Consider the following 56,797-nt stretch of genomic DNA (forward strand, 5'->3'; position numbering starts at 1 on the left):
GCCCCGGACCCCGGACGGGCTGATTTCAGCCCCTCCGGCGCTTGAGGAGCGGGGTCCGGGGCGGAGCCCCGGTTGTGGGAAGGGGCGGGTAGGGGAAAGGCCCGCCGCAGGCGCGACCGCCGCGGTCAGCCGACCATCGCCCGCTCCTCCGCGGAGGGCGAGGCCGCCGCCTCGCCCCTGGGCTCGGCCACCCGCTCCCGGGCCTCACCCCGGTGCGATGGGTCGTGGACCTCCCCGACCAGCTTCTCCAGGACGTCCTCCAGGGCGACCAGCCCCAGCACCGTGCCGGACGCGTCGGCGACGGCCGCCAGATGGGAGGCGGCCCGGCGCATCACGGTGAGCGCGTCGTCCAGCGGCAGCTCCGCCCGCAGCGTCTCGATCGGATGCCAGACCCGCTGCGGTACGGCCCGCTCCGGGAACTCCAGCTCCAGGACGTCCTTCACATGCAGATAGCCCATGAAGGCGCCGCCGGGGCCGCACACCGGGAAGCGCGAGTAGCCGGTGCGCACGGTCAGTTCCTCGATCTGCCGGGGGGTGACCGAGGGGTCCACGGTGACCAGCCCCGCCGGGTCCAGGAGGACATCGGTGACCGGGTGGCTGCCCAGCTCCAGGGCGTCCGCGAGCCGCTCGTGCTCACCGGGGTCGAGCAGCCCGGCCTGCCGGGAGTCCTCGACCAGATGGGTCAGCTGCTCACTGGTGAAGACGGCCTCGACCTCGTCCTTGGGCTCCACCCGGAACAGCCGCAGCACCAGCCGGGCACACGCCCCCAGCAGCGCGGTGACCGGCCGGCACAGCCGTGCGAAGCCGACCAGCCCGGGGCCGAGCCACAGCGCGGTCCTGTCCGGCGCGGCCATGGCCAGGTTCTTCGGCACCATCTCGCCGATGACCAGATGGAGGAAGACGACCACGGCGAGCGCGATGGCGTAGCCGAGGGGGTGCACCAGCTGCCCGGGGAGGTGAACGGCGTGGAAGACCGGCTCCAGCATCTGGGCGACGGTCGGCTCGGCGACCGCGCCGAGGGTCAGCGAGCAGATGGTGATGCCGAACTGCGCGGCCGCCATCATCTGCGGCAGGTTCTCCAGGCCCGTCAGCACCGTACGGGCGCGCGCGGAGCCCTCGGCCGCACGCGGCTCGATCTGGCTGCGGCGCACCGATACCAGGGCGAACTCGGCGCCCACGAAGAAGCCGTTGGCGAGGACCAGCAGAACGGCGAAGAGAAGCTGTACCAGACTCATCGTCCGTCCGCCTTCCCGGCCATGGCGGGGACACTCATCTGTGCGGGCGGCGTACCCGTACGGACGATGCGCACCAGCTCCGCCCGGTGGTGGCCGACCTGCCGGACGGCCAGCTTCCAGCCGGGCAGCTCGGCGGTGTCGCCGGGGGCGGGGATCCGCGCCAGCAGATCGGCCACCAGCCCGGCCACGGTCTCGTACGGCCCGTCGGGCGCGTCGAGGCCGATCTTCCGGCGCAGGGTGTCGACACGGCAGCCGCCGTCGGCGTCCCATGCGGTGCGGCCGTCCTCGGTGTGGGTCTGCACCAGGTCGGGGTTCTCCGCGGCCTCGTCGTCGTGCTCGTCGCGCACCTCGCCGACCAGCTCCTCGACGATGTCCTCCAGGGTGACCACACCGGCCGTGCCGCCGTACTCGTCGACGACCACGGCTATCGGCTGCTCGCTGCGCAGCTGCTCCAGCAGCGGCTGGACCGGGAGCGTCTCGGGGACCAGCACCGGGGGCTGGGCGATCCGGCTGACGGGTGTGCGCAGCCGGTCGTCGGTGGGCACCGCGAGGGCGTCCTTGAGGTGCACCATCCCGATGACCTCGTCCAGCCGGTCGCGGTAGACGGGGAAGCGGGACAGCCCGGTGGCCCGGGTGAGGTTGAGCACATCCACGGCGGTCGCCGTGGAGTGCAGCGCGCTCACCCGCACCCGCGGGGTCATCACATGCTGCGCGGTCAGCTCGCCCAGGGACAGGGTCCGGACGAACAGATCGGCCGTGTCCTGCTCGATCGCGCCGGCCCGCGCCGAGTGGCGGGCGAGCGAGACCAGCTCACCGGGGGTGCGGGCGGAGGCCAGCTCCTCGGTGGGCTCCACGCCCAGCGCCCGCACCAGCCGGTTGGCCACGGTGTTGAGCAGGGAGATCATGGGCCGGAAGAAACGGGCGAAGGCGTACTGCGGGCCCGCGACGAAGCGCGCGACCTGGAGCGGCCGGGAGACCGCCCAGTTCTTCGGCACCAGCTCGCCGATGACCATCTGGACGGCGGAGGCCAGCAGCATGCCGAGGACGACGGCGACACCGGAGACCGCGCCGTGCGGCAGTCCGGTCGCCTCGAGCGGCGCGGTCAGCAGATGGCCGAGCGCGGGCTCGGCGAGCATGCCGACGATCAGTGAGGTGATGGTGATGCCGAGCTGGGTGCCGGAGAGCTGGAAGGACAGCTCGCGCAGCGCCTCGACGACGGTACGGGCGCGCTTGTCGCCCTCGTCGGCGGCTCGCTCGGCGTCCGGCCGCTCCACGGTGACCAGGCCGAACTCGGCGGCCACGAAGAAGCCGTTGGCGAGGATCAGGACAAGTGCCGCGGAGAGCAGCAGAAGGGACAGGGTGATGCTCATGCCGCCGCCTCGAGGTCGGCGGCGGCGCAGGTACTACAGGACGATCCGTCCATCTGCGGAGGGAGTCACTCCTCGGGTCGCAGGGGAGCCCGCCGAGGCACACGCGGACGTGCGCACAGACAGAGGCGGGGCGGGGCACCGTTCGGCCCCGGCAACAGAGTAATCAAGGATGGGGCGTGTCGGGCAGGCCCCTCGCGCCGTTGGAGTGCCGGGCGGTTCACCGGCCGGTTGGCCAGGACCCGCCCGGCACCGGGCGGAAGCGGACGTAAAGGGGCAGCTCAGCACGGATGGGGCCGGGCGGCCCTGCCCGATGGCTCAGTCCACGGCACGGCCCGTTCCGAAACGCTCGGCGAGGGCCCGCAGAGCGCGCGCGTCGCTGATGGCGCGTGCCTTGGCGATACCCGGCTGAATGCCCATCGCGGGCAGGCTGGTGCCGTCGGCGAGGTCCAGATAGACCCAGGGGTCGCCGGGGCGCAGATTGACCCGGAGCACCTCCGCCCACTCCAGCCGGCGCTTGGTGGTGAGGTTGACCACGGTCACACCGTCCTCCTCGGCCACCACCTTGGGGCGGCTGAGCAGCGTCAGCACCCCGAGGAACAGCAGTCCGGTGACGATGAAGCTGGCCCGCTCCCCCGGCCCCAGCCGCTCCAGCAGCAGGGCCACGGTCGTGAGGACGACCAGGACGGCGACACCGACGGTCATCAGGACGGCCCGGGTCCTGGTCGGCCGGAAGGTGACGGGCAGGGCGGGCGTGGGCGCGGCGGCGGACACGTGGTCGGCCTCTCGGGTGGGAGGGTGTGCTTGCTGGAAGGTGGGGCGCGGGCGGGCCGTCAGAGGCGGCAGGCGTGGATGCCCGTGGTGAGGATGGCCCGTGCCCCCAGGTCGTAGAGCTCGTCCATGATCCGCTGGGCTTCCCGGGTGGGAACCATCGAGCGGACCGCGACCCAGCCCTCGTGGTGCAGCGGGGAGACGGTGGGCGACTCGAGGCCCGGGGTCAGCGCCACCGCGCGCTCCACCTGCTCCACCCGGATGTCGTAGTCCATCATCACGTAGCGCCGGGCGACCAGGACGCCCTGCATCCGGCGGAGGAACTGCTGGACCTTGGGGTCGTCGGCGGGGGCGCCGGTGCGGCGGATGACGACCGCCTCGGACTCCAGGATGGGCTCGCCGATGATCTCCAGCCCGGCGTTGCGCAGGGTGGTGCCGGTCTCGACCACATCCGCGATGACCTCGGCGACACCGAGCTGGATGGCGGTCTCCACGGCGCCGTCGAGGTGGACCACGGCGGCGTCCACGCCGTTGTCGGCGAGGTGCTTGGTGACCAGTCCGGCGAAGGACGTGGCCACCGTCATCCCGCCGAACTCGCCGACGTCCTTCGCCGTGCCGGGGCGGGTGGCGTAGCGGAAGGTGGACCCGGCGAAGCCGAGCTGCATGATCTCCTCGGCCTGGGAGCCGGAGTCCAGCAGCAGATCGCGGCCGGTGATGCCGATGTCGAGCCGGCCGGAGCCCACGTATACGGCGATGTCACGGGGGCGGAGGAAGAAGAACTCCACCTCGTTCTCCGCGTCGACGAGGACCAGTTCCCTGCGGTCCTTGCGCTGCCGGTAGCCCGCCTCATGCAGCATCGCCGACGCAGGCTCGGACAGTGAACCCTTGTTGGGGACGGCGATGCGCAGCATGAGTGCTCTTTCCTTCGGTGGCGCGGCGGGTGAGGGTGCTGATGGGGTGATCAGAGGTGTGCGTAGACGTCGTCGAGGGTCAGCCCCTTGGCGACCATCATCACCTGAAGGTGGTACAGGAGCTGGGAGATCTCCTCGGCGGTCGCCTCGTCGCTCTCGTACTCGGCGGCCATCCACACCTCGGCGGCCTCCTCCACGACCTTCTTGCCGATGGCGTGCACACCGGAGTGGACCAGCTCGGCGGTGCGGGAAGTGGCGGGGTCGGCCGTGGCGGCCTTCTTCTGGAGCTCGGCGAAGAGCTCCTCGAACGTCTTCTTGGGCATCGTGTCCGTCATCCTACTTGGGTCACGGGACCCGGTTCAGCGCCAGGGTTCGGCGACCGACCGCAGGGTGGTGGCGGTGGCGACGGCCGCGGTGACCGCCTCATGGCCCTTGTCCTCGCTGGAGCCCGCGATCCCCGCGCGGTCGAGGGCCTGCTCCTCGGTGTCGCAGGTCAGCACGCCGAAGCCGATGGGGACTCCGGTGGCCACGCTCACCTGTGTGAGCCCCTGGGTGACGCCCTGGCACACATAGTCGAAGTGCGGGGTGCCGCCGCGGATGACGACTCCCAGGGCCACGATCGCGTCGTAGCCGCGGCCCGCGAGCACCTTCGCGACCACCGGCAGTTCGAAGCTGCCCGGCACCCGCAGCACGGTGGGCTCGTCGATGCCGAGCTCTCCGAGCGCGCGCAGGGCTCCGTCGAGCAGCCCGTCCATCACCTTCTCGTGCCACTGTGCGGCGATGACGGCGACGCGCAGGTCCCCGCAGTTCTTCACGGACAGTTCGGGGGCGCCCTTACCGCTCACGTCTCTCCTCGGCATTTCTCCAGCAGCGCTGGTGTGCGGGTCGTACAGGTGTGCTTGAGGTGGTGGTCACTGGTTGCCGCAGGCCGATACGGGTTCGGCGCGGTCGCCGTCCAGCCAGGGCAGGTCATGCCCCATTCGGTCCCGCTTGGTGCGGAGGTAGCGGAGATTGTGCTCCCCGGCCTGGACGGGCATCGGCTCCCGGCCGGTGACCCGCAGCCCGTGCCGGACCAGCGCGGTGGTCTTCTCCGGGTTGTTGGTCATCAGCCGCAGCGAGCGCACGCCGAGGTCGGCGAGGATCTCCGCGCCCGCGGCGTAGTCCCGCGCGTCGGCGGGCAGCCCGAGCTCCAGATTGGCGTCCAGGGTGTCCCGGCCCAGCTCCTGGAGTTCGTACGCGCGCAGCTTGGACAGCAGCCCGATACCGCGCCCCTCGTGGCCGCGCAGATACAGGACGATGCCACGGCCCTCGGCGGTGACCCGCTCCAGCGCGGCGTGCAGCTGGGGGCCGCAGTCGCAGCGCAGCGAGTGGAAGACATCGCCGGTGAGGCATTCGGAGTGGACGCGGACCAGCACGTCCTCGCCATCCTGGAGGTCGCCCTGGACCAGCGCGATGTGCTCGACGCCGTCGGACGCGCGGTAGCCGTACGCCCGGAAGTCGCCGAAGGCGGTGGGCAGCCGGGTCTCGGCCTCGCGCCGCACCAGCGGTTCGGCGGGCTTGCGGTACGCGATCAGATCGGCGATCGAAACGATCGCCAGATCGTGCTTGCGGGCGAAGGCGACCAGGTCGGGCAGGCGCAGCATCACGCCGTCCTCCCCCGCGATCTCGCAGATCACGGCCGCCGGGCGCAGTCCGGCCAGCCGGGCGAGGTCCACCCCGGCCTCGGTGTGGCCGTCGCGGGCGAGCACCCCGCCGGGGCGGGCGCGCAGCGGGAAGATATGGCCGGGGCGTACGAGGTCGCCGGGGGTGGTGGCCGGGTCGGCCAGCAGCCGCAGGGTGGTGGCCCGGTCGGCGGCGGAGATCCCGGTGCTGACGCCGTGTTCGGCGGTGGCGTCCACCGTGACGGTGAAGGCGGTCCGCATCGACTCGGTGTTCTCGTCGACCATCTGCGGAAGCCGGAGCCGGTCGAGGTCGGCGCCCTCCATGGGCGCGCAGATGAGCCCGCGGCACTCGCTCATCATGAAGGCGATGATCTCCGGGGTGATCGTCTCGGCGGCGGCGACGAGGTCGCCCTCGTTCTCCCGGTCCTCGTCGTCCACGACGACCACGGGACGGCCCGCGGCGATCTCGGCGATGGCCCGCTCGATGGGGTCCAGCGCGAGCTCGTCGGGCCAGTGCGCGGCCCGCAGAGCGGGGGCCGGTGTGCTCGGGTCCGGGCCGGTGGCCGCGGATGGCTCGCTCATGCTGTGCCCCTCGTACGGTCCGGCGGCCGCGTGCGCGACGCTCATGCTGTGATCTCCTTCTCCTGCGTGCCGTTGTCCCGTCCCAGCAGCCGCTCGACGTATTTGGCGAGCACGTCCACCTCGAGGTTGACCGGGTCCCCGGCCTGTTTGACGCCGAGCGTGGTGAGCGCGAGGGTCGTCGGGATGAGGCTGACGGTGAAGTAGTCGGGGCCCGCGTCGACGACGGTGAGGCTGATGCCGTCGACCGTGATCGAGCCCTTCTCGACGACATAGCGGCTCAGTTCGGCGGGGAGCGAGATCTTCACGATCTCCCAGTGCTCGGAGAGCTTGCGGTCCACGATGGTGCCGGTGCCGTCCACATGGCCCTGCACGATGTGGCCGCCGAGCCGCCCGCCCAGCGCCATGGGGCGCTCCAGGTTGACCCGGGAGCCGATGTCGAGCGCCGAGAGGCTGGAGCGGTTCAGGGTCTCGGCCATGACGTCGGCGCTGAACCGGGTGCCCTCCGCGTCCTCGGTGATGTCGACGACGGTGAGACAGACCCCGTTGACGGCGATGGAGTCGCCGTGCTTCGCCCCCTCGGTGACGACGGGGCCGCGCACCTGGAAGCGGGACGCGTCGCCGAGGTGCTCGATGGCGACGATCTCACCCAGTTCTTCGACAATTCCGGTGAACACTTCAGTTCTCCTCGGCGAGGGGGGTGGGGGCGACGGGAACGGCGGTGACGCGCAGGTCCGGGCCGAGCCGAGTGACATCGGCCGTCTCCAGGCGCAACGCCTGCGCGATGGTCGTGATTCCGGCGCCGGCGAGGGCCGCGGGGCCCGCGCCGAGCAGGACGGGGGCGAGATAGCCGACGACCTTGTCGACGACGCCGGCGGCGAGGAACGCGCCGGCCAGGGTGGGCCCGCCCTCCAGCAGGACGGAACGCACCCCGCGGTCGTGCAGCTCGGCCAGGAGCGCGGGGATCCGCAGGCCGGTTTCCGCGCGTGGCAGCCTTACGGTCTCCACGCCCGGCCGCCGGGGCAGATGCCCGATACCGGCGTCCTCGGCGACCGCGATCAGCGTGGGCGCGGTGTCGTCCAGCACCCGGGCGCCGGGCTTGATGGTCGCGCGGGTGTCCACGACGACCCGCAGCGGCTGGGTGGCGTCCTCCCGGCCCCGTACGGCCAGCTGGGGGTCGTCGGCGCGCAGGGTGCCGGAGCCGACCACGACGGCGTCGGCCTCCGCGCGCAGCCGGTGCACATCGGCGCGCGACTCGGGGGAGGTGATCCACCGGCTGGTGCCGTCGGCGGCGGCGCTGCGGCCGTCCAGGGTCGCGGCGAACTTCCACAGCACGAACGGGCGGCCGCGGCGCATCGAGGTCAGCCAGGGTTCGTTGACCGCCTCGGCCTCCTCGGCGAGCAGTCCGGCGTCGACCTCGACCCCGGCGGCTGCGAGCGTCGCGGCACCGCCCGCGGCTTGCGCGGTCGGGTCGGCCACGGCGTAGTGGACGCGGGCGATCCCGGCGGCGATCAGCGCCTGGGAACAGGGGCCGGTACGGCCGGTGTGGTCGCACGGTTCGAGGGTGACGAGTGCGGTACCGCCTCGGGCCCGCTCCCCCGCCGCGCGCAGCGCGTGGACCTCGGCATGCGGACCACCGGCCCGCTGATGCCAGCCCTCGCCGACGACGCGGCCGCCGACGTCGAGGATGACGCAGCCGACGGCGGGGTTGGGGCTGGTGCGGCCGATGCCGCGGGCGGCGAGCGCGACAGCATGACGCATCGCTTGAGCTTCGGCTGCGGTGGCCACCGGGTCCTCCTGCCTCTTCGGGCACGGACTCCGGGGCTGTCGAGATGACATGGAAGCGGAAACGCCACCGTCAGCACGCCGGGTCGACGGAACGCCCGCATCCCGCATCCGCGAGAGCGGGCCGCCGAGGCGGCGCACCCGTGATGTCGCTACCGCCGCGCACTGCCTCCCATCCGGACTTTCACCGTCGGTCCAGGAATTTCACCTGGTCAACCGGCCGCTGGCGGCGGACGGGTCGCGGACTGTAACCGCCGGTTCGGATTTTCACCGACCCCGGAGTGCGCTGACGTCACTGGTACGGGCCCAGTGTGCCATGTCCATCAGCGCAGGTGGGAGGCGACCCCCATGTGGCCTCGCTCACCCGCCGAGCACTGACCCCGGCTCCTGGCCGCCGGTCCCTGCCCCCCGGGGGGCGGATTCCCCACCCCGCCCCTTCCCGAACCGGGGGCACGGCCCCCGGCCCCCCGGCAGCGCGGGCACTTCACCCGCCGACACCCCGGAGGCCACCGCAGCCACTCGCCGCGGGCCCACCCCCGCCCCTGCCATCGGTGGGGCAGCGGGACCCCGGACGAGGCACGCCCCCGGCCCCCGGGCAACCCGGACGCTTCAGTCACCGGCCGCCCGAAGGCGCCACATGTGGGGCGGCGCGGGGCCTTGCGGTGTGGGGCCGGTTTCGGGCGGGGCGGGGGCTTGCCGTCCGTTCGGGGAGGTGGGGGGCCGTTACCCCTGGGCGATGCTGTCCAGTTGCTCCACCGCGGGCCGTAGCGCCCACAGGTCGCCGCCGGGCGGGGCCTGGAGCTTGTCCACCGCCGCGCGGGCCTCGCGGTCCCCGGCGTCGGCCGCCGCGTGGACGATGTCGCTCGCCGCGTAGGCGCGGAAGTCGAGCTCCGGGTACGGCCAGGGCTCGGCGCCGGTGGCCGCCGGGAGCAGCACGTCGACCGCCTTGAAGAGGTTCGCGCCGCCGGGCCCGGTGTAGTGCCACAGGTCCACCCCTAGGTGCTCGCCGATGGCGGCCATCCGGGTGTACGCGACGAGGTTGAAGGTCGAGTAGTGGAAGCTGCGGGTGCGGGCGAGTTCCTGGGGCTGGGTGCCGTCGGCCGCGATCTGGGTGTCGATGCGCTTGGCGCGGGCGTCGCGGAGCACCCGGCGGGCGAGGTCCCGGTCGCCCACGGCGGTGGCGATGGCGGCGATCTGCATGTCGTAGAAGGTGCCGTGGTTGTTCTTGGCGGCGCCCTCCTCCTTGCCGAAGTCGCTGTTCACCAGCCAGTCCAGGAACTGCTCATTCCAGCCGCGGAAGCCCTCGTGGTCGCTCTTGGACCAGCCGGGGGCGCCGGTGTCCAGGAGGGCGGCGGCGTCGAGGAGGCTGGTGAACGCCTGGGAGAAGTCGATGATCCCGATCGAGCGGCCGTCGTATTGGCAGGGGATGAACTGGGCGTGGTCGAGGTTCGGGTTCATCCGGGTCGCCGGGGTGACGAACCAGGTGCGCAGGATGTCGGCGGCGTGCTCGGCGTAGGCCCGCTCCCCGGTGTAGTACCAGGCCAGGGAGAGCTCGTAGGCGGATTCGAAGACCTTGCCGACCTCGGGACGGTCCGTCATCTTGTCCACGTCGGGGTTCCGTTGGCCATCCTTCTGAACGTAGGGGCAGCCGTACGGATTGTCCTCGGTCTTCGGCCGGCTCGGCCACCAGTAGGGCGCCTGGCTGAAGTAGTCGTGTTTGTCGCCGCTGGGCGGCACCTGGTCCTTGTCGGTGACCGTCCAGGGGCCCTGCTCCATCCACCGATCGGCCCGGGTGGTCAGATCGCGTACGGTCCGCCGCAGTTTCTCGTCCCCGAGCTGCAACTTCAGCTTGGTGAGGGACAGTCGGGGCCCGTCGAGCACCACCGTCCGGGGCACCGGCCCCGCGTGCGGGGCCCGCTCGGCACCCTGTGCGGAAGGGGCGGAGGGGATCGCCAGTACGGCCAGGAGGGCGGCGGTGGCAATGATCGCCCGGGCGAGCCGCCCACGTCCCGCTGGAGGTGCGCCCATCGAGCACTCCCATCAGATAGCTGAACGCTATTCAGAATCGAGATCGGGCTCAGAGTAGGGCGGCTCCATGAGCACGACAAGAGAGCGCGCAGGGGTCCGGTCGCCCGGCAGGGGCCCGGCACGCGGTCTACGGGGCGCCGAACAGCTCGTTCTGCGTCGCGTCCAGCGCCATCAGCACGGCGCCCCGCAGCACCCCGCCGCCGCCCACCGCCCCCGCGCGCACCCGCGTCCGCAGCGGTGACAGCCGGGCGACATGGTCCTCCACCCGCCCGGCGAGCCCATCGCCCCCGGCCCGGCCGACCTCGCCGCCGAGCACCGCGCACCCCGGGTCGAGCACCGCGCAGATCGCCGCGACGCCCAGCGCGATACGGGCCGCCAGCGCGTCCAGGAACGCCTCGCCGCGCTCCCCCGCCCCGAGGGCCGCGCGGATCACCGCCTCCGCCGCGCCGGAGCCCTCCGCGCCCGCCCCGCGTTCGCCGTACGCCGCGGCCACCAGGCCGTGCTGCTGGGCGAGTTCACAGACCGCGCCGCCGCTCACCAGCGAGTGGAACCCGCCGTCGCAACTGGTGGCGGAGGGCAGCTCCGAGGTGCCGGGCACCGGCAGAAAGCCGATCTCCCCGGTGCCGCCGGAGGCCCCGCGCCGCAGCACCCGGTCGAGCACCACGGCCGCGCCGATGCCATGGCCGAGCCAGAGCAGGACGAAGGTGTCGCGGTCGCGCACCGCGCCCAGCCGCTGCTCGGCGACGGCCGCGAGATTGACCTCGTTCTCCAGGAGCACCGGTGCGGCGAGACCGTCATGCAGCGCGGTGGCCAGCTCACGGTGCCAGGAGGGAAGCGCGCCGGTGGAGTTGAGCTCCCCGGTGGCGGGGTCGATGAGACCGGGGGCGCCGATGCCGATGTGGTGCAGCCGCGCCGCCCCGGCCCGTTCGGCGGCCCGCTCCACCAGGGCCACCGCGGCCGCCACGGTGTGCGCCGGATCCACGTCCGGGGCCACCGGGAGGGACTCCTCGACCAGGGTCCGGCCCAGCAGATCGGCCACGCATACGGCCACGCTGTCCGTACGGACGTCGACCCCGGCCACATGCGCGCTGTCGGCGACGATCCCGTACAGCCGGGCGTTGGGCCCCCGGCGCTCCGCGCCCGCCTCCCCCACGACCGCCACCAGCCCGGTCTGCCGCAGCCGTTCGACCAGGTCCGCGATGGTGGGACGGGACAGCCCGGTCAGCGACTTGAGCTGCCCCGCGGTCAGCGGCCCCTTGTCCTTGAGCAGATGCAGGGCCAGGCCGTCGTTGATGGCCCGCGCCGTACTCGGGGAGGCGGTGCGGCCCACCGCGGACACGCTCATCGAGGTCATGCCGGGATCCTTCCAGAAGGCCATCGGAAAAGCGCTATCTATCAGGGACCCTTCCTGATAGTTTCCGGTGGGCCACGGCACGGGCCGGGCACAGGCCGAGCACGGACCGGCGCTACGGGGAGGGTGCGACAGGTATGGGCAGGCTCAAGGAGACCGGGGCGTCCGAGATGCGCCCGGTACGGCGGGCACGGGTCGCCGTGGCCGCGGTGTTCGCCGTGCACGGCGCGGTGACCGGCAACTTCGCCACCCGTATCCCCTGGATCCAGGAGCGGCTGGACCTCAGCGCCGGTCAGCTCGGCCTCGCGCTCGCCTTCCCCGCCATCGGGGCCTCGCTCGCGATGCCCCTGGCCGGGCGGATCAGCCATCGGTTCGGCGCCCGCGCGGCGCTGCGCGGGCTGCTCGCCCTGTGGACCGCCTGGCTGGTGATGCCCCCGCTCGCGCCCGGTCTGGTCTGGCTGTGCGGTGTGCTTCTCGTCTTCGGCGCGACCGCGGGGACGTCCGACGTCGCCATGAACGCCCTCGGTGTGGAGGTCGAGAACCGCCTCGGCCGTTCGATCATGTCCGGGCTGCACGGTATGTGGAGCGTGGGCGCGCTCACCGGCTCGGCGGCGGGCACGGTCGCCGCACACGCCGGGGCCGACGCCCGGCTCCACCTCGGCATCGCCGCCGCGGTCCTCACGGTGCTCGGCGCGGTGGTCTGCCACTGGGTCCTCGACCTGCGCAGCACCCCCGAGGAGCACCCGCCGCCCCGGTTCGCCCTGCCGCCCCGCTCGGCGCTGATCATCGGCGCGGTGGGGTTCTGCGCGGTCTTCGCCGAGGGGGCCAGCCTGGACTGGTCGGCGGTCTATCTGCGGGACGTCCTGGACACCTCCCCCGGTCTCGCCGCCGCCTGCACCACCGCCTTCTCCTGCACGATGGCCGGCGCCCGGCTCGTCGGGGACGCGGTGGTGGGCCGCTTCGGGGCGGTGCGGACCGTACGGACGGGCGGCGTCCTCGCCACCGCCGGTGGCCTCCTCGTGGTCACCGCCTCCACTCCCGCCCTCGCCATCGCCGGATTCGGCCTCATCGGCCTGGGCATCGCGGTCGTGGTGCCCCTGGCCTTCGCCGCCGCGGGGCGCAGCGGCCCGGCCCCGAGCCAGGCCATCACGGGCGTCGCCACGATCACGTACACCTCGGGGCTGATCGCTCCGGCGGCCATGGGCTCGATCGCGGATCTGACCTCGCTGACGATTTCGTTCTGCCTGGTCACGACGTTGGCGCTGGGGCTGGTGGCGGGGGCCGGGGTGCTGCGGATCCCGGCCAGGACGGACGCCGCGGGCTCCGCCCCGCACTCCGACCCGTCCACCTCCCGGACAAGCCTTCCCTGACCCGGGGGCCGGGGCGGTGCACCGGCTGCCCGCACACCGCCATCGTTCGGTGAGCGCCGAAGTGATCCGGCCCTACGGTCGGTGATATGACCGACGACACGGGCGACGGCCCGGCGCCCGACCGCCACACCGCCTTCCACCGGCTCCACCACGCCGACCGGCCCCTGCTGCTGCCCAACGCATGGGACCACGCCTCCGCCGCCGCCCTCGTCCGGCGCGGCTTCCCCGCCATCGGCACCACCAGCCTGGGCGTGGCCGCGGCGGCCGGGCTGCCCGACGCGACGGGCGCCGCCCGCGAGGGGACGCTCGCCCTCGCCCGGGGCCTCGCCCGGCTTCCGGCGCTGGTGAGCGTCGATATCGAGGGCGGGTTCGGCGAACGGCCCGAGGAGGTAGCGGCGCTCACGGCCGAGCTGGACCGGGCCGGGGTGGTCGGCGTGAACATCGAGGACGGGCGCCCCGACGGCACCCTCGCACCGCTGGCCCGGCAGTGCGCGGTGATCGCGGCCGTCAAGGAGCGGGTGCCCCGGCTGTTCGTGAACGCGCGGACCGACACCCACTGGCTCGCCGCGCTCGACGGCGGCACCCCGCCCTCGCTGTCCACCACCGCCGAGCGCATCGAGGCGTATCTGCGGGCGGGCGCGGACGGCATCTTCGTGCCCGCGCTCACCGATGAGCAGGACATCGGCGCACTGGCCGACGACCTCGGCGAGACCCCGCTGAACATCCTCTTCGCGCCCGGCCGCCACACCTATGAGCGGCTGGCGGAGCTCGGGGTGCGGCGGATCAGCTGTGGTTCGCTGCTCTTCCGGGCCGCCCTGGACCGGGCCGTCGAGCTGGCCTGGACGATCGCCCACCCCCGCCCCGAGGCCAGGAACGACCTCGATCGGGCCGCTGACCTGCTCTCCTACGCCGAGGCACAGTCACTGGCCGGGGACTTCGCCCAGGACCCCGCCGAGGCCACCCCCGCATAGCCGTATGGCGCATATTTTCGGCCAACTAACATTGCTGCGATTCCCCGTAGCGATGAAGTGGAGCAGTCATGGGCCTCGGCGTGCGCTGGACCCTGCACGGCGATGGGCGCACCCCCGCCCCCGGCGCCGTCGTCAAACCGGATGAGCGGCTGTCATGGCCGAGAACGGTGGGGCTCGGCGCACAGCATGTCGTAGCCATGTTCGGGGCCAGCTTTGTCGCCCCGGTGCTGATGGGGCTGGACCCCAACCTCGCGATCATGATGTCCGGGGTCGCGACCATCCTCTTCCTGGTCGCGACCCGCGGCCGGATCCCCAGCTATCTGGGGTGCAGCCTGTCCTTCGTCGGTGTGGCCGCCGCGATCAGGGCACAGGGCGGCGGCAGCGGCGTGGTCACCGGGGCGATCCTGGTGGTCGGCGGGGTGCTGCTGCTGAGCGGTCTCGCGGTGCGGAGGTTCGGCGCCCGGATCATCCACGCGGCGATGCCACCGGTGGTGACCGGTGCGGTGGTCATGCTGATCGGGTTCAATCTCGCACCGGTGACCGCCGGTACGTACTGGCCCGCCGATCAGTGGACCGCACTGCTGACGATGCTGGTGACCGGGGCGGCGGTGGTCTGTCTGCGGGGCTTCTGGTCGCGTATCGCGATCTTCCTGGGACTGGTCTTCGGCTATGCGGTCTCCTGGGTCTTCGACCGCGTCTTCGGCAAGATCCACTCCGCCGGCGGCGGCGGACGGATCACCGACCACTGGCGGCTGGATCTGTCCGCCGTGGGCAAGGCGGACTGGATCGGTCTGCCCTCCCTGCACGGGCCCAGCTTCCACTGGTCGGCGGTGCTGGTGGCGCTTCCGGTGGTGATCGCGCTGATCGCCGAGAACGCCGGGCATGTGAAGGCGGTCGGCGAGATGATCGGCGATCCGCTCGACGACCAGCTCGGCACGGCGATCGCCGCGGACGGCGCGGCGACCATGATCTCCACCTCGGTCGGCGGCCCGGCCAATACGACGTACTCCGAGAACATCGGGGTCATGGCGGCCACCCGGGTGTACTCCACCGCCGCGTACTGGGCGGCCGCGGGCTTCGCGCTGCTCTTCGGGCTGTGCCCGAAGTTCGGCGCGGTGGTGGCGGCGGTGCCGGGCGGGGTGCTGGGCGGGATCACCGTCATCCTCTACGGCATGATCGGGCTGCTCGGTGCGCAGATCTGGGTGCACAACAAGGTGGATCTGCGCAATCCACTCAATCTGGTGCCGGTCGCGGCGGGCGTCATCATCGGCGTCGGCGGCGTCAGCCTGAAGATCAGCGACAACTTCGAACTGGGCGGGATCGCGCTCGGCACGATCGTGGTGCTGCTCGGCTACCACGTGCTGCGCGCCCTGGCCCCGGCCCATCTGAAGCGGCAGGAGCCCCTGCTGGACGCGGGCACCAGCGAATACGACAACGAGCGGCCGGCCTAGGGCCTGTGGTCACCTTCCCGTCGTCGCCCGCGGACGGGAAGGTGACCACAGGCCCTAACCCGCGGGGCTTTCCTCGTCCCGCGGGGCGAGGTTCTGAAGCCCCACCACCCGGAGCAGTTCGAGCCGCTCGGCGGACTCGCTGCCGGGGCGGGCGGTGTGGACGATCAGCCGCTGGGCGTGCTCCGAGCTCAGCAGGACCTCGCAGTCCAGCTCCATCGTCCCCACCACCGGATGGGTGAACCGCTTGACCGTGGAGTGCCGTATGGCCACCTCATGGTCCGCCCACATCGCCGCGAACTCCTCGCTCCCGGAGAGTAGTTCGGCCACCAGGGACGCCGGGCCCGGATCGTCCGGGCGGGCCGCGAGCACGGCCCGGAGGGTGGCCACATGGAGCCGGGCATGCTCCTCGATCTCCTCGCTCGGGAAGATCCCGGGGGTGTCGTCGCGCCGGGTGAAGAAGCTCCGGATGATGTTCCGGTCACCGGGCGGCCGCGCCGTGATGTCGCCGACCAGCGCCGCCGCCATCGCGTTCTGCGCCAGCACCTCGCCCCAGTCGGTGATCACCTGGGCCGGGGTGTCGTACAGCCGGTCCAGCACCCTGAGCAGACCGGGCCGCACATGCCCCGAGGTGCCGCGGTTACGCGGTGGCTCCTCCCCCACCAGGTGGAAGAGATAGTCGCGCTCGTCGTCGGTGAGCCGTAGCGCACGGGCCAGCGCGGTCAGCATCTGGCGGGACGGGCGCGGGCCGCGGGCCTGCTCCAGCCGGGTGTAGTAGTCCGGAGACATGCCGGCGAGCTGGGCCACCTCCTCCCGGCGCAGTCCGGGCGTACGCCGCCGGGGGCCGGGCGTCAGCCCCACCTCGGTGGGGCCGAGGCGGGCGCGGCAGCGGCGCAGGAAGTCCGCGAGTTCGGTTCGATGCACGCTCCCATGGTCGCCGCACCCGCCGCCCGTATCCAGGGTCTGCGAATCCCTGGATGGGGAGGTCTCTCCCGGTCCCGCCGGGACCGCCGCAGGCTGGGGCCGAGCGACGAACGAGAAGAAAGGCGGACGCTCATGCCTTTGATTCTGGTGACGGGTGTGACCGGGCAGGTGGGGCGGCGGTTCACCAAGCGGCTGCTGGAGCAGGCCGCGGCCGGTACCGAGGTACGGGTGCTGGTGCGCGACGAGGAGCGCGGTGCGCCCTTCGCGGCGCTGGGCGCACAGCTGTCGGTCGGCGATCTGCGCGAGGAGAAGGATCTGCGGCGGGCCACGGAGGGGGCGCATGCGGTGGTCAATATCGCGGCGGCCTTCCGCGGGGTGCCGGACGAGGAGGCGTGGGCGGTCAACCGGGACGCGGCGGTCGCGCTCGGGCGGGCCGCCGTCGAGGCCGGGACGAGCCGGTTCCTCCAGGTCAGCACCAATCTGGTGTACGGCGTCTCCCGCGGCCGGCCGTTCACCGAGGACGATGAGAGCAGGCCCGGCGGTCTGCTGTGGGGCGCCTACCCCGCCTCGAAGGCGGAGGCGGAGCGTGAGCTGCTGGCGCTGCACCGCGAGCACGGCCTCGATCTGCGGATCGGCAGCCTGGCCTTTGTGTACGGGGACGGCGATCCGCATGTGGACAACTTTCTGCCGCACTCACGGGACTGGGCCGGGGACCAGCGGCTCGCCATGGTCCACCACGCCGACGCGACAGCGGCGCTGCTGCGGCTGTTGCGCGCACCGGGCGGCTCGGCCGGTGGCTCGGTGTCGGGGCGCAAGTACAACATCGTCGACGACGCCCCGGCGACCGTCGTCGAAATCCACCAGCTCAAGGGCGCGCCGCTGCCCGAGGGCATGACCGAGCGGACGACCGACGACCCCTGGTTCGGGATCACCTCCAACCGCCGGCTGCGCGATGAGCTGGGCTGGCGGCCGCTGTATCCGTCGATGTGGACGGCCCGCGACGCGGGGGCGCTGTGACACGGCGGTTGACGGGGCGTTAGACCGTCCAGGGGAAGCGGCGGCGTACGGCGGGGACCGCACCGGCCCGGCCTGCCACTCTGACGTCCATGACGATGCCCACGCACACGCGGCCCGCACCGCGCACCGTGAGAAGCGCCGTGGCGCGCATGAGCGCGCTCGGCGCGGCGCTGCCGCCCGGGGACGGGGTGGCGGTCTTCAACGGGGTGTATCTGTCGGTCACCGAGGAGGTCGGCCGCCGGCTCGTGGACGGGTACTTCCAGGACCCGTCCGCCACCGAGGAGCTGGACGCGCGGTTCGCCGGACGCTATCTGGCGGCGGTCGACGCGGTGGCCACGGGCGGTCGGCCGCCCGCCTGCTGGCGGCCGCTGTTCCAGTCGCGGCGCCATCCCGGGGTCCGGCCGGTGCAGTTCGCGCTCGCCGGGATCAACGCCCATATCGGCCATGACCTGGCGCTCGCGCTCCTGGACACCTGCCGGGCGCGGGGTGTCGAACCGGACGCCCTGGAGGGCGACTTCGACCGGATCGGCGCACTGCTCACGGGGATGGAGGAGCGGATCAGGGAGGAGCTGATGCCCGGCCCCGACCTGCTGGACGTGGCCGATCCGCTCACCCATCTCATGGGCTCCTGGAGCCTGGAGAAGGCGCGGGAGGCCGCATGGGCGGCGTTCCGCGCGCTGTGGGGGCTGCGCGGGCTGCCGGAGCTGGCGGCGGAGTTCGCCGAGCGCGTCGACACGACCGTGGGCCTGGTCGGGCGCTTTCTGCTCACGCCCCTGCCGTCGGCGCCCTGAGGTTCCGCGTCCTGAGATCCGCCGTCCGCGTCCGGGATCCGGGCCCCGCCGGACCGGCTCAGTCCTCGGGGAGCTCGACGGGCGCGATCTCCTCGTACAGATCGCCCGGCCCGGGGTTCTTCGGGTCGGTGGTGCCGCCGAAGCGGTGCATGACGCCCCACACGGCGTTGAGCGCGGTCTGGACGGCGCCCTCGGCCCAGCCCGCCGTCCAGGAGATGTCGTCGCCCGCGAGGAAGACACCCCGCTTGTCGGCGGGCAGCCGGTCCTGCATGAAGTGGGTGAACAGCCGGCGCTGGTAGCGGTAGTGGCCGGGCAGATTGGCCTTGAACGCGCCCATGAAGTAGGGCTCGTTCTCCCAGGACACGGTGATGGGGCTGCCGATGATGTGCTTGCGGATGTCGACGTTCGGATAGATCTCCGAGAGCGACTTGAGCATGACCTCCATCCGCTCGTTCGCCGACAGCGGCAGCCACTTGAGGCTGTCGTCGCACCAGGTGTACGAGAGGCAGATCACGGCGGGCCGGTCGGGGCCGTCGTCCAGCAGATAGGTGCCGCGGGTCATCCGGTCGGTGAGCGTCATGCTCATCGTGTCCCGGCCCGTCGTCTCGTCCTCGTCCAGCCAGAACGGCCGGTCCACGGGGACGAAGAGCTTGCTGGACTCCATGTAGTGGGTGCGCTCGATCGCCGTCCAGTGGTCGATCGGGAAGAGCGAGTCATCGCAGTCGATCTGGGAGAGCAGCATCCAGGACTGCGCGGTGAAGACCACAGCCCGGTACGAACGGATGTCGCCGCTCGCGTCGGTCACCACGACGCGGTCGCCCGCGGCCCGGTGCAGCCGGGTCACCGCCGGGCGGGGCGCACCGCCGTGCAGCGAGGCCAGCGAGGTGCCCTGGGGCCAGTGGACGATCTTCCCGGGCTCCCGCTCCCACAGCCGCAGCGGAAGCTGCTGGCTCCCGCCGACGATGCCGCGGTGGTGGTCGTCGGCCTCGGTGTAGACGACCCGCAGGATCTCCAGGATGGAGTTGGGGAAGTCGGTGTCCCAGCCGCCGGTGCCGAAGCCGACCTGTCCGAAGATCTCCCGGTGCCGGAAGGAGGTGAAGGCCGTGGAGTCGCAGAGGAAGCCGTAGAAGGTCTGGTTGTCCAGCTTCTCGACCAGCCGGGACCAGATCTCCCGGATCCGGGGCACGTCCCGCTCGCGGATGGCGCGGTTCATATCGGAGAAGTCCGCGCCCTCCTCCAGACAGGCGCTCCAGGCGTCGGCCACCTCGCGGTAGACCGGCGGCAGATCGTCGATGGTGCGGGCGTAGTGGGACTCGCCCTTGAGGTCGACGACGGTCGAGGGGGTGTCGGGGGCCAGCGGGTTGGGGAACGGCCTGGTCTTCAGGCCCACCAGGTCGATGTAGTGCTGGAGGGCGGTGGAGGACGGCGGGAAGCGCATCGCGCCCATCTCGGCGGTCAGCGAGTCGTCACAGCCGTCGAAGCCGACGGTGCGCAGCCGCCCGCCGATCCGGTCCGCCTCGTAGACCACGGGCCTCAGGCCCATCTTCATCAGCTCGTACGCGGTGACGACCCCGGAGAGACCGCCGCCGACGACCGCGACCTCACTGCCGTGCTCGGTCGCGGGTATCTGGCCCAGACCGGCCGGGTGGGCGAGGTAGTCGTCGTAGGCGTACGGGAAGTCCGGGCCGAACATGGTGACCGGCGGAAGGGCGTCGAGGGCCCGCTCTTCCTGCTGGTCATGGACGGCGGTGGGCACCGTGGACGTCATGAGGTACGGACTCCTTGCTGCTTGGTGCTCAAAGGGTGGTTCGGGGTGCGGCAGGGGGCCGGACGGATCAGCCGAGCGAGGTGTAGAGACCGGGGCGGCGGTCGCGCAGATACGGGTTGATCCGGCGCGAGGTGGTCAGCAGTTTGGGGTCGACATCGCCGAGGAGGAGCTCCTCGCCGCGGCCGGCGCGCAGACAGGTGGCGCCGTCCGGCCCGGCCAGACAGCTCAGGCCGACGAAGTCGAACTCGCCCTCGGGACCGCTGCGGTTGACGTACGCGATGTACATCTGGCTTTCGAAGGCCCGCACCGGAATCAGGGATTCGGCGACGAACTCGAAGGGGTGCATCTGCGCGGTGGGCACCAGCAGCAGATCGGTCCCGGCCAGGGCATGGGCCCGTACGTTCTCCGGGAACTCCACGTCGTAGCAGACCAGGATGCCCACGGTCAGCTCGCCGACGGTGGCCTGGACGACGGGGGTCTCACCGGGGGTGAACGACGCCCGCTCGAAGCAGCCGTAGAGATGGGTCTTGCGGTAGTTGGCGAGCTCGGTGCCGTCCGCGCCCACGAGCCGTGCCGAGTTGTGGACGGCGCCCGCGTGGCGCTCGGGGTAGCCGTAGAGGATGGCGAGGCCGTGCGCCGCGGCGATATCGGCCACGGCCCGGCCGCTCGGCCCATCGGCGGGCTCGGCCAAATCCCGCACGCCGCCGCCGATGGCGTACCCCGTGAGGAACATCTCCGCGGTGACCAGCAGCCCGGCCCCGTCGGCTGCCGCGCGGGCGGCGGCCTCGTCGAGGACCTTGAGGTTTCCGGCGGGGTCGCCGGGGTGACCGGAGTTCTGGAGCAGGGCGGTGCGCAGCGGCGGCATGGCAGACCTCGGGAGGAGGAGTACGGGCATAAAAACAGTACGTTGCCTCCGGATCGCCCAACAAGACGGGATCATTGCGTCCGGCGTCGATTCATGACGTATAGGTGATCCCCACACGACGATTCATTGCGCCCACCCCAAAGCGGGCGCGGGGCCGCGCCGAAGCGCAGCTCCGCCGAGGGGGGCGCCCCGCAGGGGCGCGGGACTGTATCGACGTGCGGCTCCGCCCCGCAGGGGCGCGGGGAACTGCGCGCCCAGCCACGACGGCGCCGCACCCGCCCACCGGCAGATAGGGGCAGACGCCCCGTACGGCTCCGCCGCAGGGGCGCGCCCAGCCACAACGACGCCGCACCCGCCCACCGACAGGTAGGCGCACCCCCCGTCGATCAAGCCGCACCCAGCGAATCGCTTACGTAGGGGCCCCCGCCCCAAACCTCCGCAGCAGCGGCGACAGCACCAGTACGGACTTGGTGCGCTCCACGAACGGCTCCCCCGCGATCCGCTCCAGCACCCGCTCGAAGTGGCGCATATCGGAGGCGAAGACCTGGACGACGGCGTCCGCGTCACCGGTGACGGTCGACGCGGACACCACCTCGGGGTAGCGCGAAAGACCGCGGCGGATGTCGCCCGGCGAGGTGTTGTGGCGGCAGAAGAGCTCGATGAAGCCCTCGGTCTCCCACCCCAGCGCCATCGGGTCGACCCGTACGGTGAAGCCGGTGATGGCTCCCTCCGCGCGCAGCCGGTCCACCCGCCGTTTGACGGCGGGCGCGGACAGTCCGACCAGCTCGCCGATGTCGGCGTAGGAGCGGCGGGCGTCCTCGGCGAGGGCGTGGACGATGCGTTCGTCGAGATCGTTCAGTCGCACTGGGGGGCAATCACTTCTCTGCTGTGGCCAGTCGGGATCGGCGCAAGCCGTATGCGAAGTACAGCACAAGGCCGAGGGCCATCCACGCGCCGAAGACCACCCAGGTCACGAGCTGAAGGCTGCCCATCATCCACAGACACAGCGCGAAGCCGATCAGCGGGAAGAGCGGGGACAGCGGCACCCGGAAGGTACGCGGCATGGTGGGCCGGGTCCGGCGCAGCACGATCACGGCGATGTTGACCAGCGCGAAGGCGAAGAGCGTGCCGATGCTGGTGGCGTCGGCGAGCTGGCCGAGCGGGATCGCGGCGGCGAGGACACCGCAGAAGAGCGAGACGATCACGGTGTTGGCGCGGGGCGCCCCGGTCCTGGCGTGGACCGTGGAGAAGACCTTGGGCACCAGCCCGTCCCGGGACATCGCGAAGAGGATGCGGGTCTGCCCGTAGAGCACGGTGAGCACCACGGAGGCGATCGCGACGACCGCGCCGGCGGCCAACAGCACGGCCCAGAAGCTCTGTCCGGTGACATCCTTCATGATCGAGGCGAGCGCGGCCTCGGAGCCGGAGAACTTCTTCCACGGCAGGGCGCCCACCGCCACGGCGGCCACCAGGCAGTACAGCGCGGTGACGATGATCAGCGAGAGCATGATCGCGCGGGGCAGGTCGCGCTGGGGGTTCTTGGCCTCCTCACCGGCCGTGGAGGCGGCGTCGAAGCCGATGTAGGAGAAGAAGAGGGTGGCTCCGGCGGCGCTGACGCCCGCCATGCCCAGCGGCATGAACGGGGTGTAGTTACCGGCCCGGATGCCGGTGAAGGCGACACCGCAGAAGAGGATCAGCGCCGCGATCTTCACGCCCACCATGACCGTGTTGGCGCGGGCGCTCTCCTTGGCGCCGCCCAGCAGGAACGCCATGGCCAGCAGCACCACCAGCAGAGCGGGCAGGTTGAAGACGCCGCCGTCGCCGGGCGGGGCGGCCAGGACGTCGGGGATGGTGAAGCCGAGGGTGCCGTCGAGCAGTTCATTGAGGTACTCGCCCCAGCCGACGGCGACGGCGGCCACCGAGACGCCGTACTCCAGGATCAGACACCAGCCGCAGACCCAGGCGATCAGCTCGCCCAGCGTGGCGTAGGCATAGGAGTAGGAGGAGCCGGAGACGGGGATGGTGCCCGCCAATTCGGCGTACGACAGCGCCGAGAACAGCGCGGTGAGCCCGGCTATGACGAAGGACACGACGACCGCCGGGCCGGCGTCCGGCACGGCCTCGCCGAGCACCACGAAGATGCCGGTGCCCAGGGTGGCCCCGATGCTGATCATCGTGAGCTGCCATACGCCCATCGAGCGCCGCAGGCTCCCGCCCTCGCCCTGGCCGCCCTCGGCGACAAGCCGTTCGACCGGCTTGCGCCGCATCAGCCGGGCGCCCAGTCCGCCGACCGGAGGGTCTGGTTCCGGTTGCTGAGTGGCGGAGGGTGCTGCGCCGTGCTCCAACACTTGGGGGGCTCCTTAATCGCTGCCATCAGGCGGTGGCGGCCGGCTGCGGACATACCGGTACCCGGGGGCAAACCCGCAGGTGGAATCGGAGAGCAGCCGGTCCTCGCCACTCCACGTCAGCGCAAGACCCTATGAGCCGTCCGCCGACGGCCGTAATGGACCATGGTTGCGCATGCGTGTCGCAACGTTGCGCGCGGGGGCGCCCGGCGGTGAAACGTTGCGAAACAGTGAGCTTGTCAGCGCGCGTTTCACCCGAATGCCGCGATACTGCACGATTTTAGCGGTCGTTGGTGGGGACGTGACCACTGACAGTCTGCAACCACCCGATCACTCCCAACCCGGCGCCGAACCCGTGTTCCGGCCCCGCGACCAGGGGGGTGACGGCGAACGCTATCCGCTCGAATACTGCGCGAGAGTGTGGGAGGACTTCATCCGGGCCCTGGGCCGGATCGAGGCGGACTTCCTCCAGCGCTCCGAGACGACGGAACCGGGCGTCAAGGCATGACGTACACCGAGCCGAGGCCGGGCGGCTACGGGCCCCCACCCACCGGCCACCGAGCCGCCCCCGCGCCCCCTCCCGGGGAGCGGTTCGAGGCGGCCGCCGATTATGAGATGAATCCTTTCCCCCTGCCCGACCCGGAGACCATCGAGGGCCGCTGGGACCTGGAGGGGGACCTGGCGCGGCTGCTCCAGACGAGCTCCGCCGAGGAGTCGGTGCACACCACCGGCCCCATCCCCCCGCTCCGCGCCCCCTCCCCCGCACATGTGCGGGGGAGGGGCAAGCGCCGCCGGGTCCGCTTCCGGCTGCCGACGATGCCATGGCTGCATGTGATCAGCCTGATCTTCGCGGCGGTCACCACGGTCATCGTCGCGATGCTGAGCGTGCTCGGCGGGATGATCTCCTACGGCCCGCTGCGCTATCTGGCCTCCCCGAGCACCTCGGAGTCCATGGCGGCATGGTGGCCCCTGCTGGTCTACGGGCCCTGGCTGGTCGCCTCGCTGTCGGTGCTGCGGGCCGCACTGCACCGGCGGGGCGCGGCGCACTCATGGGCCGTGGTGGTGCTCTTCTCCACCATCGCGGTGTTCCTGTGCGTCGCACACGCCCCGCGGAACGCGCCCAGCATGGCCGTGGCCGGACTTCCCCCGGTGGCCGCGCTGGTCTCGTTCCACCAGTTGGTACGGCAGATCACCCTCACCAGCCCGCCACGCCACGCGTTGCCCCGGACCAGGGGTGAGCCGCGTGGAATGGCGAGGTGAGACACCGCTCCGAGACACCACTGTGGCCCCATTCACCCGAGCCGAATGGGGCCACAGTGGTGTCCGGACGCGAGCCGGACCGCCGCGCCTCAGTCCCAACCGGCGGCCTCAGTCCCAACTGGCGTGGAGGGGCTGGCCCTCCGCGTAGCCCGCGGCGCTCTGGACGCCCACCACGGCCCGCTCGTGGAACTCCTCAAGCGATCCGGCGCCCGCGTAGGTGCACGAGCTGCGCACACCCGCGACGATCGAGTCGATCAGGTCCTCGACGCCAGGGCGGGCCGGGTCGAGGAACATCCGCGAGGTGGAGATGCCCTCCTCGAACAGCCCCTTGCGGGCCCGCTCGTACGCCGACTCCTCGCTGGTGCGGTTGCGCACCGCGCGCGCCGACGCCATGCCGAAGCTCTCCTTGTAGGGCCGGCCGTCTGCGGTGTGCTGGAGGTCGCCGGGCGACTCGTACGTCCCCGCGAACCAGGAGCCGATCATGACGTTGGACGCCCCGGCGGCCAGCGCCATGGCGACGTCGCGGGGGTGCCTGACGCCGCCGTCCGCCCAGATGTGCTTGCCGGACTTCCGGGCCTCGGCGGCGCATTCCAGCACCGCGGAGAACTGCGGCCGGCCCACGCCGGTCATCATCCGCGTGGTGCACATGGCGCCCGGTCCGACACCGACCTTGACGATGTCCGCACCGGCCTCGATGAGATCGCGCACCCCCTCGGCGGAGACCACGTTGCCCGCCACCACCGGCACCCGCGGGCCCAGGGCCCGGACCGCCTTGAGCGCGCTGATCATCGACTCCTGGTGGCCGTGGGCGGTGTCCACGACGAGGGCGTCCGCCCCGGCGTCGATGAGCGCCTTCGTACGGCCCTCCACATCGCCGTTGACCCCGACGGCGGCCGCGATCCGCAGCCGGCCCGCCCCGTCCACGGCGGGCTTGTAGAGCGTCGCGCGCAGCGCGCCCTTGCGGGTCAGGATGCCGACCAGCTTGCCGTCCGCGTCGACGGCGGGGGCCAGCTTGCGATGGGCGGCGTCGAGGCGGCCGAACGCTTCCTGGGGGTCGATGTCCGCGTCGAGCACCATCAGCTCGCGCGACATCACCTCGGACAGCTGGGTGAAACGGTCCACCCCGGTCAGGTCGGACTCGACCACCACGCCCACCGGCCGCCCGTCCTCGACCACCACACCCGCGCCGTGTGCCCGCTTGGGCAGCAGCGACAGCGCGTCGGCGACGGTACCGGTCGGGGCGAGGACGATCGGGGTGTCCAGCACCAGATGGCGGCTCTTGACCCAGCGGACCACATCGGTGACGACGTCGATCGGGATGTCCTGCGGGATGACGACGAGGCCACCGCGGCGGGCGACCGTCTCGGCCATCCGGCGGCCGGCTATCGCGGTCATGTTGGCGACGACGAGCGGGATGGTGGTGCCGGTGCCGTCGGGCGAGGCCAGGTCCACCCCCTGGCGGGAGCCGACCGCGGAGCGACTCGGCACCATGAACACATCGTCGTACGTCAGGTCGTAAGGAGCCGGAGATGACTTTACGTAACGTCCGGTGCCGGGCTCAAGGAAATGCATACTTCTACATTTTCACACGAAGGGACACAGGTCACTCCCAGGAAGATCCAGCAAACGACCCTGGCGATCATGGAATCCTCCAAGGAGGTACGGAAGCTCCGGGCCGGGCCGTGACCTGCCTTATACGAAACGTTACCCGAGCGTTTGTCCGGCCTGCGAGGCGAGAGCTGCCCGTCGGGTGCTCGCCCATCCGCTGACGGTCGCTCCGGCGGCCCGCCCACCGTTAACCCGGCGCCAACCGCCGGTGAACTCCGTACAACCAGCTCCGCCCTTCGACGGTCACACCAGATGACCCGCACCCGTCGACCGAGTGGGAGCCTTTGTGCCACGCAGTAGCCGCATCCTGACGTACGCCATCGCAGCCGGCGCCGTGGCCACCGCCGGGTTCGTGTTCCCGTCCGGCGCCATCGCCGCCGCACCCCGTACCGTCACGAGCGACTTCAACGGCGACGGCTACGCGGACCTCGCCGTCGGTGTCCCGGACGGGACCGTCGGCGGCCAGGCCAGGGCCGGATACGTGAACATCGTGTGGGGCGGCCCGAAGGGCGTCGGCGCCCACGGAAGCATCCGTGTCACCCAGGCCACTCCCGAGGTTCCCGGCACCCCGGAGGCGGGCGACCGCTTCGGCGCCTCCGTGGCCCTGGTGGACCTCAACGGCGACGGCATCGCGGAACTGCTCGCCGGTGTCCCCGGCGAGGACGTCACCGGCCGCGGTACGGACGCGGGCATGGTCATCGCCATAGGCGGCTCGGCGGACGGGCCGGGACCTGGGGCGACGGTCCTGACCGGGCCGTCGCCATCGGCCGCGTACGGCGCATCGGTCGCGGCCGCCGAGCTGACCGGCGACGACGACCAGGAGATCGTGATCGGCGGCACGGACAAGGTCGTCGCCCGGGTCATCCAGGGTGAGGACAGCATGATCACCACCGTCGTCGCCGCGCCCATGGGCGGCCGCGCCCCCGTCCTGGCCACCGGCGACTTCGACAGCGACGGCACGGCGGACCTGGCCGTGGCGTACTGGACCGCGGGCAACCCCAACACGCAGTCCCATGTGCGCCTGTGGAAGTGGGACGCCGACCGGTCCGAGATGGCCAACTTCTGGAACACGGACAACGCCGGCGTGACCGCCCTGGCCGCCGGCGACTTCGACGGCGACGGCCACGACGACCTGGCGCTCGGCGAGTGCCGTGAGATCGCCGACGAGAACATCGACGACCCGTGCGGCCCCGAAGAACTCGCCAAGGGCGGCGGCGTCCACCTCCACTACGGAAGCCCCGCGAGCGGCTCGTTCGGCAGCCGCACCCAGACCCTCAACCAGGACACGGCGGGTGTCCCGGGCGTGGCCGAGGACGGCGACCGCTTCGGCGCCGCCCTCGCGGTCGCCGATGTCAACCGCGACGGCCGCGACGACCTGATCGTGGGCGCTCCTGGCGAGGCCATCGGAAGCAAAGCGGCAGCGGGCGCCGCCTGGCTGCTCTCCGGCAGCGCTCAGGGCCTGCTCGACGCGGGCGGCGCCGCCACATCCGTCTCCTGGAACCAGGACACGCCCGGTGTCCCGGGCGTCGCCGAGCCGGGCGACACCTTCGGCGCGGCGGTCGCCTCGGGCGACGGCAACGCCGACGGTGTACCGGATGTCACGGTCGGATCCCCTGGCGAGAACGGTTCCCTGGGCGCCGCATGGCTCTTCCGTAGCGGCTCGGCCGACGGCTCGACGGCCTTCTCGCCCCGCACGCTCGGCCTGCCGTACCTGTCCACGGCTCAGAAGTACGGCAAGCCGCTGAGCAGCCACTGAGTCCGACCTGCGGTCGTCGTACCCACCCCCGCGGCCGGGTGACGGGCCGACACCTCGGAGGTCAACGGAACCGGCCACCTCGTCAGTGATACCGGCCACTACATCGGCGCCTGCTCAAGCCCCGGTGCGCTCACCCCGCCCGCCGGGCCCGCTCCTGTCGGTATGCCTCCGCCCGGGCGAGGTAATCCCGGTGCTCCTGCTCGGGGTCCGGCGGCAGGTGCGGCTCGTCGGTGGTGGCGAAGAACCGCACCAGGGCCTCGTTCGAGCTCACGGCCAGCTCTCCGGAGCGGGCGAACATGCCCGACTCGTACTGGGCGACCGCCTCGTCGAGGCCGGCCGCCCGGCTGACGGCGTGCGCGAGTTCCGCACCGTCCAGCATCGCGAGGTTGGCGCCGTGACCGCCGAAGGGCGCCATCAGGTGGGCCGCGTCGCCTATCAGCGTGACCCCGGGGACGTGTTCCCACGTGAGCGGGGCGGGCAGCGCCCAGAAGGACCGCGGCACGTAGTCGCCGTCGTTGCGGACGATCAGCGCGCGCATGGCCGCGGACCAGTGGCCGAACTCCCGCACCAGATGGGAGCGGATGCTCTCCCGGTCGGTGAGATCCACACCGGCCCCGACGTGCCAGTCCGGTGCGGCGCGGAACGCGATGTAGCCGCGGACCACACCGTCGCCGTTGCGTTGCAGGATCACCGCGCGGCCGTCGTTGTCGTTGGAGAACATATGGCCGGCGCCGACGATCCCGGCGACCTCTGGGTGGCGGGAGTCGACCTCGTCGAACCGGGCGTCCAGGAAGCAGACCCCCAGGTGCTGTGGGGCGGCGTCGCTGACCAGGGGGCGGACCTTCGACCACGCCCCGTCGGCGCCGATCACCAGGTCGGCCTCCACGGTGGTGCCGCCCTCGAACTCCAGGCGGTGCCCGCCATGGCCGAGCGGGGTCGCGCGGACGAGCCGGTGGCCCCAGCGCACGGTGCCGGGCCGCAGGTGGTCGAAGAGCAGGCGGCGCAGCCGGCCGCGGTCGATCTCCGGCGCGGCCTCGTCGCCGGGGCCCGGGGTGAACTCCGCCAGGACCGTGCCGTGGTGGTCGCAGCGGGCCTTGGCCTGCCCCTCCGGCCGGGCCTGCGCCATGAAGGCGTCGAGCAGCCCGGCGTCCGCGAGGGCGATCTGTCCGGAGTCGGCGTGCAGGTCGAGCGTGCCGCCGGGGTCGCGGGAGTCCACGGCGTCGTCGGCGTCGTACACGGTGACCCCGATGCCGTTCCCTTGCAGGACGCGGGCGCAGGTCAGGCCGGCGGGCCCGGCGCCGACCACACAGATCCGGGGGGTGCTGTTCGTCATGGAGACCTTCCTTTCGGGGGCGCGGATCGCGAACGGGTCGCGACAGCACCCGTCTAGGTGTAACCGCTAAAAAAGCGTAACAGCTCAACTTTCTGATTCGATCCATGAACGCGGTAAGGTGACCGGGTGACCGAGATGGGGCGCCGAGAGCGTAAGAAGGCAGCCACCCGCCAGGCCCTCGCGGACGCGGCACTGCGGCTGTTCACCGAGCGGGGCTACGACGAGGTCGGGGTGCGCGAGATCGCCGACGCGGCCGACGTGTCGGTGACGACGCTCTTCAAGCACTTCCCCGACGGCAAGGAGGCGCTGGTCTTCGACCAGGACGTGGACCGCGAGGCGGCCCTGGTCGCAGCGGTCCGCGAGCGCCCCACAGGCCAGTCCGTCCCGCAGGCCCTGCACCGGATGCTGCTGGGCGAACACTCCCGGCGGGTCCACGCCGACCCCCGGTTCGACGACTTCCTGCGGCTGATCGACACCACTCCGGCACTGCGTGAGTACGCCCGCCGGATGTGGCTGCGGCACGAGTACGTCCTGGCCGCGGCGATCGCCGACGACGCCGGACTGCCCGCCGACGACCCGGGCTGCCGGGCGCTGGCCCACTTCGCCCTGGAGGCGCCCGTTCTCGTCCGCGGGTCCCGCGACCCCGACACCGCCCTCGACCGGGTCTTCGACCTGCTCGGCAACGGCTGGACCGGCGCCCGAGCGGACTGACCCGGCGTCAGCACCCGGGTGCCACACCGGCACCGCAGGACGTACGGCTCCCTCTATCCGCCTCTATCCGCGATTGAACGCGGCGGCAAGCCGGACCGGCCCGAGCCGGTCGCCGACCAGGCAGCCGTTGACGCATGCCGATATAGGCATATGATGAGGCCATGGCACGAGCGGCGACGACCTCGGACGCGTTCAACGCGATAGCCGAACCGCAGCGGCGGGAGATCCTGGTCCTGCTGCGGGGCGGCGAGCGGCCCGTTACCGAGCTGGCGCGGGATCTGGGGATGAGCCAGCCGCAGGCGTCCAAGCACCTGCGGGTGCTCCGGGAGGTCGGGCTGGTGCGGGCCCGCGGGGCGGGCAAGCAGCGGCTGTACGGCCTGGACGCCCGCGGGCTGCGGCCGGTCCACGAGTGGCTGGGCGGCTTCGAGCGGTTCTGGAGCGGCAGCTTCGACCGGCTGGACGAGTATGTGCAGGACCTGAAACAGGCAAGGCAGGAGGAACCACTCGATGACGACGACCAGTAGCGGCGGCGGGTCCGAACACCCGACCGCGGACCGCGAGATCGTGATCTCCCGGACCATCAGCGCCCCACGGGAGCTGGTGTTCGAGGCGTATACGCAGGTCCGGCACCTGTCGCGATGGTGGGGACCGGAGGGGTTCTCCACCACCACGCGGTCCTTCGAGTTCCGCGTCGGCGGGATTTGGGACTTCGTGATGCACGGGCCGGACGGGACCGACTACCAGGAGTGGATCACCTGGCGGGAGATCGTCCCGCCGGAGCGGATCGCGCTGCTGCACGGCGAGTCCCGCGACGACCCCAACGCCTTCGAGTCGGTCCTGGCCTTCGAGCCGGTCGGCGACGAGACCCGGATCGTGATGCGCACGGTGTTCCCCACCAAGGAACTCCGCGACGAGGCGGTGGAGAAGTACCACGCGATCGAGGGCGGCGAGCAGACCCTGGGCAACCTGGCGGCCTACGTCGCCGAACTCACCCGGAACGACACCGGCCGGAACGAGACCACCCCGAACGGAGCGGAGAGCTGATGGCCGGGAAGGTGTTCTTCAGCGTGACGATGTCGCTCGACGGCTTCATGGCACCCGAGGCCGTGCCGCCCGAGGACGCCTTCTCGCCCGAGAAGCAGGACGACCCGGACGTCAGGCGCTGGATGTCGAAGTGGGCGGAACTCCAAGCGTGGGCGTTCCCGCAGCGGTGGTTCCGGGAGAACCTCAAGCTCGGCGAGGGCGGCGAGGAAGGCATCGACAACGACATCGCCCGGGCGACGTACGAGCGCACCGGCGCGAGCATCATGGGCAAGCGGATGTTCGACCTCGGCGAGCCGACATGGCCGGAGGAGGCCCCGTTCCACACCCCGGTCTTCGTCGTGACCCATGAGAAGCGTGACCCGTGGGAGCGGCCGGGCGGCACGACCTTCCATTTCGTCAACGACGGCATCGAGAGCGCGCTCACCCAGGCCCGCGAGGCCGCCGGCGACCGCGACGTCCGCATCGCCGGCGGCGGCGAGACGATCCAGGAGTACCTGGACACCGGCCTGGTCGACGAGTTCTCGGTCACGCTCGCGCCCGTGCTGTTCGGCACCGGCATCCGCCTGTTCGACCGCGTGGACCCGGCCCGCCTCGCCCTCGACCAGACCCGCAGCGAGGCGTCATCCCGGGTGACCCACCTGACCTACACCGTCGGAAAGCGGTAGCCGGCACACCACACCGGCCGGCGCCCGCGCCCACCCCGCGGCCCCGGTCGCGCACGGAGGATGGGCTTCCCTCACCGCCGTCGTGTGCGCCACGGGGATCGATAACGAACGGTGGACCTGACCAGGGCCCGTGCCTCCGGCCCCGCAGGGCCCGTCAGTCGCCCCCGGCCAGGGACGATCCCGCGCCCCGGACCGCCGGGGGGATTCCGGAGCGCCCCAAGGAGTTCACTGCCCACCCGGGGGCCTCACGGCCCGCCCCGGGAGCCTTACGCCCAGTTCCGGGGACCTTACGGACCGTCCGGGTCCGCGCGGTCGAGGGCGGGGTGGGCGGCGGGGGTGGTCTCGGCGAGCAGGTAGTCCGCGGCGGCGGTGTCCGTGACCAGGCTGGTGACCAGGCCGGACCTCAGCACCGCCCCGATCGCCTCGGCCTTACGGCGGCCACCGGCGATGGCCACCACCTCGGGGATCCGGCGCAGCCGGTCGGCCTCCACGGTGATGCAGCGCTCGCCCAGGTCGCGGCCGATGCGGCGGCCCTCGGCGTCGAAGAGGTGGGCCGACATCTCGGCGGCGGCGCCCAGGCTCTCGTAGTGGGCCCGCTCCTCCGCGGTCAGCATGTCGTAGACCGTGGAGATCCCGGCCTCCCAGGAGCCGATGGAGACACAGGCCACGGTGACCTTGTCGAAGTACTCGAAGGCGCGGGCGATACCGGTCTGGCCGCGCAGGGCGTCCGCGGTGGCCGTGTCCGGCAGCAGCATCGGCGCGTAGATGGGATGCGCCTCACCGCCCGAGACGGCGGCCGCGCGGCGCACCGCCTCGACCGAGCCACGCTCCGCCGTGCCCGCGTCGTACACGCCCGTGAGCTGGACGACGGTGCACGGGGGCAGCCGGTGCAGCGCGGCCGCCATATGGATCGTGGACCGTCCCCAGGCCAGCCCCAGCACATCCCCCTCGGTCACCAGCTCGCCCAGCAGATCCGCGGCGACCTCGCCGAGGTTCTCCGGGTCCGGGGTGTCCGCCTCGGCGTCGGCCGGGGACTCCACGACGACCGCGTGGCGCAGCCCGTAGCGGGCGCGCAGCGCGTCGGAGCGCTCCGCGTCGAGCTCGGCGGGAACCCGGATCTCGATGCGCACCAGATCGCGCTCGAGCGCCGTCTCCAGCACCCGCGCGACCTTGAAGCGGCTGACGCCGAACTCCTCGGCGATCTGGATCTTGGACTTGCCCTCGAGGTAGAAGCGGCGCGCCATGGCCGCCGCCTGCACCAGTTCGGCGGGTCCCATCCGCGTGGCTGAACGGCCCGTCGACACCGCGGTCTCCTCACTATTCATGGTCCGGACTCACCGTTCATCCTGTCAGAAACGGCGGAGTTGGTTTGGCCTTCACCCTTGAGTTCACCGACCGGTAGCGGTCTGGTCTCACGTTCCGGGGGCGCCGGTCGCCTTCTCCGCGAGACGGCGCAGCTCCCGTACGGCCTTGGCCGGGTCCTCGGCGCCGTAGACGGCCGAGCCCGCCACGAACACATCGGCGCCCGCCTCGGCGCACCGCTCGATGGTGTCGGCCGAGACCCCGCCGTCCACCTGGAGCCACAGCTCCAGACCGTGCTTCTCGATGAGCTGCCGGGTGCGGCGGATCTTCGGCAGCATGATGTCCAGGAACGCCTGGCCGCCGAAGCCGGGCTCCACGGTCATCACCAGCAGCATGTCCAGCTCGGGCAGCAGATCCTCGTACGGCTCGATGGGCGTGGCCGGCTTGAGCGCCATCGAGGCCCGTGCGCCCTTGGCCCGGATCTCGCGCGCCAGCCGGACCGGCGCGGCCGCGGCCTCCACATGGAAGGTGACGGAACCGGCGCCCGCCTCGATGTACTGCGGCGCCCAGCGGTCCGGGTCCTCGATCATGAGATGGCAGTCCAGCGGCGTCTCCGTGGCTCTGCTCAGCGACTCGACCACCGGAACACCGAGGGTGAGGTTGGGGACGAAGTGGTTGTCCATGACGTCGACGTGGAGCCAGTCGGCGCCTTCGACCGCCTTCGCCTCGTCCGCCAGGCGGGAGAAGTCGGCGGACAGGATGCTCGGATTGATCTGGAGGGCCATGGCTCCAAGCCTCCCACGCTCGGTGCCGGTCCATGGAGCCGGGATCATGACGGAGGCCACCGACCGCCGTGATCGCCGAATCCCCCTCCGATCGACGGACGCCGGGGGAGACGAGATCATGAGAATGGTCGAGCACACAGGCAACCCACCATGACGAGAGATCGAATACCCCGGCTCCCCCGCCGCACCGCGGTGTGCGCGGCGCTCACAGCGGCCGTCGTCGTCACACCGGTCGCCGTGGCCGGGCCCGCCTCCGCCGCGGCCATGGCGCCGCGGCCGGTCGCCACGGCGCCGCGGCCGGTCTGCGTCTCGCATCAGTCCGGACTGGCCGACAAGCTGTCCAAGGACATCGTCGGCGCGCTGCGCGGCCGGTCCGGCACCGTCGCGATCAGCCTTCGCGACGACGCCACCCACACCCGCTGCACCCTGCGCGCGAACCAGAGGTTCGACTCCGCGAGCGTGGTGAAGGTGACGGTCCTGAGCACGCTGCTGTGGGACGCGCAACGGCATCACCGGGCGCTGACCAAGCGCGAGAAGACCCTCGCCACGGCCATGATCACCAAGTCGGACAACGCCTCGACCAGCAAGCTCTGGAAGCAGCTCAAACCCTCCCGGGTCAAGGCGTTCCTGCGGGCGGCGGGGATGGACGCCACCGTGCCCGGCAAGAACGGCTACTGGGGCCTCACCCGGATCACCGCGAACGACCAGGAGCGGCTCCTGGACCTGATCACCCACCCCAACACGGTGCTGACCGACGCCTCCCGCTCATGCGTCCTCACGTTGATGGGCAAGGTCATCCGCGAACAGCGCTGGGGCACCCCGGCCGGTGCCCCGCGCGGTGTGCAGATCCATGTGAAGAACGGCTGGCTGGAGCGGTCCACACACGGCTGGCGGGTGCACAGCATCGGCGCCTTCACCGGCGACGGCCACGACTACACGCTCACCGTGCTCACCCAGGACAACCGCACCATGAAGGCGGGCGTGGCCACCATCGAGGCGGTGGCGCGCGCGGTGCACAGGGACCTCAACCCCACCGCACTCGCCGAGACGCTCTACACCCCGACCGACCGGCCCCAGGAAGCGCTTCCGGCGATCCCGAAGGAATGAGGCGACGGGTCGCGGACGGGGCCGGCGGCCATTGGCAGAACGGCCGGTCGTGGACAGGACGGCCCGGTCGTGGACGGGCAGCCGTCAGCCCGTGCGGCGCAGCAGGGCCAGATACATGGCGTCCGTACCGTGCCGGTGCGGCCACAGCTGGATGTCGGGTCCTTCGCCCAGCTCGGGCAGTCCGGGCAGCAGCGGACGGGCGTCTATCCACTCCGCCGATACGGCCGGGCCGCCACGCCCCTTGAGGACGTCCTCGACCACGGCCCTGGTCTCGGCCGGATGCGGGGAGCAGGTCGCATAGCCGACCACCCCGCCGATCCGCGCCGAGGCCAGTGCCTCGCGCAGCAGCCCGCGCTGGAGCGGGGCGAATCCTTCGAGGTCCTCGGGGCGGCGCCGCCAGCGCGCCTCGGGGCGGCGGCGCAGCGCGCCGAGCCCGGTGCACGGCACATCCACCAGCACCCGGTCGAAACCGCCGGGCCGCCACGGCGGCCGGGTGCCGTCCGCGGCGATCACCTGGTACGGGCCGGGGTTGCCCGCCAGGGCCCTGGCCACCAACCGGGCCCGGTGCGGCTGCTTCTCGGCGGCCAGCAGCGAGGCGCCGCGCTCCGCGGCGAGCGCGGCGAGCAGGGCGGCCTTGCCACCGGGGCCCGCGCAGCCGTCCAGCCAGCGCCGATCCGCCCCCTCCAGCGGGGCGTTGGCCAGCGCGATGGCCACCAGCTGGCTGCCCTCGTCCTGCACCCCGGCCCGCCCCTCGCGCACCGCCTCCAGCGCCCCGGGCTCCCCGCCCTCGGTGAGCCGCACCGCGTACGGCGACCAGCGGCCCGGCACCGCGGACCCTTCGCCGACCGCGTCCAGCAGCTCGCCGGGCGTGGACCGGCCGGGCCGGGCGACGAGGGTGACCTCGGGCCGCTCGTTGTCGGCGGCCAGCAGCTCCTCCATACCGGCGCTGCCGCCGCCGAGCGCGTCCCACAGTGCGGAGACGACCCAGCGCGGATGCGAGTGGCGGACGCCCAGATACTCCTCGGGGTCCTCGTCGTAGGGCGGGGCGACCCGCTCCAGCCAGCCGTCCAGGTCATGCGCGGCGATCCTGCGCAGCACGGCGTTGACGAACTTGGCGCGTCCGTCGCCCAGCACCACCCGGGCCAGCTCGACGCTCGCGGAGACGGCGGCGTGCGTGGGGATACGGGTCCCCAGCAGCTGGTGGGCGCCGAGGTTCAGCACATCGAGCACCGGCGGGTCCACCTCGCGCAGCGGGCGGTCCACGCATTCGGCGATGATCGCGTCGTAGGTGCCCTGGTGGCGCAGGGTGCCGTAGACCAGCTCGGTGGCGAGCGCCGCGTCCCGGGCGTCGAACCGCGGCCCGCTGCCCGCCTCCGCGCTCTCCCGCGCCTTGCGGAGCAGGGGCGGGAGAACGAGGTTGGCGTACGCGTCCCGTTCGTCGACCGCCCGCAGCGCCTCGAAGGCGAGGATCCGCACGGGGTCCTTCTGCGGACGGCGGTAGGGCTTGCCTGGCCGGTTCGGGGCGTGGGGACGGCGACGACGGGGCTGGTCGGTCACGGGAAATGTGCTCCGGGGGATGGATCGGGCTGAAGGAAACAGCCTACGTCGCCGGGGCCTCGGCGGTCGTGGGACCGCCGCCCAGGGCGGTGCCGTCCACAGCCGTTCCATCCACGCCGGTCCCCTCCAGGGCCGTCCCATCCACGGCCGTCCCGTCCAGGGCCGTGGGCGGAACGGCCGTCACCTTCGCGTCCGTACCGGCGGCGCTCGCTCCGTTCACGGCGAATCCGTCGCCCATCGCCGCCGGCTGCTCGAACTGGGTGCGGTACAGCTCCTCGTAGCGGCCTCCGGCGGCCAGCAGCGCGGTGTGCGTACCGCGTTCCACGATCCGCCCGCCCTCGACCACGAGAATGAGATCCGCGGCCCGGACCGTGGACAGCCGGTGGGCGATCACCACCGCGGTGCGCCCGTCCAGCGCCTCGGCGAGCGCCTCCTGCACATCCGCCTCCGAGGTGGAGTCCAGATGCGCGGTGGCCTCGTCGAGGAGCACCACCCGGGGCCGGGCCAGCAGCAGCCGGGCGATGGTCAGCCGCTGGCGCTCACCGCCGGAGAGCCGGTAGCCGCGCTCCCCCACGACGGTCTCAAGACCGTCCGGCAGGGCCGCGATCAGCCCCTCCAGCCGGGCCCGGCGCAGCACTTCCCACAGCTCCTCGTCGGTGGCCTCCGGCCGCGCCAGCAGCAGATTGGCGCGGATCGAGTCATGGAAGAGATGGCCATCCTGGGTGACCATGCCGAGGGTGGCGCGGATCGACTCGGCGGTCAGATCGCGGACGTCCACCCCGGCGAGCCGTACGGCGCCGCCGTCGGCGTCGTAGAGCCTCGGCAGCAGCTGTGCGATGGTCGACTTCCCGGCGCCGGAGGAGCCCACCAGCGCGACCATCTGGCCCGGTTCGGCGCGGAAGGACACCTGGTGCAGGACCTGCACGCCACCACGGGTGTCCAGGGTGGCGACCTCCTCCAGGGAGGCGAGGGAGACCTTGTCCGCGGCCGGGTAGCCGAAGTCCACCCGGTCGAACTCCACGGCCACCGGCCCCTCCGGGACCTCCCGGGCGTCCGGCTTCTCGGTGATCAGCGGCTCCAGGTCGAGCACCTCGAAGACCCGCTCGAAGCTGACGAGCGCGCTCATGACCTCGACCCGCGCCCCGGCCAGCGCGGTAAGCGGCGCGTACAGCCGGGTGAGGAGCAGCGCGAGCGCCACGACGGCGCCGGGGTCGAGCCGCCCGTGCAGCGCGAACCAGCCGCCGAGGCCGTAGACCAGGGCGAGGGCCAGGGCGGAGACGAGAGTCAGGGCGGTCACGAAGGAGACCTGGACCATCGCGGTCCGTACCCCGATGTCCCGCACCCGCCGGGTCCGCGCGGCGAACTCGGCGGACTCGTCGGCGGGCCGCCCGAAGAGCTTGACCAGGGTCGCCCCGGGCGCGGAGAAGCGCTCGGTCATCTGGGTGCTCATCGCGGCGTTGTGCGTGGCCGCCTCGCGCCGCAGCTTCGCCAGCCGTCCGCCCACGCGGCGCGCGGGCAGCAGGAAAAGGGGCAGGAGCAGCAGCGTGACCAGGGTGATCTGCCAGGAGATCCCGATCATGACGACGAGGGTGAGCAGCAGTGTCACCAGATTGCTCACCACCCCGGAGAGGGTGTCGCTGAACGCCCGCTGCGCGCCGATGACGTCGTTGTTGAGCCTGCTGACCAGCGCACCGGTGCGGGTCCTGGTGAAGAACGCCACCGGCATCCGCTGGACGTGGTCGAAGACGGCGGTACGTAGATCGAGGATCAGCCCCTCGCCGATGTTCGCCGAAAGCCAGCGGGTCAGCAGCCCGATGGCCGCCTCCGCCACGGCGATCGCGGCGATGAGCCCGGCCAGCCCGAGCACCGTGCCCTGTCCCGAACGGTGGACGATCGCGTCCACCACCCGGCCCGCCAGCAGCGGTGTGGCCACCGCGAGCACCGCCGTGACCGTGCTCAGCACCAGGAACAGCAGCAGCCGACGACGGTGCGGACGAGCGAAGGCGCCGATGCGGCGCAGTGTCTCGCGGGAGAAGGGCCGCCGATCGTCGTTGGCATTGGACGCCTGATACAGGGAATGCCAGGCGGTCACTTCCATGTCCATCACGTACCTCCGAGGTCTCGTGAGGAACGTAAGACTTTAACCTAGGTTGAAGTCAACATTGGCCTGCCCCGGCGCGCCCGGCACCCGCCATTCGACCCGGTTTGCCCGCCTTCCGGCCCGGTGGCCCGGTGGCTCGGTGGCCCGGTGGCTCGGCGGCCCGGCTTTCGGCAGGCTGAGACGTCACCCCCGTTCAGCCCCCGAGCTGCTCGCCCTCCGCGATCCGCACCCCGCGCGCCCAATCCGCCGCGAGCATCGGCTTCTTGCCCTGCGGCCGCACCCAGGTCAGCTCGACGGCATGGCTGCCGGTGCCCACGTACACGGCCTTCTTGGTCGCGGCCAGCGCGCCGGGCGCCAGATCCGTACGGTCCGCCACCGGCCGCGCCGAGACGACCTTCAGCCGCTCCCCCCGGAAGGTGGTCCACGCGCCCGGGGCGGGGGTGCACGCCCGCACCAGCCGGTCGACGCGCAGCGCGGGCGCCGTCCAGTCGATCTCCGCGTCCTCGACGGTGATCTTCGGGGCGAGCGAGATGCCCTCGGCCGGCTGCGGCACCGGGTTCAGGGTGCCGTTCTCGATGCCGTCCATCGTCGCCTCGAGCAGTCCGGCACCGGCGAAGGCGAGCCGGGTCAGCAGATCGCCACTGGTGTCGGTGGCCCGCACCTCCTCGGTCACCACCCCGAACACCGGCCCGGAGTCCAGCCCTTCCTCGATCTGGAAGGTCGAGGCGCCGGTCATCTCGTCGCCCGCGAGCACGGCGTGCTGTACGGGTGCCGCGCCCCGCCATGCCGGGAGCAGCGAGAAGTGCAGATTGACCCAGCCGTGCGCGGGGATCTCCAGCGCGGACTTGGGCAGCAGCGCGCCGTAGGCCACCACCGGGCAGCAGTCCGGGGCGATCTCGGCGAGCCGGGCGAGGAACTCCGGCTCACGCGGCTTGCCCGGCTTGAGCACCTCGATACCCGCCTCCTCGGCCCGCTCGGCGACCGGGCTGGCCACGAGGCGGCGACCGCGCCCGGCGGGCGCGTCGGGACGGGTCACCACGGCCACCACCTCGTGCTTCTCCGACGCGATCAGCGCGTCCAGAGCGGGCAGGGCGACCTCGGGGGTACCGGCGAAGACGAGCCTCATGGGTGGCGAACTACCTCTCACACAGCGGGTACGGCGGAAACAGCGGAAACCGCGCCTGAAGTCTATGGTCCGCCGGGCGAGGGGGCGTACGAGCGGACTCCCGCACGCCCCGGACCGTGACCGACGGGCGGGTGCCGCGTTGGTCAAGGCAGATTGACCGCATCGGGCCGCTGCCGCGGCCCGATGCGTTTCCCGCCGTCCCCCCCGCTTCCCCGCTCCCTCCCCCAACCACCCCATCCCCGTCAACGCCGGTTCGAGAGGCTTGTACATGGCCGACCACGCAACTCATGACGCCCAGGCACGGGCCAGCCTGCACCTCCTGGTCCGGGACATCGAGCGGGTCCGCCGGCAGGTGGACGCGCTGCGCACGCTCACCGCCCAGCTCGGCAATGTCTACCGCCCCCGTCGCACCGGCCCGTCCGCCGGTTTCGTGGTCTACGGACGCGCCCCGGCCCCCACCGTGCGGCTCGCCCAGGAGCTGCGGGACAGCGTCGAGACGCTGGTCACGGCCGCGGTCGACTTCGACCGCTCGCTCGGCTTCTCATGGGACGCGGTGGGCTCGGCGCTCGGCGTCACCAAGCAGGCGGTGCACCGCCGTTACGGCGCCCGCCGGGCCGCCGCGCAGAGCGCGTCCGAGGGCGGCGAACCCTCCACGGGCCGCCCGGCCGAGTCCGCCTCCGTGCCCTCGGTGCCCGCCGCACGCACGGCCCCGCCGCAGCCGACACCGCCGTCCCTCCGCGAGGACCCTCGACCCAACCTCCGCGAGGACCCCCGCCCCAGCGCCTTCCCCAGCCCCCGCCACGGGTAGGCAACGCCCCTTTTACGAGGCTCGGTTCTCCCCCGGCTACCGCTGGAAGGCGCGCCCCCCGTTGCGCTTCAGCCTCCCCCAGCTGCTGCTGGGAGGTGCCCCCGCCACGGCGGTCCACCATGCCCGACCCCTCCATCCCTCAGGGGCCTCCACGCGCACCCCCTTTCAACAGCACCGCATTCGACAGCGAAGCGCCCCTTCAGCTCGCCACCGGCCACCGCCGGGAGGTGCCCCCGCCGGGGCGCTTCAGCCTCCCCCAGCTGCTGCTGGGAGGTGCCCCCGCCACGGGCGGTCGACCGTGCCCGGCCCCTCCCCTCCTCAGGGCCCCGCGCGCTCCCTTTCGACAGCACCGCGTTCGACAGCGAAGCGCCCCTTCAGCTCGCCACCGGCTACCGCCGGGCGGTGGCCCCCGGCCGGAGGAAAACCCCAGCCCCCGGAGGCTCGAAGGCGCCCTTCCGCTCAGCCGGTCACCGCGAGAAGGCAGGCCGGGCTCGGTCGGAAGATACTCAGCGCCCGGAGGCTCTGCCGGCTCAGCCGATGTCCAGGGGATCCACGCGCACCGCGGGGTCCCGCTCCCCCCGGGCCAGGCGACGCGCCTTCGCCTCCTTGAGGGCCGCCGCGAGTGTGCTGCCCTGGCCTGGGCGCACCCGCAGCAGCGCGCGCTCCCAGACCTCGCCCGGCGGCGGGTCTCCGGGGCGGCGCGGGCGCCCGGGGGGCGCCGGGGGCAGCGGGACCGGGCCGAGCGTCTCGGCCCCTTCGGGCAGCCGGGCCGAGGCGATCAGCTCGGCCACCGCCTCCGCGGGGCCGGTCACCGCCGCCATCCGTGAGATCGGCGGAAAGCCCAGCTGGGACCGTTCGGCCAGCTCGCGCGCCGCGTAACCGGCCGGGTCCCAGCGCACCAGCGCCTGGACGGGCCGCAACGTCGGCTCGGCCATGATCACCACGGTGCCGCCCCGGCCGTCATCCCCCTCGTCCCCATGGCCGCGTACCAGCGAGGCCGCCTCCAGCCAGTGGCGCAGCGCGTCCTCACCGGCGCGCAGGTCGGGGCGGCCGAGCAGGGCCCAGCCGTCGAGCAGCAGCGCCGCGGCGTAACCGCCCTCGGCGACCGGCTCGGCGCCCGGCGTGCTCACGACGAGCGCCGGGCGGTCGGGGACGGACGTCAGCACATGGTCACGCCCGGAGGTGCGCACGGGCACCGCCGGAAAGGCCCGGCCCAGCTCCTCGGCGGTGCGCCGGGCGCCGACGATGGACGCGCGCAGCCGGACGCCCCCGCATTCGCGGCAGTGCCAGGCGGGTTCGTCCCGTCCGCACCATCCGCACACCAGATGCTCCGCGTCCCGCGCCTCCAGCGGACCCGCGCAGTGCGCACAGCGCGCGGGCTCCCGGCAGCGCTCACAGGCCAGCTTCGGCACATAGCCCCGGCGCGGCACCTGCACCAGCACGGGGCCCCGGGTCAGCGCCTCCCGTACGGTCTGCCAGGCGATCGTGGGCAGCCGGGCGGCGCGGGCCTCCGCGTCCCGGGCCACTTCGCCCTCGTCGACCGTACGGATCAGCGGGGCGGCCGCGCGGACCCGCTCGCGGTCGGCTTCGAGCGGCCGGGCCCAGCCGTTCTCCACCAGCTGGGCGGCCTCGACGGTACGGCCGAGGTCGCCCAGCAGAAAGCCGGTCTTCTCGTGGACGGCGCGCAGCAGCAGCACATCGCGGGCGTGCGGCTGCGGCAGCCGGTCGTCGCTGTGGCTGCGGTCGCCGTCGTCCCAGATCCCCACCAGCCCGAGGTCCCTGACCGGCGCGAACATCGCCGCGCGGGTGCCCACCACCGCCCGGATCGAGCCCCGGCTGACCGCCAGCCAGCGGCGGTAGCGCTCCTCGGGCCCGAGGTCGGCGGTGAGCAGCACATGCCGCCCCGGACCGCCGAGCACCTCGGTGAGCGCGGCGTCCACCCGCTCGGCGGTCCGTCCGTCGGGGACGACGACGAGCGCCCCGCGCCCGGACGCGAGCGTGGCGGCCACGGCGGTGGCCCACTCCCGGGGCCAGTGCGGTCCGGGCAGCGCGGTCCATACGGCCCGCGGCCGGTCACCGCGCGCAAGCGCCTCCAGGAACCCGGGCCCGGCCGAATAGCGCGCCCAGCTCCCGGGCGCGGGCGGCTCCGGCGGGGGCAGCGACGGCGGTGACGGCTCGCCCTCGGCGCGGGCGTTGCGCTTGGGCAGAGCCAGCTGAAGCACATCGGCGAGCGATCCGGCGTACCGGTCGGCGACCGCCCGGCACAGCGCCAGCAGCCCCGGCCCCAGCACCGGCTCCGGGGAGACCACCTGCGCGAGGGCGGCCAGCGGGCCCCGGTAGTCGGACTCGGCGACGCGCTCGATGATGTACCCGTCGAGCAGCCCGCCGCCCTCGCGCCGCCCCTCGCGCACCTTCCCCGTCCCGGCCCCGAACCGCACCCGCACCCGCACCCCGGGGCGGGCCTCGGCGTCCATCTCGGCCGGCACCGCGTAGTCCCACAACTTGTCGAGGTGGACCGGCCCCTTGTCGACGAGCACCCGCGCCACGGGCAGCTCCCCGGCCAGCGCGGCCCCGCGCCACGTCCGCGGCTTGGCCTTGGTCACCTTGGCCTTGCGCACGGTCTCCCGAATGAGCGCGAGCTGCTCCCCCTCCGCCGTCTCCGCCGGGCCCTTCGGCCGCTCGTTGTCCCTGCTCACAGATCAAGTCTTAGCAGACCGCACGGACAGCGACGGACGCGAAGGCCCGGACGCCAAGAGGCGTCCGGGCCTTGTCGATGTGGGGATCGGGCCGGGGCCTTACAGGCCCGCTGCCGCGCGGAGGGCGTCTACCCGGTCGGTGCGCTCCCAGGTGAAGTCGGGGAGCTCGCGGCCGAAGTGGCCGTACGCCGCGGTCTGGGCGTAGATCGGGCGGAGCAGGTCGAGGTCGCGGATGATCGCGGCCGGGCGGAGGTCGAAGACCTGGGAGATGGCCTTCTCGATCTTCTCGGTGTCGATCGCGGCGGTGCCGAAGGTCTCGATGAAGAGGCCGACCGGCTCGGCCTTGCCGATGGCGTACGCGACCTGGACCTCGCAGCGCTGGGCGAGGCCGGCGGCCACCACGTTCTTGGCGACCCAGCGCATGGCGTAGGCGGCGGAGCGGTCGACCTTGGAGGGGTCCTTGCCGGAGAAGGCGCCGCCGCCGTGGCGGGACATGCCGCCGTAGGTGTCGATGATGATCTTGCGGCCGGTGAGCCCCGCGTCGCCCATCGGGCCGCCGATCTCGAAGCGGCCGGTGGGGTTGACCAGCAGACGGTAGCCCTCGGTGTCGAGCTTGATGCCGTCCTCGACCAGGTCCTTCAGCACGTGCTCGACCACGAATTCCCGGATGTCGGGAGCCAGCAGCGAGTCCAGGTCGATGTCGGAAGCGTGCTGCGAGGATACGACGACGGTGTCCAGGCGGACCGCCTTGTTGCCGTCGTACTCGATGGTGACCTGGGTCTTGCCGTCCGGGCGCAGGTAGGGGATGGTCCCGTTCTTGCGGACCTCGGACAGCCGGCGGGAGAGCCGGTGCGCCAGGTTGATCGGCAGCGGCATCAGCTCGGGCGTCTCGTCGCAGGCGTACCCGAACATCAGGCCCTGGTCGCCCGCGCCCTGCTTGTCCAGCTCGTCCTCATCGCCCTCGACCCGGAGCTCGTAGGCGGAGTCCACACCCTGGGCGATGTCGGGGGACTGTGAGCCGATCGACACCGAAACGCCGCAGGAGGCGCCGTCGAAACCCTTCTTCGACGAGTCGTAGCCGATGTCGAGGATCTTGTTCCGCACGAGCGTCGCGATCGGGGCGTACGCCTTGGTGGTCACCTCGCCGGCCACATGCACCAGGCCGGTGGTGATCAAGGTTTCGACGGCGACCCGGGAGGTCGGGTCCTCCTTGAGAAGGGCGTCGAGGATGGTGTCGCTGATCTGGTCGGCGATCTTGTCGGGGTGACCCTCGGTCACGGACTCCGAGGTGAACAGGCGGCGGGACACATCGCTCCCTGGGGTTGCAGCGGCTGCTGGCTGATCATGGTCGGACCGCTCGGGAGCTGCGCCCGGTGCGGTTCCTGGGCCAGTTTATCCGGCACGTCCACCGGTCAAGCATTCCCGTCCCACAGAACGGGCAGGCCCGTGTCCGGGAACATACCTTGCCTCAAGCCGAAATACAGCCCCACCCCGCCGTGGCAGGAACGTGTCATGAGCTGTCATGAGCCCGATCGGCCGTGCCGTCGCCCCGCTTCAGGGGCATCGAACAGCCCCGCCGGGGCCGGGCTCAGCCCAGGCGGCGGGCCACCAGATCCCAGACGGTGTCGGCCAGCGCGCCCTTGGGGCCGTACGGCACGGGCGTCTCGGTGCCGTCGGCGCCGAGCACCACGGCCTCGTTGGTCTCCGCGCCGAAGGTCTTGTGCTCCCCGACCTCGTTGACCACCAGCAGATCGCAGCCCTTGCGGGCGAGCTTGGCGCGGCCGTTGGCGAGCACATCGTCGGTTTCGGCGGCGAAACCCACCACGATCTGGCCGGGGCGGGCGCGCTCGGCTGAGATCTCGGCGAGGATGTCCGGATTCCGTACCAGGGCGAGCGGCTCGGGCTCCTGGCCCTCGCGCTTCTTGATCTTCCCCTCGGCGTACCGCGCGGGGCGGAAATCGGCCACGGCGGCGGCCATCACCACGGCGTCGGCGTCCGCGGCCGCCTTGAGCACGGCCTCGCGCAGCTGGGCCGCGGTGCCCGCGCGCACCACATCGGCGCCGGCCGGGGCGGGCAGCTCGCTGTTGGCCGAGACAAGAGTCACCCGGGCGCCCCGGGCGACGGCGGCGCGGGCCAGGGCGTACCCCTGGCGGCCGGTGGAGCGGTTGCCGAGGAAGCGCACCGGGTCCAGCGGTTCGCGGGTGCCCCCGGCGCTGACCACGACATGGCGGCCGGCCAGATCGGCGGTGAGCGCCTCGGCGCCGCGGGCCAGCACCCGGCGGCAGACCTCGAAGATCTCCCCGGGGTCCGGCAGCCGCCCCTTGCCGGTGTCCACGCCGGTGAGCCGCCCCACGGCGGGTTCGATGACGACGGCGCCGCGGCGGCGCAGGGTCGCCACGTTCTCCTGGGTGGCGGGGTGCTCCCACATCTCGGTGTGCATCGCGGGCGCGAAGACGACCGGACAGCGCGCGGTGAGCAGCGTATTGGTGAGCAGATCGTCCGCCAGGCCATGGGCGGCCTTGGCGAGCAGATCGGCGGTGGCGGGGGCGATCACGAGCAGATCGGCGGACTGGCCGATGCGGACGTGCGGCACCTCATGGACGGAGTCCCAGACCTCGGTCGTCGCCGGATGCCCGGACAGCGCGGACCAGGTGGCCTCGCCGACGAAGTGCAGCGCCGAGGCGGTCGGCACGACGCGTACGTCATGGCCGGACTCGGTGAGGCGGCGCAACAGCTCACACGCCTTGTAGGCGGCGATCCCGCCACTGACCCCCAGAACCACCTTGGGCTTGTCCATCGCTCGGCTCTCCCCACCGGGTACGTCGGATGTCACATCGGGCCGTACGTCCAGTCACGGTACGCCGGGTCGTCTCACGTACCCATGACACACCACGGGCCCGGCATCTCTGCCGGGCCGTGATGAAGTGATCCGAGAACTACTGAGCCGGGCCCTCGATGGCCTCGGAGGTCAGCAGGCCCGCGTTGATCTCGCGGAGCGCGATCGAGAGGGGCTTCTCGTGGACGTGGGTGTCCACGAGGGGACCGACGTACTCGAGCAGGCCCTCACCGAGCTGGGAGTAGTACGCGTTGATCTGCCGCGCGCGCTTGGCGGCGTAGATCACCAGGCTGTACTTGGAGTCGGTGGCCTCGAGCAGCTCATCAATCGGAGGGTTGATGATCCCCTCGGGCGCGGTCATGGGAGAGGACACTCTCTAGCCTTCCTTATTTCTGCCTCATGGCAAGAATTTCGCCTCATGGCAAGAGTGAATCGAAGATCAAGCCACTCGCATCAAGGCTAGCAGCTCATGGGAAACGTCCTGGACGGAGGTATTGACCAAGGTCGTATCGAACTCTGACTCGGCGGCCAGCTCGGTCCGCGCGGCCTCCAGCCGCCGCTCGATCACCTCGGGCGCCTCGGTGCCCCGGCCGGTGAGCCGGCGCACCAGCTCCTCCCAGCTCGGCGGCGCCAGGAAGACCAGCTGCGCCTCCGGCATGGACTCGCGGATCTGCCGTGCGCCCTGTAGGTCGATCTCCAGCAGCACCGGCTCCCCCGCGCCGAGGCGGTCCATGACCGCCTCGCGCGGGGTGCCGTAGCGGTTGCCCGCGAACTCGGCCCACTCCAGCAGCTCACCATTGGCTATGAGCTTGTCGAACTCCCCGTCGTCCACGAAGAAATAGTGAACGCCGTCCCGCTCACCGGGGCGCGGTCGCCGGGTCGTGGCGGAGACCGAGAGCCAGACCTCGGGGTGTTCCTTGCGCATATGGGCGACGACCGTGCTCTTGCCGACCCCGGAGGGGCCGGAGAGCACGGTCAATCGCGGTCGTGCGGAGTGTGCTGCCATGGAGCGATTATCCAGGTTCCCGGGAGTGCCTGGAAACGCCGGGCCTCGTCAGCCGGCGGCGCCGCCGAACTCACGCTCGAGCGACGCGATCTGGTTGGAGCCCAGACCCCGCACACGACGGCTCTCGGAGATGCCGAGCCGCTCCATGATCTGCTTGGCGCGGACCTTGCCGACGCCGGGCAGGGACTCCAGGAGAGCGGACACCTTCATCTTGCCGATGACGTCGTTCTCCTGGCCCTGCTTGATGACCTCGTGCAGGGAAGCGCCGGAGTGCTTGAGTCGATTCTTGACCTCGGCGCGCTCCCGGCGAGCCGCGGCGGCCTTTTCGAGCGCGGCTGCGCGCTGTTCAGGGGTAAGGGGCGGAAGAGCCACGCCTACGTCACCTCGGATGTCGAACTGTCGGATATGGACCGGTGAGGAACCTAGTCGCCCCTCACCTGGGGAGCAACGCGCAACGCAGCAGCACGTTCGCTCTCGTCGGAGACTAGCGGCCGATCCCGCTCCAGTCAGCGAGAACAGACGAAAAGTCCTGGTCAGACTCGCTCGACTCGGACATTTGCGGACAAAGTAGCCGGGTTATTCGGCCACAGCACGCACTTCATCAGCCATTCTGGACGCCGCCTCGACCAGCGACGCGGCGTCCGGACCGTGCCGGAGCACCCCCCTGCTGACGCTCGGGACGACATTCCGCACCGCCGGACCGAAAACCGCCGGGAGATCGGCGGGGGTCGCGCCCTGGGCCCCGATGCCGGGGGCCAGCAGCGGACCGTCGATCGCCAGATCGGCGCCCGCCTCCCCCGCCGCCCCGCCCAGCGTCGCGCCGACCACCGCGCCGTACGAGCCGAGGCGGCCCTCGGCGGCCTCGGCGGCGTTCTCGGCCTTGAGCGCCCTCAGCACGGTGGCCGCGACGGTCGTTCCGTCGGGCCGCACCGCGTGCTGCACCTCGGCGCCCTCCGGATTTGAGGTCAGCGCCAGTACGAAGACGCCCGCGCCCGCCGCCCGCGCCGCGTCCAGCGCCGGGCGCAGCGAGCCGAAGCCGAGGTAGGGGCTGAGGGTGATCGCGTCCGAGAACAGCGGACCGGCCGGATCCAGATAGGCCGAGGCGTACGCGGCCATGGTCGAGCCGATGTCGCCGCGCTTGGCGTCCATCAGCACCAGCGCCCCGGCGGCGCGGGCGTCGGCCACCGCCCGCTCGAGCACCGCGATGCCGCGGGAGCCGAACCGCTCGTAGAAGGCCGACTGCGGCTTGAGGACGGCGACCCGCTCGGCGAGCGCGTCCACGACGGTCCGGGTGAACCGCTCCAAACCGGCCACATCGTCCCCCAGGCCCCAGTCGGCGAGCAGGGAGGCGTGCGGGTCGATGCCGACGCACAGGGGGCCGCGGGCGTCCATGGCGGCGCGCAGGCGGGTGCCGAAGGGGGTCGTCATGCGTTCTCCTTGTGAGCCTTGGCGCCGACGGCCTCGGCGAGGGTGGCGTACGGGCTCGCGGCCAGGCGGGCGGCGAGGCCGCGGTGGATCCCACGGCACCAGAACGGGCCCCGGTAGATGAAGGCGCTGTAGCCCTGTACCAGCGTGGCGCCGGCCAGAATCCGCTCCCAGACGTCGTCCGCGGTCTCGATCCCGCCGACCCCGACCAGGGTCAGCCGGTCCCCGACCCGGGCGTACAGGCGGCGCAGCACCTCCAGGGAGCGCGCCTTGAGGGGGGCTCCGGACAGGCCGCCGGTCTCGGCGGTGAGGCTCGAGGGGGAGGTGAGGCCGAGGCCGTCCCGCGCGATGGTCGTGTTGGTGGCGATGATGCCGTCCAGGCCGAGTTCGACCGCGAGATCGGCGACCGCGTCCACGTCCTCGTCGGCGAGATCCGGCGCGATCTTGACCAGAAGTGGCACCCGGCGTTCGGTGACCGTGCGGTCCGCGGCCTCGCGGACGGCGGTCAGCAGCGGCCGCAGCTGGTCCACGGCCTGGAGGTTCCGCAGTCCGGGGGTATTGGGCGAGGAGACGTTGACGACGAGGTAGTCGGCGTGGGCGGCGAGCCGCTCGGTGGAGGTCACATAGTCGGCGACGGCCTCCGCCTCCGGGACGGCCTTGGTCTTGCCGATGTTGACGCCGACCGTCGTGGCGAAGGCCGGGCGCCGGGCCGCGAGACGGGCCGCGACCGCCGCCGAGCCCTCGTTGTTGAACCCCATCCGGTTGATCAGGGCGCGGTCGGCGACCAGCCGGAACAGCCGCCGCTTGGGGTTGCCGGGCTGTGGCTGGGCGGTGACCGTGCCGATCTCGACATGGTCGAAGCCCAGCATGGCCATGCCGTCGATTCCGGCGGCGTTCTTGTCGAATCCGGCGGCCAGCCCGAAGGGCCCGTGCATCCGCAGGCCCAGCGCCTCGGTGCGCAGCGCCGTGTGGCGGGGGGCGAGGACGGCGGCGATGAACGTCCGCAGCACGGGGACGCGGGCGGCCCGGCGGATCCAGGAGAAGGCCAGGTGATGGGCGTTCTCCGGATCCATCCGCCGGAAGATCAGGTTGAAGAGGAGCGTGTACATGAGGGGCTTTCTACGCGGGGGCGAGGGGTGGGGCCCAGGAAGCGGGGTGGGCTCATGAAGAGGGGGACACCGGCCGGTGTCCCCCTCGCTCGCCTCACTCCTCGCGGGCGGCGGTCAGATGTTCCGCGTGTTCCTGGAGCGACCGGACGCCGACCGCGCCCCGCCCCAGCGCCTCGATGCCCTGGACGGCGGCCGCGAGCGCCTGGACGGTGGTCAGGCACGGGACGCTGCGGGCGACGGACGCCGTACGGATGTCATAGCCGTCGAGCCGGCCGCCGGTGCCGTACGGGGTGTTGACGATCAGGTCGACCTCGCCCTCGTGGATGAGCTGGACGATGGTCTTCTCGCCGTTCGGGCCCTCGCCCTCGCTGTGCTTGCGCACCACGGTGGCGTTGATCCCGTTGCGCTTGAGCACCTCCGCCGTGCCCGAGGTGGCCAGCAGCTCGAAGCCGAGGCCGACCAGCTCCCGGGCCGGGAAGATCATCGAGCGCTTGTCGCGGTTGGCCACGGAGACGAACGCGCGCCCCTTGGTCGGCAGCGCGCCGTACGCCCCGGCCTGCGACTTGGCGTAGGCCGCGCCGAAGACCGAGTCGATGCCCATGACCTCACCGGTGGAGCGCATCTCCGGGCCGAGGATGGTGTCCACCCCGCGCCCGGAGGCGTCCCGGAACCGCGACCACGGCATCACGGCCTCCTTGACGGAGATCGGCGCGTCCATCGGCAGCGTGCCGCCGTCGCCGCTGGAGGGCAGCAGCCCCTCGGCGCGCAGCCCGGCGATGGTGGCGCCCAGCGAGATCCGGGCGGCGGCCTTGGCCAGCGGGACGGCGGTGGCCTTGGAGGTGAAGGGGACGGTACGGGAGGCGCGCGGGTTCGCCTCCAGTACGTACAGAATGTCCCCGGCCATCGCGAACTGGATGTTGATCAGCCCGCGGACGCCCACACCGCGCGCGATGGCCTCGGTCGAGGCGCGCAGCCGCTTGATGTCGAAGCCGCCGAGGGTGATCGGGGGCAGGGCGCAGGCCGAGTCGCCGGAGTGGATCCCGGCCTCCTCGATGTGCTCCATGACGCCGCCGAGGTAGAGCTCCTCGCCGTCGTAGAGCGCGTCCACGTCGATCTCTATCGCGTCGTCGAGGAAGCGGTCGATCAGCACGGGGTGCTCGGAGATCAGCCCGGCGTGCCGCTCCAGGTACGCGGCGAGCGAGGGCTCGTCGTAGACGATCTCCATACCGCGGCCGCCGAGCACATAGGAGGGGCGGACCATGACCGGGTAGCCGATCTCGGTGGCGATGCCCTTGGCCTGCTCGAAGGAGAAGGCGGTGCCGTACTTGGGCGCGGGCAGCCCGGCCTCGGTGAGCACCCGGCCGAAGGCGCCGCGCTCCTCGGCGAGGTTGATCGCCTCGGGCGAGGTGCCGACGATCGGCACGCCGTTGTCCTTGAGCGCCTGGGCCAGGCCCAGCGGGGTCTGACCGCCGAGCTGGACGATCACACCGGCGACGGGGCCCGCCTGCGTTTCCGCGTGGACGATCTCCAGTACGTCCTCCAGGGTGAGCGGCTCGAAGTAGAGCCGGTCGGAGGTGTCGTAGTCGGTGGAGACGGTCTCCGGGTTGCAGTTGACCATGACGGTCTCATAGCCCGCGTCATGCAGCGCGAAGGAGGCGTGGACGCAGGAGTAGTCGAACTCGATGCCCTGGCCGATGCGGTTGGGGCCCGAGCCGAGGATGATCACAGCCGGGGTTTCGCGCGGGGCGACCTCGGACTCCTCGTCGTAGGAGGAGTAGAAGTACGGGGTCCTGGCGGCGAACTCGGCGGCGCAGGTGTCGACCGTCTTGTAGACGGGCCGGATGCCCAGCGCGTGCCGCACCTCGCGGACCACGTCCTCGCGCAGCGAGCGGATCCCGGCGATCTGGGCGTCGGAGAAGCCGTGCCGCTTGGCCTCGCCGAGGAGTTCGGGGCGGAGCTTGTCGGCGGCGGCGAGCTCGTCCGCGATCTCCTTGATCAGGTAGAGCTGGTCCACGAACCACGGGTCGATGCCGGTGGCGTCGAAGACCTCCCCCGGGGTGGCCCCGGCGCGGATCGCCCGCATCACGGTGTTGATCCGCCCGTCGGTGGGGACGGCGGCCTTGACCAGCAGCTCGGCCTTGTCGCCCGGCTCCTCGGTGAAGTCGAACTGGCTGCCCTTCTTCTCCAGCGAGCGCAGCGCCTTCTGGAGCGCCTCGGTGAAGTTGCGGCCGATGGCCATGGCCTCGCCGACCGACTTCATGGTGGTGGTGAGCCGGGCGTCGGCGGCCGGGAACTTCTCGAAGGCGAAGCGCGGCACCTTGACCACGACATAGTCGAGCGTGGGCTCGAAGGAGGCCGGGGTCTCCTGGGTGATGTCGTTGGGGATCTCGTCCAGGGTGTAGCCGACGGCCAGCTTCGCGGCGATCTTGGCGATGGGGAAGCCGGTGGCCTTGGAGGCGAGCGCCGAGGAGCGGGAGACGCGCGGGTTCATCTCGATGACGATGACCCGGCCGTCCTCGGGGTTGACCGCGAACTGGATGTTGCAGCCGCCGGTGTCCACCCCGACCTCGCGGATGACGGCGATGCCGATGTCCCGCAGGATCTGGTACTCGCGGTCGGTGAGCGTCATCGCCGGGGCGACGGTGATCGAGTCACCGGTGTGCACGCCCATGGGGTCGAAGTTCTCGATGGAGCAGACGACCACGACATTGTCGTTCCGGTCGCGCATCAGCTCCAGCTCGTACTCCTTCCAGCCGAGGATGGACTCCTCCAGGAGCACCTCGGTGGTCGGCGAGAGGGTCAGGCCCTGGCCGGCGATACGGCGCAGCTCGTCCTCGTCGTGGGCGAAGCCGGAGCCCGCGCCGCCCATGGTGAAGGAGGGGCGGACCACGACGGGGTAGCCGCCGAGCCGCTCGACGCCCGCGAGGACGTCGTCCATGGAGTGGCAGATGACCGAGCGGGCGGACTCACCGTGGCCGATCTTGGCGTGGACGGCCTCGACGACCTCCTTGAACTGGTCGCGGTCCTCGCCCTTGTGGATCGCCTGGACATTGGCGCCGATCAGCTCGACGCCGTACTCCTCGAGGGTGCCCGCCTCGTGCAGCGAGATGGCGGTGTTGAGCGCGGTCTGGCCGCCGAGGGTGGGCAGCAGCGCGTCGGGGCGCTCCTTGGCGATGATCTTCTCGACGTACTCCGGGGTGATCGGCTCGACATAGGTGGCGTCGGCGATCTCCGGGTCGGTCATGATCGTGGCCGGGTTGGAGTTGACCAGGACGACCCGCAGGCCCTCGGCCTTCAGCACCCGGCACGCCTGGGTACCGGAGTAGTCGAACTCGGCGGCCTGGCCGATGACGATCGGGCCGGAGCCGATGACCAGAACGGACTGGATGTCGGTGCGCTTAGGCACGCTGGCCCTCCATCAGGGACACGAAGCGGTCGAAAAGGTACGCGGCGTCATGCGGACCGGCGGCGGCTTCGGGGTGGTACTGGACGCTGAACGCGGGGCGGTCGAGCAGCCGCAGCCCCTCGACCACGTTGTCGTTGAGGCAGACATGGGAGACCTCGGCGCGGCCGTAGGGGGTGTCGGACGGCGCGTCGAGCGGGGCGTCCACGGCGAAGCCGTGGTTATGGGCGGTGACCTCGACCTTTCCGGTGGTACGGTCCTGCACCGGCTGGTTGATCCCGCGGTGGCCGTACTTCAGCTTGAAGGTGCCGAAGCCGAGCGCGCGGCCGAGGATCTGGTTGCCGAAGCAGATGCCGAACAGCGGTGTGGAGCGCTCCAGCACGGCCCGCATCAGGGCGACGGGGTGGTCGGCGGTGGCCGGGTCGCCCGGTCCGTTGGAGAAGAAGACCCCGTCCGGGCCGACCGCGTAGATGTCCCGGGCGGTGGCGGTCGCGGGCAGCACATGCACCTCTATGCCGCGCTCGGCCATCCGGTGCGGGGTCATGCCCTTGATGCCCAGGTCGATCGCGGCGACGGTGAACTTCTTGGTGCCGATCGCCGGGACGACATAAGCCTCCTCGGTGGCCACCTCCCCGCTGAGGTCGGCGCCCTTCATCTGCGGGGCAGCCCGCACCTTCGACAGCAGCGCGCCCTCCTCGGCGATCGCCGCACCCGAGAAGATGCCCACCCGCATGGCGCCGCGCTCGCGCAGATGGCGGGTGAGGGCGCGGGTGTCGATCCCGCTGATGCCGACGACGCCCTGGGCGGCGAGCTCCTCGTCGAGCGAGCGGCGGGAGCGCCAGTTGGAGGGCGTACGTGCCGGGTCGCGCACCACATAGCCGGAGACCCAGATCCGCTCGGACTCCGGGTCCTCGTCGTTGACGCCGGTGTTCCCGATGTGCGGGGCGGTCATCACGACGACCTGGCGGTGGTAGGAGGGGTCGGTCAGGGTCTCCTGGTAGCCGGTCATCCCGGTGGAGAACACGGCCTCGCCGAAGGTCTCCCCCACGGCCCCGTAGGCCCGGCCGCGGAAGGTGCGGCCGTCCTCCAGGACGAGTACGGCGGGGGCGCTGGCGCCCCGGGTGGAGGTCGTCATCGTTCGGCGCCTTCCGTCTGGTTGCTCGGGTGGTTCTGGTCGTTGTCGGCGGAGCTGAGGGCGTCGACCCAGGCCGGGTGCTCGGCGGCGTGGTCGGAGCGGAAGCCCGAGTCGATCAGCTTCTCGCCCAGCTGCCAGGTGATCACCAGCAGCCCGCCCTCGGCGAGGACCTTGCCCGCGATGCCCTTGTCGAGCCGGGCGCCGCGCAGCTGGGCGGCGGGGATGAAGAAGTCCCGGGCGCCCGGCCGTACGACGTGCACGCCCCGGTCGGTGAGGGTGAGCTCGGCCCGGCTGCGGGTGCCGAGGCCATGGGCCACGATCCGGTCCAGCCACTGCCCGGCGGTGGTGGAGCCGTGGTAGCGGCCGCTCATCGACAGCTCGGGATCGCCCGGCTCGGCCGGGGCCCGGGGCGGCTCCGGGAGGTCGCCCTGGAGGGTGCCGCGCCACTTCCAGCCCTCGCGCATCAGCCAGTAGACCAGCGCGATGACCAGCAGCAGCCCGACGACCCATCCGATCCTGGCGGCCCAGTCCGTCACGTCCTGCGATTTCTGCTCGGCGGCGAGGCCCGCGAATCCCGCGAGGCCCGCCACCGGATGACCCGGAGATGTCACGTCAGCTTCCCGTCCACAACCGTCGCCCGGCCCCGCAGGAAGGTGTGCGTCACACGCCCCGGCAGTTCACGGCCCTCGTAGGGGGTGTTCCGGCTGCGGGAGGCGAAGCCCGCGGGGTTCACCACACCACGGTAAGCGGAGTCGAGCAGGGTGAGGTTGGCGGGCTCCCCGGCGGCGACGGGACGGCCGTGGCCGGTCAGCCGGCCGATGGCCGAGGGCCGCACCGACATCCGGTCGGCGACGCCCGTCCAGTCCAGCAGCCCGGTGTCCACCATGGTGTGCTGGACCACGGAGAGCGCCGTCTCCAGGCCCACCATGCCCATGGCCGCCGCGCCCCACTCGCAGTCCTTGTCCTCGTGCGGATGCGGGGCGTGGTCGGTGGCCACGCAGTCGATGGTGCCGTCGGCGAGCGCCTCACGCAGCGCCATCACATCGGCCTCGGTGCGCAGCGGCGGGTTCACCTTGAAGACGGGGTCGTAGGAGCGTACGAGCTCGTCGGTCAGCAGCAGATGGTGCGGGGTGACCTCGGCGGTGACGTTCCACCCCTTGGACTTGGCCCAGCGGACGATCTCGACCGAGCCCGCGGTGGACAGATGGCAGATGTGCACCCGGGAGCCGACGTGGGCGGCGAGCAGCACATCGCGGGCGATGATCGACTCCTCGGCGACGGCCGGCCAGCCGCCCAGGCCCAGCTCGGCGGAGACGACGCCCTCGTTCATCTGGGCGCCCTCGGTCAGACGGGGCTCCTGGGCGTGCTGGGCGATGACACCGTCGAACGCCTTCACATACTCCAGCGCACGGCGCATGATCACCGCGTCGTCCACACACTTGCCGTCGTCGGAGAAGACCCGCACCCCGGCGGCCGAGTCGTGCATCGCGCCCAGCTCGGCGAGTTTCTTGCCCTCCAGGCCCACGGTGACCGCCCCGACGGGCTGGACATCGCAGTAGCCGGACTCCCTGCCCAGCCGCCAGACCTGCTCGACGACGCCCGCGGTGTCGGCGACCGGGAAGGTGTTGGCCATGGCGTGGACCGCGGTGAAACCGCCCACCGCGGCGGCCCGGGTGCCGGTGAGGACCGTCTCGGAGTCCTCCCGGCCGGGCTCGCGCAGATGGGTGTGGAGGTCGACCAGGCCCGGCAGCAGGATCTGCCCGGCGACGTCGATCACGGTGGCGCCGTCCGCGTCCAGACCGGTGCCGACCGCGGCGATCCGCTCCCCCTCGATCAGCACGTCCCGCGGCTCGCCGCCGAGCACCTTCGCCCCGCGCAGCAGCGTCTTGTGGGTGTCGCTCATGGTCACTTGCTCTCCTCGGTGCGGGCGGCGGCGACGGCGGACTCGTTCCCGCCGAGCAGCAGATACAGGACGGCCATGCGGATCGAGACACCGTTGGCGACCTGCTCGACGGCGGTGCAGCGGTCGGAGTCCGCGACCTCCGCGCTGATCTCCATACCGCGGTTCATGGGGCCGGGGTGCATCACAATGGCGTGCTCCGGCATCCGGGACATGCGGTCGCCGTCCAGGCCGTAGCGGCGGGCGTACTCCCGCTCGGTGGGGAAGAAGGCCGCGTTCATACGCTCGCGCTGGACGCGCAGCATCATCACGGCGTCGGTCTTGCCGACCACCGCGTCCAGGTCGTAGGAGACCTCGCAGGGCCAGCTCTCCACGCCGAAGGGGACCAGCGTCGGCGGGGCGACCAGCGTGACCTCGGCGCCCAGGGTGGACAGCAGATGGACGTTGGAGCGGGCCACCCGGCTGTGCAGGACATCGCCGACGATCGTGATCCGGCGCCCGGCCAGGTCCTGCCCGACTCCGGAGGCTTCCGGGCACAGATGGCGGCGGACGGTGAAGGCGTCGAGCAGCGCCTGGGTGGGGTGCTCATGGGTGCCGTCGCCGGCGTTCACCACGGCGCCGTTGATCCAGCCGGAGGTGGCCAGCCGGTGCGGGGCACCGGAGGCGTGGTGGCGGATCACCACGGCGTCGGCGCCCATCGCCTCCAGGGTGAGCGCGGTGTCCTTCAGGGATTCGCCCTTGGAGACCGAGGAGCCCTTGGCGGAGAAGTTGATGACGTCGGCGGACAGCCGCTTGGCGGCCGCCTCGAAGGAGATACGGGTGCGGGTGGAGTCCTCGAAGAAGAGGTTGACGACGGTACGGCCGCGCAGGGTCGGCAGTTTCTTGATCGGCCGGTCGGCGAGCCTGGCCAGTTCCTCGGCGGTGTCGAGGATCAGGA

The 56,797-nt window shown here is 72.1% G+C and carries 50 protein-coding genes and 1 riboswitch (1 of these 51 cut by a window edge); of the genes, 14 read left to right on the forward strand and 36 right to left on the reverse strand.

Annotation, left to right across the window (positions count from 1 at the left end; all coding sequences use genetic code 11):
- Positions 1-125: 125 nt before the first annotated feature.
- The 11 genes from AB0E24_RS27815 to AB0E24_RS27865 form a co-directional block, all read right to left on the reverse strand.
- Positions 126-1,235 (reverse strand): hemolysin family protein, encoded by a 1,110-nt coding sequence (locus AB0E24_RS27815; protein ID WP_079259685.1) that lies wholly within the window; start codon positions 1,233-1,235, stop codon positions 126-128.
- Positions 1,232-2,599, reverse strand: coding sequence for a hemolysin family protein (locus tag AB0E24_RS27820; RefSeq protein ID WP_069869885.1), 1,368 nt, complete (start codon positions 2,597-2,599; stop codon positions 1,232-1,234). Before AB0E24_RS27820 ends, AB0E24_RS27815 begins: the two co-directional genes overlap by 4 nt.
- 321 nt (positions 2,600-2,920) lie before the next feature.
- Complete coding sequence (locus AB0E24_RS27825) at positions 2,921-3,376, reverse strand: PH domain-containing protein (protein WP_359381006.1); 456 nt, start codon at positions 3,374-3,376, stop codon at positions 2,921-2,923.
- A 59-nt stretch (positions 3,377-3,435) separates the two neighbouring features.
- A complete protein-coding gene (hisG, locus tag AB0E24_RS27830; RefSeq protein WP_069869828.1) occupies positions 3,436-4,284 on the reverse strand; it encodes an ATP phosphoribosyltransferase in 849 nt (282 codons plus the stop codon).
- A gap of 50 nt (positions 4,285-4,334) precedes the next feature.
- The gene (locus AB0E24_RS27835) at positions 4,335-4,607 is read right to left on the reverse strand and encodes a phosphoribosyl-ATP diphosphatase (protein WP_037951821.1); all 273 of its coding nucleotides are present in this window, start codon (positions 4,605-4,607) and stop codon (positions 4,335-4,337) included.
- 36 nt (positions 4,608-4,643) lie between these two features.
- The gene (gene ribH, locus AB0E24_RS27840; protein ID WP_079259683.1) at positions 4,644-5,129 is read right to left on the reverse strand and encodes a 6,7-dimethyl-8-ribityllumazine synthase; all 486 of its coding nucleotides are present in this window, start codon (positions 5,127-5,129) and stop codon (positions 4,644-4,646) included.
- Between the two features lie 66 nt (positions 5,130-5,195).
- The gene (locus tag AB0E24_RS27845; RefSeq protein WP_359381343.1) at positions 5,196-6,527 is read right to left on the reverse strand and encodes a bifunctional 3,4-dihydroxy-2-butanone-4-phosphate synthase/GTP cyclohydrolase II; all 1,332 of its coding nucleotides are present in this window, start codon (positions 6,525-6,527) and stop codon (positions 5,196-5,198) included.
- A gap of 41 nt (positions 6,528-6,568) precedes the next feature.
- Positions 6,569-7,201, reverse strand: a complete 633-nt coding sequence (locus AB0E24_RS27850; protein ID WP_079259682.1) for a riboflavin synthase — start codon at positions 7,199-7,201, stop codon at positions 6,569-6,571.
- 1 nt (position 7,202) lies between these two features.
- On the reverse strand, positions 7,203-8,312 hold the full coding sequence (ribD, locus tag AB0E24_RS27855; protein ID WP_069869826.1) for a bifunctional diaminohydroxyphosphoribosylaminopyrimidine deaminase/5-amino-6-(5-phosphoribosylamino)uracil reductase RibD: 1,110 nt from the start codon (positions 8,310-8,312) through the stop codon (positions 7,203-7,205).
- Positions 8,313-8,467: 155 nt separating this feature from the next.
- Positions 8,468-8,598, reverse strand: a riboswitch (FMN riboswitch).
- A 434-nt stretch (positions 8,599-9,032) separates the two neighbouring features.
- The gene (locus tag AB0E24_RS27860; protein WP_359381013.1) at positions 9,033-10,337 is read right to left on the reverse strand and encodes an alginate lyase family protein; all 1,305 of its coding nucleotides are present in this window, start codon (positions 10,335-10,337) and stop codon (positions 9,033-9,035) included.
- Between the two features lie 127 nt (positions 10,338-10,464).
- A complete protein-coding gene (locus AB0E24_RS27865) occupies positions 10,465-11,691 on the reverse strand; it encodes an ROK family transcriptional regulator (RefSeq protein ID WP_100809119.1) in 1,227 nt (408 codons plus the stop codon).
- 134 nt (positions 11,692-11,825) lie between these two features.
- On the opposite strand from AB0E24_RS27865, the gene AB0E24_RS27870 reads away from it, so the two are divergent.
- From AB0E24_RS27870 to AB0E24_RS27880, 3 genes are all read left to right on the forward strand, one after another.
- Entirely contained in the window at positions 11,826-13,058 is a 1,233-nt protein-coding gene (locus AB0E24_RS27870; protein ID WP_359381016.1) for an MFS transporter, read from the forward strand.
- An 86-nt stretch (positions 13,059-13,144) separates the two neighbouring features.
- Entirely contained in the window at positions 13,145-14,029 is an 885-nt protein-coding gene (locus tag AB0E24_RS27875) for an isocitrate lyase/PEP mutase family protein (protein WP_359381019.1), read from the forward strand.
- A gap of 68 nt (positions 14,030-14,097) precedes the next feature.
- Entirely contained in the window at positions 14,098-15,480 is a 1,383-nt protein-coding gene (locus tag AB0E24_RS27880; protein ID WP_359381022.1) for a uracil-xanthine permease family protein, read from the forward strand.
- A 54-nt stretch (positions 15,481-15,534) separates the two neighbouring features.
- On the opposite strand, the gene AB0E24_RS27885 is transcribed toward AB0E24_RS27880, so the two are convergent.
- Positions 15,535-16,401: a helix-turn-helix transcriptional regulator gene (locus AB0E24_RS27885; RefSeq protein ID WP_347234417.1), complete on the reverse strand. Its 867-nt coding sequence runs from the start codon at positions 16,399-16,401 to the stop codon at positions 15,535-15,537.
- A gap of 132 nt (positions 16,402-16,533) precedes the next feature.
- On the opposite strand from AB0E24_RS27885, the gene AB0E24_RS27890 reads away from it, so the two are divergent.
- Entirely contained in the window at positions 16,534-17,418 is an 885-nt protein-coding gene (locus AB0E24_RS27890; protein WP_232636778.1) for an NAD-dependent epimerase/dehydratase family protein, read from the forward strand.
- 89 nt (positions 17,419-17,507) lie between these two features.
- Positions 17,508-18,209: a DUF5995 family protein gene (locus tag AB0E24_RS27895; protein ID WP_079259676.1), complete on the forward strand. Its 702-nt coding sequence runs from the start codon at positions 17,508-17,510 to the stop codon at positions 18,207-18,209.
- A gap of 58 nt (positions 18,210-18,267) precedes the next feature.
- Here the strand turns inward: AB0E24_RS27895 and AB0E24_RS27900 are convergent, their stop codons facing one another.
- The 4 genes from AB0E24_RS27900 to AB0E24_RS27915 all read right to left on the reverse strand — a co-directional run bounded on the left by AB0E24_RS27900 (position 18,268) and on the right by AB0E24_RS27915 (position 23,190).
- Complete coding sequence (locus AB0E24_RS27900; protein WP_102936781.1) at positions 18,268-19,977, reverse strand: flavin monoamine oxidase family protein; 1,710 nt, start codon at positions 19,975-19,977, stop codon at positions 18,268-18,270.
- A gap of 67 nt (positions 19,978-20,044) precedes the next feature.
- Positions 20,045-20,842, reverse strand: coding sequence for a carbon-nitrogen hydrolase family protein (locus AB0E24_RS27905; RefSeq protein ID WP_069869817.1), 798 nt, complete (start codon positions 20,840-20,842; stop codon positions 20,045-20,047).
- Positions 20,843-21,251: 409 nt separating this feature from the next.
- Entirely contained in the window at positions 21,252-21,707 is a 456-nt protein-coding gene (locus AB0E24_RS27910; RefSeq protein WP_069869816.1) for an Lrp/AsnC family transcriptional regulator, read from the reverse strand.
- Between the two features lie 10 nt (positions 21,708-21,717).
- Positions 21,718-23,190: an amino acid permease gene (locus AB0E24_RS27915; protein WP_069869815.1), complete on the reverse strand. Its 1,473-nt coding sequence runs from the start codon at positions 23,188-23,190 to the stop codon at positions 21,718-21,720.
- Positions 23,191-23,488: 298 nt separating this feature from the next.
- Here AB0E24_RS27915 and AB0E24_RS27920 point away from each other — a divergent pair, with 298 nt between their 5' ends.
- Positions 23,489-23,695, forward strand: a complete 207-nt coding sequence (locus AB0E24_RS27920; protein WP_069869814.1) for a hypothetical protein — start codon at positions 23,489-23,491, stop codon at positions 23,693-23,695.
- A 107-nt stretch (positions 23,696-23,802) separates the two neighbouring features.
- Complete coding sequence (locus tag AB0E24_RS27925) at positions 23,803-24,447, forward strand: DUF2637 domain-containing protein (RefSeq protein WP_371351946.1); 645 nt, start codon at positions 23,803-23,805, stop codon at positions 24,445-24,447.
- 108 nt (positions 24,448-24,555) lie between these two features.
- Here the strand turns inward: AB0E24_RS27925 and AB0E24_RS27930 are convergent, their stop codons facing one another.
- Entirely contained in the window at positions 24,556-26,019 is a 1,464-nt protein-coding gene (locus tag AB0E24_RS27930) for a GuaB1 family IMP dehydrogenase-related protein (protein ID WP_093705311.1), read from the reverse strand.
- 322 nt (positions 26,020-26,341) lie between these two features.
- Here AB0E24_RS27930 and AB0E24_RS27935 point away from each other — a divergent pair, with 322 nt between their 5' ends.
- Positions 26,342-27,811, forward strand: coding sequence for an FG-GAP-like repeat-containing protein (locus AB0E24_RS27935; protein WP_359381032.1), 1,470 nt, complete (start codon positions 26,342-26,344; stop codon positions 27,809-27,811).
- A 130-nt stretch (positions 27,812-27,941) separates the two neighbouring features.
- Here AB0E24_RS27935 and AB0E24_RS27940 read toward each other — a convergent pair whose 3' ends face one another.
- Positions 27,942-29,144, reverse strand: coding sequence for an FAD-dependent oxidoreductase (locus AB0E24_RS27940; RefSeq protein WP_359381035.1), 1,203 nt, complete (start codon positions 29,142-29,144; stop codon positions 27,942-27,944).
- 135 nt (positions 29,145-29,279) lie between these two features.
- Between AB0E24_RS27940 and AB0E24_RS27945 the strand changes: the two genes are divergently transcribed.
- From AB0E24_RS27945 to AB0E24_RS27960, 4 genes are all read left to right on the forward strand, one after another.
- Entirely contained in the window at positions 29,280-29,855 is a 576-nt protein-coding gene (locus AB0E24_RS27945) for a TetR/AcrR family transcriptional regulator (RefSeq protein WP_359381038.1), read from the forward strand.
- Between the two features lie 161 nt (positions 29,856-30,016).
- Positions 30,017-30,379, forward strand: coding sequence for an ArsR/SmtB family transcription factor (locus tag AB0E24_RS27950; protein WP_359381042.1), 363 nt, complete (start codon positions 30,017-30,019; stop codon positions 30,377-30,379).
- Positions 30,363-30,899, forward strand: coding sequence for an SRPBCC family protein (locus tag AB0E24_RS27955; protein ID WP_100805605.1), 537 nt, complete (start codon positions 30,363-30,365; stop codon positions 30,897-30,899). The genes AB0E24_RS27950 and AB0E24_RS27955 overlap by 17 nt, the downstream gene beginning before the upstream one ends.
- Positions 30,899-31,564, forward strand: a complete 666-nt coding sequence (locus tag AB0E24_RS27960) for a dihydrofolate reductase family protein (RefSeq protein ID WP_093703503.1) — start codon at positions 30,899-30,901, stop codon at positions 31,562-31,564. Before AB0E24_RS27955 ends, AB0E24_RS27960 begins: the two co-directional genes overlap by 1 nt.
- Positions 31,565-31,851: 287 nt before the next feature.
- Here the strand turns inward: AB0E24_RS27960 and AB0E24_RS27965 are convergent, their stop codons facing one another.
- Together AB0E24_RS27965 and rpe are read right to left on the reverse strand one after the other, a co-directional pair.
- Positions 31,852-32,841 carry a sugar-binding transcriptional regulator gene (locus AB0E24_RS27965; RefSeq protein ID WP_370685063.1) on the reverse strand — a complete coding sequence of 330 codons (990 nt, stop codon included), beginning with the start codon at positions 32,839-32,841 and terminating at the stop codon, positions 31,852-31,854.
- A gap of 135 nt (positions 32,842-32,976) precedes the next feature.
- The gene (gene rpe, locus AB0E24_RS27970; RefSeq protein WP_359381047.1) at positions 32,977-33,651 is read right to left on the reverse strand and encodes a ribulose-phosphate 3-epimerase; all 675 of its coding nucleotides are present in this window, start codon (positions 33,649-33,651) and stop codon (positions 32,977-32,979) included.
- A 150-nt stretch (positions 33,652-33,801) separates the two neighbouring features.
- Here rpe and AB0E24_RS27975 point away from each other — a divergent pair, with 150 nt between their 5' ends.
- Positions 33,802-34,758 (forward strand): serine hydrolase, encoded by a 957-nt coding sequence (locus AB0E24_RS27975; protein ID WP_251770340.1) that lies wholly within the window; start codon positions 33,802-33,804, stop codon positions 34,756-34,758.
- Positions 34,759-34,842: 84 nt separating this feature from the next.
- On the opposite strand, the gene AB0E24_RS27980 is transcribed toward AB0E24_RS27975, so the two are convergent.
- The 3 genes from AB0E24_RS27980 to fmt all read right to left on the reverse strand — a co-directional run bounded on the left by AB0E24_RS27980 (position 34,843) and on the right by fmt (position 39,542).
- A complete protein-coding gene (locus AB0E24_RS27980; protein ID WP_147967809.1) occupies positions 34,843-36,315 on the reverse strand; it encodes an RsmB/NOP family class I SAM-dependent RNA methyltransferase in 1,473 nt (490 codons plus the stop codon).
- A 43-nt stretch (positions 36,316-36,358) separates the two neighbouring features.
- Entirely contained in the window at positions 36,359-38,419 is a 2,061-nt protein-coding gene (locus tag AB0E24_RS27985; protein WP_359381052.1) for an ABC transporter ATP-binding protein, read from the reverse strand.
- Positions 38,420-38,609: 190 nt separating this feature from the next.
- On the reverse strand, positions 38,610-39,542 hold the full coding sequence (gene fmt / locus AB0E24_RS27990; protein WP_069869801.1) for a methionyl-tRNA formyltransferase: 933 nt from the start codon (positions 39,540-39,542) through the stop codon (positions 38,610-38,612).
- Positions 39,543-39,810: 268 nt separating this feature from the next.
- Here fmt and AB0E24_RS27995 point away from each other — a divergent pair, with 268 nt between their 5' ends.
- Complete coding sequence (locus tag AB0E24_RS27995; RefSeq protein ID WP_359381056.1) at positions 39,811-40,350, forward strand: hypothetical protein; 540 nt, start codon at positions 39,811-39,813, stop codon at positions 40,348-40,350.
- A gap of 530 nt (positions 40,351-40,880) precedes the next feature.
- Here AB0E24_RS27995 and AB0E24_RS28000 read toward each other — a convergent pair.
- The 13 genes from AB0E24_RS28000 to AB0E24_RS28060 all read right to left on the reverse strand — a co-directional run.
- A complete protein-coding gene (locus AB0E24_RS28000; protein WP_359381059.1) occupies positions 40,881-43,046 on the reverse strand; it encodes a primosomal protein N' in 2,166 nt (721 codons plus the stop codon).
- 99 nt (positions 43,047-43,145) lie between these two features.
- The gene (metK, locus tag AB0E24_RS28005; RefSeq protein ID WP_069869798.1) at positions 43,146-44,354 is read right to left on the reverse strand and encodes a methionine adenosyltransferase; all 1,209 of its coding nucleotides are present in this window, start codon (positions 44,352-44,354) and stop codon (positions 43,146-43,148) included.
- Between the two features lie 280 nt (positions 44,355-44,634).
- Positions 44,635-45,843 (reverse strand): bifunctional phosphopantothenoylcysteine decarboxylase/phosphopantothenate--cysteine ligase CoaBC, encoded by a 1,209-nt coding sequence (coaBC, locus tag AB0E24_RS28010; protein ID WP_359381062.1) that lies wholly within the window; start codon positions 45,841-45,843, stop codon positions 44,635-44,637.
- A gap of 139 nt (positions 45,844-45,982) precedes the next feature.
- Entirely contained in the window at positions 45,983-46,243 is a 261-nt protein-coding gene (gene rpoZ / locus AB0E24_RS28015; protein ID WP_020867048.1) for a DNA-directed RNA polymerase subunit omega, read from the reverse strand.
- Between the two features lie 78 nt (positions 46,244-46,321).
- On the reverse strand, positions 46,322-46,888 hold the full coding sequence (gene gmk, locus AB0E24_RS28020; RefSeq protein ID WP_069869796.1) for a guanylate kinase: 567 nt from the start codon (positions 46,886-46,888) through the stop codon (positions 46,322-46,324).
- Positions 46,889-46,936: 48 nt separating this feature from the next.
- Complete coding sequence (locus AB0E24_RS28025; RefSeq protein WP_009713618.1) at positions 46,937-47,260, reverse strand: integration host factor; 324 nt, start codon at positions 47,258-47,260, stop codon at positions 46,937-46,939.
- Between the two features lie 204 nt (positions 47,261-47,464).
- Positions 47,465-48,316: an orotidine-5'-phosphate decarboxylase gene (gene pyrF / locus AB0E24_RS28030; RefSeq protein WP_359381067.1), complete on the reverse strand. Its 852-nt coding sequence runs from the start codon at positions 48,314-48,316 to the stop codon at positions 47,465-47,467.
- Positions 48,313-49,422, reverse strand: a complete 1,110-nt coding sequence (locus AB0E24_RS28035) for a quinone-dependent dihydroorotate dehydrogenase (protein ID WP_359381070.1) — start codon at positions 49,420-49,422, stop codon at positions 48,313-48,315. The genes pyrF and AB0E24_RS28035 overlap by 4 nt, the downstream gene beginning before the upstream one ends.
- A gap of 94 nt (positions 49,423-49,516) precedes the next feature.
- Positions 49,517-52,828 carry a carbamoyl-phosphate synthase large subunit gene (gene carB, locus AB0E24_RS28040; RefSeq protein WP_359381073.1) on the reverse strand — a complete coding sequence of 1,104 codons (3,312 nt, stop codon included), beginning with the start codon at positions 52,826-52,828 and terminating at the stop codon, positions 49,517-49,519.
- Complete coding sequence (carA, locus tag AB0E24_RS28045) at positions 52,821-53,960, reverse strand: glutamine-hydrolyzing carbamoyl-phosphate synthase small subunit (protein ID WP_359381077.1); 1,140 nt, start codon at positions 53,958-53,960, stop codon at positions 52,821-52,823. The genes carB and carA overlap by 8 nt, the downstream gene beginning before the upstream one ends.
- Positions 53,957-54,571 carry a PH-like domain-containing protein gene (locus tag AB0E24_RS28050; RefSeq protein WP_069869791.1) on the reverse strand — a complete coding sequence of 205 codons (615 nt, stop codon included), beginning with the start codon at positions 54,569-54,571 and terminating at the stop codon, positions 53,957-53,959. Before AB0E24_RS28050 ends, carA begins: the two co-directional genes overlap by 4 nt.
- Positions 54,568-55,863, reverse strand: a complete 1,296-nt coding sequence (locus AB0E24_RS28055) for a dihydroorotase (RefSeq protein WP_069869790.1) — start codon at positions 55,861-55,863, stop codon at positions 54,568-54,570. The genes AB0E24_RS28050 and AB0E24_RS28055 overlap by 4 nt, the downstream gene beginning before the upstream one ends.
- A 2-nt stretch (positions 55,864-55,865) precedes the next feature.
- A protein-coding gene (locus AB0E24_RS28060; RefSeq protein ID WP_069869789.1) for an aspartate carbamoyltransferase catalytic subunit crosses the window boundary here: on the reverse strand, positions 55,866-56,797 show its 3' portion. It continues 49 nt past the right edge of the window; the window shows 932 of its 981 coding nt (coding positions 50-981); the start codon falls outside the window, past its right edge; its stop codon occupies positions 55,866-55,868.

This window comes from Streptomyces malaysiensis subsp. malaysiensis (assembly GCF_040653035.1).
GTDB lineage: Bacteria > Actinomycetota > Actinomycetes > Streptomycetales > Streptomycetaceae > Streptomyces > Streptomyces malaysiensis.

Bases quoted from the DNA above. Each gene is read 5' to 3' on its own strand.
- AB0E24_RS27925 (WP_371351946.1), top strand. From the start codon at position 23,803: ATGAATCCTTTCCCCCTGCCCGACCCGGAGACCATCGAGGGCCGCTGG.
- AB0E24_RS27875 (WP_359381019.1), top strand. From the start codon at position 13,145: ATGACCGACGACACGGGCGACGGCCCGGCGCCCGACCGCCACACCGCC.
- AB0E24_RS27860 (WP_359381013.1), bottom strand. From the start codon at position 10,337: ATGGGCGCACCTCCAGCGGGACGTGGGCGGCTCGCCCGGGCGATCATT.
- AB0E24_RS27965 (WP_370685063.1), bottom strand. From the start codon at position 32,841: ATGGGACCCGCCGAACTGGTGCAGGCGGCGGCCATGGCGCGCCGCTTC.
- AB0E24_RS27975 (WP_251770340.1), top strand. From the start codon at position 33,802: ATGACGAGAGATCGAATACCCCGGCTCCCCCGCCGCACCGCGGTGTGC.
- AB0E24_RS27880 (WP_359381022.1), top strand. From the start codon at position 14,098: ATGGGCCTCGGCGTGCGCTGGACCCTGCACGGCGATGGGCGCACCCCC.
- AB0E24_RS27870 (WP_359381016.1), top strand. From the start codon at position 11,826: ATGGGCAGGCTCAAGGAGACCGGGGCGTCCGAGATGCGCCCGGTACGG.
- AB0E24_RS27940 (WP_359381035.1), bottom strand. From the start codon at position 29,144: ATGACGAACAGCACCCCCCGGATCTGTGTGGTCGGCGCCGGGCCCGCC.
- AB0E24_RS27865 (WP_100809119.1), bottom strand. From the start codon at position 11,691: ATGACCTCGATGAGCGTGTCCGCGGTGGGCCGCACCGCCTCCCCGAGT.
- coaBC (WP_359381062.1), bottom strand. From the start codon at position 45,843: ATGGACAAGCCCAAGGTGGTTCTGGGGGTCAGTGGCGGGATCGCCGCC.
- AB0E24_RS27905 (WP_069869817.1), bottom strand. From the start codon at position 20,842: ATGCCGCCGCTGCGCACCGCCCTGCTCCAGAACTCCGGTCACCCCGGC.
- AB0E24_RS27955 (WP_100805605.1), top strand. From the start codon at position 30,363: ATGACGACGACCAGTAGCGGCGGCGGGTCCGAACACCCGACCGCGGAC.
- AB0E24_RS27895 (WP_079259676.1), top strand. From the start codon at position 17,508: ATGACGATGCCCACGCACACGCGGCCCGCACCGCGCACCGTGAGAAGC.
- fmt (WP_069869801.1), bottom strand. From the start codon at position 39,542: ATGAGGCTCGTCTTCGCCGGTACCCCCGAGGTCGCCCTGCCCGCTCTG.
- AB0E24_RS27845 (WP_359381343.1), bottom strand. From the start codon at position 6,527: ATGAGCGAGCCATCCGCGGCCACCGGCCCGGACCCGAGCACACCGGCC.
- pyrF (WP_359381067.1), bottom strand. From the start codon at position 48,316: ATGACGACCCCCTTCGGCACCCGCCTGCGCGCCGCCATGGACGCCCGC.
- rpoZ (WP_020867048.1), bottom strand. From the start codon at position 46,243: ATGACCGCGCCCGAGGGGATCATCAACCCTCCGATTGATGAGCTGCTC.
- AB0E24_RS27995 (WP_359381056.1), top strand. From the start codon at position 39,811: ATGGCCGACCACGCAACTCATGACGCCCAGGCACGGGCCAGCCTGCAC.
- AB0E24_RS27890 (WP_232636778.1), top strand. From the start codon at position 16,534: ATGCCTTTGATTCTGGTGACGGGTGTGACCGGGCAGGTGGGGCGGCGG.
- AB0E24_RS27960 (WP_093703503.1), top strand. From the start codon at position 30,899: ATGGCCGGGAAGGTGTTCTTCAGCGTGACGATGTCGCTCGACGGCTTC.
- AB0E24_RS27930 (WP_093705311.1), bottom strand. From the start codon at position 26,019: ATGCATTTCCTTGAGCCCGGCACCGGACGTTACGTAAAGTCATCTCCG.
- AB0E24_RS27815 (WP_079259685.1), bottom strand. From the start codon at position 1,235: ATGAGTCTGGTACAGCTTCTCTTCGCCGTTCTGCTGGTCCTCGCCAAC.
- rpe (WP_359381047.1), bottom strand. From the start codon at position 33,651: ATGGCCCTCCAGATCAATCCGAGCATCCTGTCCGCCGACTTCTCCCGC.
- AB0E24_RS28035 (WP_359381070.1), bottom strand. From the start codon at position 49,422: ATGTACACGCTCCTCTTCAACCTGATCTTCCGGCGGATGGATCCGGAG.
- gmk (WP_069869796.1), bottom strand. From the start codon at position 46,888: ATGGCAGCACACTCCGCACGACCGCGATTGACCGTGCTCTCCGGCCCC.
- AB0E24_RS27835 (WP_037951821.1), bottom strand. From the start codon at position 4,607: ATGCCCAAGAAGACGTTCGAGGAGCTCTTCGCCGAGCTCCAGAAGAAG.
- AB0E24_RS27950 (WP_359381042.1), top strand. From the start codon at position 30,017: ATGGCACGAGCGGCGACGACCTCGGACGCGTTCAACGCGATAGCCGAA.
- AB0E24_RS28055 (WP_069869790.1), bottom strand. From the start codon at position 55,863: ATGAGCGACACCCACAAGACGCTGCTGCGCGGGGCGAAGGTGCTCGGC.
- hisG (WP_069869828.1), bottom strand. From the start codon at position 4,284: ATGCTGCGCATCGCCGTCCCCAACAAGGGTTCACTGTCCGAGCCTGCG.
- carA (WP_359381077.1), bottom strand. From the start codon at position 53,960: ATGACGACCTCCACCCGGGGCGCCAGCGCCCCCGCCGTACTCGTCCTG.
- AB0E24_RS27985 (WP_359381052.1), bottom strand. From the start codon at position 38,419: ATGGACATGGAAGTGACCGCCTGGCATTCCCTGTATCAGGCGTCCAAT.
- AB0E24_RS27900 (WP_102936781.1), bottom strand. From the start codon at position 19,977: ATGACGTCCACGGTGCCCACCGCCGTCCATGACCAGCAGGAAGAGCGG.
- AB0E24_RS27945 (WP_359381038.1), top strand. From the start codon at position 29,280: ATGGGGCGCCGAGAGCGTAAGAAGGCAGCCACCCGCCAGGCCCTCGCG.